At 68.7% G+C, this 57,671-nt stretch carries 55 protein-coding genes and 3 pseudogenes (1 of these 58 running past the window's edge); 40 read left to right on the top strand and 18 right to left on the bottom strand.

Features of this window, described 5'->3' with window-relative positions; translation table 11 throughout:
* The 11 genes and pseudogenes from ABZ904_RS25075 to ABZ904_RS25025 form a co-directional block, all read left to right on the top strand.
* Positions 1-969, top strand: partial view of an enolase C-terminal domain-like protein gene (locus ABZ904_RS25075; protein WP_359399588.1) — the 3' portion only. The gene continues 141 nt to the left of window position 1, outside the view; 969 of the gene's 1,110 nt are visible here — the last part of the coding sequence; its start codon lies off the left edge, out of view; the stop codon is at positions 967-969.
* Positions 970-1,021: 52 nt separating this feature from the next.
* A complete protein-coding gene (gene catA, locus ABZ904_RS25070; RefSeq protein WP_359399586.1) occupies positions 1,022-1,882 on the top strand; it encodes a catechol 1,2-dioxygenase in 861 nt (286 codons plus the stop codon).
* Positions 1,883-2,164, top strand: coding sequence for a muconolactone Delta-isomerase (gene catC, locus ABZ904_RS25065; protein WP_359399584.1), 282 nt, complete (start codon positions 1,883-1,885; stop codon positions 2,162-2,164).
* Between the two features lie 195 nt (positions 2,165-2,359).
* Positions 2,360-3,166 (top strand): hypothetical protein, encoded by an 807-nt coding sequence (locus ABZ904_RS25060; RefSeq protein ID WP_361825572.1) that lies wholly within the window; start codon positions 2,360-2,362, stop codon positions 3,164-3,166.
* Positions 3,163-3,300, top strand: coding sequence for an FAD-dependent monooxygenase (locus tag ABZ904_RS25055; protein WP_361825570.1), 138 nt, complete (start codon positions 3,163-3,165; stop codon positions 3,298-3,300). Before ABZ904_RS25060 ends, ABZ904_RS25055 begins: the two co-directional genes overlap by 4 nt.
* A gap of 28 nt (positions 3,301-3,328) precedes the next feature.
* Positions 3,329-3,478, top strand: coding sequence for a hypothetical protein (locus ABZ904_RS25050; protein ID WP_361825568.1), 150 nt, complete (start codon positions 3,329-3,331; stop codon positions 3,476-3,478).
* A gap of 302 nt (positions 3,479-3,780) precedes the next feature.
* Positions 3,781-3,994, top strand: a pseudogene (locus ABZ904_RS25045) (ISKra4 family transposase); the annotation flags it as partial.
* Positions 3,995-4,678: 684 nt separating this feature from the next.
* The gene (locus ABZ904_RS25040) at positions 4,679-5,617 is read left to right on the top strand and encodes an RNA polymerase subunit sigma-70 (RefSeq protein ID WP_361825566.1); all 939 of its coding nucleotides are present in this window, start codon (positions 4,679-4,681) and stop codon (positions 5,615-5,617) included.
* 56 nt (positions 5,618-5,673) lie between these two features.
* Positions 5,674-6,231 carry a dihydrofolate reductase family protein gene (locus ABZ904_RS25035; protein ID WP_359399578.1) on the top strand — a complete coding sequence of 186 codons (558 nt, stop codon included), beginning with the start codon at positions 5,674-5,676 and terminating at the stop codon, positions 6,229-6,231.
* Positions 6,232-6,841: 610 nt separating this feature from the next.
* Positions 6,842-7,132 (top strand): hypothetical protein, encoded by a 291-nt coding sequence (locus ABZ904_RS25030; protein ID WP_360998779.1) that lies wholly within the window; start codon positions 6,842-6,844, stop codon positions 7,130-7,132.
* Positions 7,133-7,400: 268 nt separating this feature from the next.
* Entirely contained in the window at positions 7,401-7,841 is a 441-nt protein-coding gene (locus tag ABZ904_RS25025; RefSeq protein ID WP_359399575.1) for a hypothetical protein, read from the top strand.
* A gap of 854 nt (positions 7,842-8,695) precedes the next feature.
* Here ABZ904_RS25025 and ABZ904_RS25020 read toward each other — a convergent pair.
* Complete coding sequence (locus tag ABZ904_RS25020) at positions 8,696-9,181, bottom strand: peroxiredoxin (protein WP_361825563.1); 486 nt, start codon at positions 9,179-9,181, stop codon at positions 8,696-8,698.
* A gap of 351 nt (positions 9,182-9,532) precedes the next feature.
* A complete protein-coding gene (locus ABZ904_RS25015; protein WP_359399574.1) occupies positions 9,533-10,111 on the bottom strand; it encodes a TetR/AcrR family transcriptional regulator in 579 nt (192 codons plus the stop codon).
* A 91-nt stretch (positions 10,112-10,202) separates the two neighbouring features.
* Between ABZ904_RS25015 and ABZ904_RS25010 the strand changes: the two genes are divergently transcribed.
* Positions 10,203-10,649: a DUF1772 domain-containing protein gene (locus ABZ904_RS25010; protein WP_359399573.1), complete on the top strand. Its 447-nt coding sequence runs from the start codon at positions 10,203-10,205 to the stop codon at positions 10,647-10,649.
* A 140-nt stretch (positions 10,650-10,789) separates the two neighbouring features.
* Here the strand turns inward: ABZ904_RS25010 and ABZ904_RS25005 are convergent, their stop codons facing one another.
* Positions 10,790-11,104, bottom strand: coding sequence for a tyrosine-type recombinase/integrase (locus ABZ904_RS25005; protein ID WP_359399571.1), 315 nt, complete (start codon positions 11,102-11,104; stop codon positions 10,790-10,792).
* 180 nt (positions 11,105-11,284) lie between these two features.
* Here ABZ904_RS25005 and ABZ904_RS25000 point away from each other — a divergent pair, with 180 nt between their 5' ends.
* From ABZ904_RS25000 to ABZ904_RS24990, 3 genes are all read left to right on the top strand, one after another.
* Positions 11,285-12,238 (top strand): aminoglycoside phosphotransferase family protein, encoded by a 954-nt coding sequence (locus ABZ904_RS25000; RefSeq protein ID WP_360998832.1) that lies wholly within the window; start codon positions 11,285-11,287, stop codon positions 12,236-12,238.
* Positions 12,239-12,711: 473 nt separating this feature from the next.
* Positions 12,712-13,476 (top strand): DUF3592 domain-containing protein, encoded by a 765-nt coding sequence (locus ABZ904_RS24995; protein WP_361825560.1) that lies wholly within the window; start codon positions 12,712-12,714, stop codon positions 13,474-13,476.
* A gap of 644 nt (positions 13,477-14,120) precedes the next feature.
* Positions 14,121-14,732 carry a hypothetical protein gene (locus tag ABZ904_RS24990; protein WP_359399565.1) on the top strand — a complete coding sequence of 204 codons (612 nt, stop codon included), beginning with the start codon at positions 14,121-14,123 and terminating at the stop codon, positions 14,730-14,732.
* Positions 14,733-14,746: 14 nt separating this feature from the next.
* Here ABZ904_RS24990 and ABZ904_RS24985 read toward each other — a convergent pair whose 3' ends face one another.
* Both ABZ904_RS24985 and ABZ904_RS24980 read right to left on the bottom strand, forming a co-directional pair.
* Positions 14,747-15,343, bottom strand: a complete 597-nt coding sequence (locus tag ABZ904_RS24985; RefSeq protein ID WP_359399624.1) for a transposase — start codon at positions 15,341-15,343, stop codon at positions 14,747-14,749.
* A 399-nt stretch (positions 15,344-15,742) separates the two neighbouring features.
* Positions 15,743-16,369 (bottom strand): DedA family protein, encoded by a 627-nt coding sequence (locus ABZ904_RS24980; RefSeq protein WP_361825557.1) that lies wholly within the window; start codon positions 16,367-16,369, stop codon positions 15,743-15,745.
* Positions 16,370-16,489: 120 nt separating this feature from the next.
* Here ABZ904_RS24980 and ABZ904_RS24975 point away from each other — a divergent pair, with 120 nt between their 5' ends.
* The 11 genes from ABZ904_RS24975 to ABZ904_RS24925 all read left to right on the top strand — a co-directional run bounded on the left by ABZ904_RS24975 (position 16,490) and on the right by ABZ904_RS24925 (position 28,679).
* Complete coding sequence (locus tag ABZ904_RS24975) at positions 16,490-17,065, top strand: hypothetical protein (RefSeq protein WP_359399561.1); 576 nt, start codon at positions 16,490-16,492, stop codon at positions 17,063-17,065.
* A gap of 180 nt (positions 17,066-17,245) precedes the next feature.
* Positions 17,246-18,319 (top strand): alpha/beta hydrolase, encoded by a 1,074-nt coding sequence (locus tag ABZ904_RS24970; RefSeq protein WP_361825555.1) that lies wholly within the window; start codon positions 17,246-17,248, stop codon positions 18,317-18,319.
* Between the two features lie 336 nt (positions 18,320-18,655).
* Entirely contained in the window at positions 18,656-18,877 is a 222-nt protein-coding gene (locus ABZ904_RS24965; protein WP_359399557.1) for a hypothetical protein, read from the top strand.
* Positions 18,878-20,018: 1,141 nt separating this feature from the next.
* Positions 20,019-21,320 carry an extracellular solute-binding protein gene (locus ABZ904_RS24960; protein ID WP_359399555.1) on the top strand — a complete coding sequence of 434 codons (1,302 nt, stop codon included), beginning with the start codon at positions 20,019-20,021 and terminating at the stop codon, positions 21,318-21,320.
* Positions 21,321-21,327: 7 nt separating this feature from the next.
* Positions 21,328-22,407: a sugar ABC transporter permease gene (locus ABZ904_RS24955; RefSeq protein ID WP_359399553.1), complete on the top strand. Its 1,080-nt coding sequence runs from the start codon at positions 21,328-21,330 to the stop codon at positions 22,405-22,407.
* Positions 22,404-23,237, top strand: a complete 834-nt coding sequence (locus tag ABZ904_RS24950) for a carbohydrate ABC transporter permease (protein ID WP_359399551.1) — start codon at positions 22,404-22,406, stop codon at positions 23,235-23,237. Before ABZ904_RS24955 ends, ABZ904_RS24950 begins: the two co-directional genes overlap by 4 nt.
* Positions 23,234-24,052, top strand: coding sequence for a carbon-nitrogen hydrolase family protein (locus ABZ904_RS24945; protein ID WP_361825552.1), 819 nt, complete (start codon positions 23,234-23,236; stop codon positions 24,050-24,052). Before ABZ904_RS24950 ends, ABZ904_RS24945 begins: the two co-directional genes overlap by 4 nt.
* Positions 24,049-25,932 carry a glycoside hydrolase family 125 protein gene (locus tag ABZ904_RS24940; protein ID WP_361825550.1) on the top strand — a complete coding sequence of 628 codons (1,884 nt, stop codon included), beginning with the start codon at positions 24,049-24,051 and terminating at the stop codon, positions 25,930-25,932. The genes ABZ904_RS24945 and ABZ904_RS24940 overlap by 4 nt, the downstream gene beginning before the upstream one ends.
* Positions 25,933-25,951: 19 nt before the next feature.
* Positions 25,952-27,373 carry an extracellular solute-binding protein gene (locus ABZ904_RS24935; RefSeq protein WP_360998764.1) on the top strand — a complete coding sequence of 474 codons (1,422 nt, stop codon included), beginning with the start codon at positions 25,952-25,954 and terminating at the stop codon, positions 27,371-27,373.
* Positions 27,374-27,810: 437 nt separating this feature from the next.
* Entirely contained in the window at positions 27,811-28,245 is a 435-nt protein-coding gene (locus tag ABZ904_RS24930; protein WP_359399543.1) for a MarR family transcriptional regulator, read from the top strand.
* Entirely contained in the window at positions 28,242-28,679 is a 438-nt protein-coding gene (locus tag ABZ904_RS24925) for a hypothetical protein (protein WP_361825547.1), read from the top strand. Before ABZ904_RS24930 ends, ABZ904_RS24925 begins: the two co-directional genes overlap by 4 nt.
* 354 nt (positions 28,680-29,033) lie before the next feature.
* Here the strand turns inward: ABZ904_RS24925 and ABZ904_RS24920 are convergent, their stop codons facing one another.
* From ABZ904_RS24920 to ABZ904_RS24910, 3 genes and pseudogenes are all read right to left on the bottom strand, one after another.
* Entirely contained in the window at positions 29,034-33,284 is a 4,251-nt protein-coding gene (locus tag ABZ904_RS24920; RefSeq protein ID WP_361825545.1) for a carboxypeptidase regulatory-like domain-containing protein, read from the bottom strand.
* 277 nt (positions 33,285-33,561) lie between these two features.
* Positions 33,562-34,056: pseudogene (locus ABZ904_RS24915) on the bottom strand (ISAzo13 family transposase); the annotation flags it as partial.
* A gap of 123 nt (positions 34,057-34,179) precedes the next feature.
* A complete protein-coding gene (locus ABZ904_RS24910) occupies positions 34,180-35,112 on the bottom strand; it encodes a LysR substrate-binding domain-containing protein (RefSeq protein WP_359399537.1) in 933 nt (310 codons plus the stop codon).
* Positions 35,113-35,265: 153 nt separating this feature from the next.
* Between ABZ904_RS24910 and ABZ904_RS24905 the strand changes: the two genes are divergently transcribed.
* Positions 35,266-36,093, top strand: coding sequence for an enoyl-CoA hydratase/isomerase family protein (locus ABZ904_RS24905; protein WP_359399535.1), 828 nt, complete (start codon positions 35,266-35,268; stop codon positions 36,091-36,093).
* A 93-nt stretch (positions 36,094-36,186) separates the two neighbouring features.
* On the opposite strand, the gene ABZ904_RS24900 is transcribed toward ABZ904_RS24905, so the two are convergent.
* Positions 36,187-36,486, bottom strand: a complete 300-nt coding sequence (locus ABZ904_RS24900) for a hypothetical protein (protein WP_361825608.1) — start codon at positions 36,484-36,486, stop codon at positions 36,187-36,189.
* Here ABZ904_RS24900 and ABZ904_RS24895 point away from each other — a divergent pair.
* Entirely contained in the window at positions 36,377-37,861 is a 1,485-nt protein-coding gene (locus tag ABZ904_RS24895) for an MFS transporter (RefSeq protein ID WP_361825543.1), read from the top strand. The two genes, ABZ904_RS24900 and ABZ904_RS24895, sit on opposite strands and share 110 nt — an antisense overlap.
* Positions 37,854-38,072 carry a hypothetical protein gene (locus tag ABZ904_RS24890; protein ID WP_359399531.1) on the top strand — a complete coding sequence of 73 codons (219 nt, stop codon included), beginning with the start codon at positions 37,854-37,856 and terminating at the stop codon, positions 38,070-38,072. The genes ABZ904_RS24895 and ABZ904_RS24890 overlap by 8 nt, the downstream gene beginning before the upstream one ends.
* Positions 38,073-38,507: 435 nt before the next feature.
* On the opposite strand, the gene ABZ904_RS24885 is transcribed toward ABZ904_RS24890, so the two are convergent.
* Together ABZ904_RS24885 and ABZ904_RS24880 are read right to left on the bottom strand one after the other, a co-directional pair.
* Complete coding sequence (locus ABZ904_RS24885; RefSeq protein ID WP_361825540.1) at positions 38,508-38,756, bottom strand: hypothetical protein; 249 nt, start codon at positions 38,754-38,756, stop codon at positions 38,508-38,510.
* 307 nt (positions 38,757-39,063) lie between these two features.
* On the bottom strand, positions 39,064-40,146 hold the full coding sequence (locus ABZ904_RS24880) for a hypothetical protein (RefSeq protein ID WP_361825538.1): 1,083 nt from the start codon (positions 40,144-40,146) through the stop codon (positions 39,064-39,066).
* A 396-nt stretch (positions 40,147-40,542) separates the two neighbouring features.
* Here ABZ904_RS24880 and ABZ904_RS24875 point away from each other — a divergent pair, with 396 nt between their 5' ends.
* A complete protein-coding gene (locus tag ABZ904_RS24875; protein ID WP_361825606.1) occupies positions 40,543-40,707 on the top strand; it encodes a hypothetical protein in 165 nt (54 codons plus the stop codon).
* 31 nt (positions 40,708-40,738) lie between these two features.
* On the opposite strand, the gene ABZ904_RS24870 is transcribed toward ABZ904_RS24875, so the two are convergent.
* Positions 40,739-41,044 carry a hypothetical protein gene (locus ABZ904_RS24870; RefSeq protein ID WP_359399525.1) on the bottom strand — a complete coding sequence of 102 codons (306 nt, stop codon included), beginning with the start codon at positions 41,042-41,044 and terminating at the stop codon, positions 40,739-40,741.
* A gap of 119 nt (positions 41,045-41,163) precedes the next feature.
* On the bottom strand, positions 41,164-41,520 hold the full coding sequence (locus ABZ904_RS24865) for a hypothetical protein (RefSeq protein WP_361825536.1): 357 nt from the start codon (positions 41,518-41,520) through the stop codon (positions 41,164-41,166).
* A gap of 150 nt (positions 41,521-41,670) precedes the next feature.
* Between ABZ904_RS24865 and ABZ904_RS24860 the strand changes: the two genes are divergently transcribed.
* From ABZ904_RS24860 to ABZ904_RS24845, 4 genes are all read left to right on the top strand, one after another.
* Positions 41,671-42,711 carry a hypothetical protein gene (locus ABZ904_RS24860; protein ID WP_361825534.1) on the top strand — a complete coding sequence of 347 codons (1,041 nt, stop codon included), beginning with the start codon at positions 41,671-41,673 and terminating at the stop codon, positions 42,709-42,711.
* Between the two features lie 18 nt (positions 42,712-42,729).
* A complete protein-coding gene (locus ABZ904_RS24855; protein WP_361004833.1) occupies positions 42,730-44,928 on the top strand; it encodes a phosphodiester glycosidase family protein in 2,199 nt (732 codons plus the stop codon).
* 30 nt (positions 44,929-44,958) lie between these two features.
* Positions 44,959-45,237: a hypothetical protein gene (locus ABZ904_RS24850; RefSeq protein WP_361004836.1), complete on the top strand. Its 279-nt coding sequence runs from the start codon at positions 44,959-44,961 to the stop codon at positions 45,235-45,237.
* Positions 45,238-45,357: 120 nt separating this feature from the next.
* Positions 45,358-45,888 (top strand): hypothetical protein, encoded by a 531-nt coding sequence (locus ABZ904_RS24845; protein WP_361004859.1) that lies wholly within the window; start codon positions 45,358-45,360, stop codon positions 45,886-45,888.
* Positions 45,889-46,092: 204 nt separating this feature from the next.
* Here the strand turns inward: ABZ904_RS24845 and ABZ904_RS24840 are convergent, their stop codons facing one another.
* The gene (locus tag ABZ904_RS24840; protein ID WP_361825532.1) at positions 46,093-47,124 is read right to left on the bottom strand and encodes a MarR family transcriptional regulator; all 1,032 of its coding nucleotides are present in this window, start codon (positions 47,122-47,124) and stop codon (positions 46,093-46,095) included.
* Positions 47,125-47,596: 472 nt separating this feature from the next.
* Here ABZ904_RS24840 and ABZ904_RS24835 point away from each other — a divergent pair, with 472 nt between their 5' ends.
* From ABZ904_RS24835 to ABZ904_RS24810, 6 genes are all read left to right on the top strand, one after another.
* Complete coding sequence (locus ABZ904_RS24835) at positions 47,597-49,210, top strand: aromatic amino acid ammonia-lyase (protein ID WP_361004842.1); 1,614 nt, start codon at positions 47,597-47,599, stop codon at positions 49,208-49,210.
* Positions 49,211-49,428: 218 nt separating this feature from the next.
* Complete coding sequence (locus ABZ904_RS24830; protein WP_359411988.1) at positions 49,429-51,090, top strand: AMP-binding protein; 1,662 nt, start codon at positions 49,429-49,431, stop codon at positions 51,088-51,090.
* Positions 51,087-51,668 carry a PaaI family thioesterase gene (locus ABZ904_RS24825; protein ID WP_359411985.1) on the top strand — a complete coding sequence of 194 codons (582 nt, stop codon included), beginning with the start codon at positions 51,087-51,089 and terminating at the stop codon, positions 51,666-51,668. The genes ABZ904_RS24830 and ABZ904_RS24825 overlap by 4 nt, the downstream gene beginning before the upstream one ends.
* Complete coding sequence (locus tag ABZ904_RS24820; protein ID WP_359411982.1) at positions 51,665-51,916, top strand: acyl carrier protein; 252 nt, start codon at positions 51,665-51,667, stop codon at positions 51,914-51,916. The genes ABZ904_RS24825 and ABZ904_RS24820 overlap by 4 nt, the downstream gene beginning before the upstream one ends.
* An 86-nt stretch (positions 51,917-52,002) precedes the next feature.
* Complete coding sequence (locus tag ABZ904_RS24815) at positions 52,003-52,869, top strand: acyl-ACP desaturase (RefSeq protein WP_361004852.1); 867 nt, start codon at positions 52,003-52,005, stop codon at positions 52,867-52,869.
* Between the two features lie 163 nt (positions 52,870-53,032).
* Positions 53,033-54,706 carry an AMP-binding protein gene (locus tag ABZ904_RS24810; RefSeq protein WP_361004855.1) on the top strand — a complete coding sequence of 558 codons (1,674 nt, stop codon included), beginning with the start codon at positions 53,033-53,035 and terminating at the stop codon, positions 54,704-54,706.
* A gap of 114 nt (positions 54,707-54,820) precedes the next feature.
* Here the strand turns inward: ABZ904_RS24810 and ABZ904_RS24805 are convergent.
* The 4 genes and pseudogenes from ABZ904_RS24805 to ABZ904_RS24790 form a co-directional block, all read right to left on the bottom strand.
* Positions 54,821-54,922: pseudogene (locus ABZ904_RS24805) on the bottom strand (universal stress protein); the annotation flags it as partial.
* Positions 54,913-55,257, bottom strand: a complete 345-nt coding sequence (locus ABZ904_RS24800) for a hypothetical protein (RefSeq protein ID WP_359412268.1) — start codon at positions 55,255-55,257, stop codon at positions 54,913-54,915. The pseudogene ABZ904_RS24805 and the gene ABZ904_RS24800, both read right to left, overlap by 10 nt.
* Positions 55,258-55,768: 511 nt before the next feature.
* Complete coding sequence (locus tag ABZ904_RS24795; protein WP_359412270.1) at positions 55,769-56,281, bottom strand: hypothetical protein; 513 nt, start codon at positions 56,279-56,281, stop codon at positions 55,769-55,771.
* On the bottom strand, positions 56,278-57,213 hold the full coding sequence (locus ABZ904_RS24790) for a class I SAM-dependent methyltransferase (RefSeq protein WP_359412273.1): 936 nt from the start codon (positions 57,211-57,213) through the stop codon (positions 56,278-56,280). The genes ABZ904_RS24795 and ABZ904_RS24790 overlap by 4 nt, the downstream gene beginning before the upstream one ends.
* Positions 57,214-57,671: the final 458 nt, after the last annotated feature.

Here is a 57,671-nt window from a genome sequence, read left to right as displayed (position 1 = left end):
GCGCCGCCCCGGCCCTTCACCTACGGCGAGACCCAGCAGGGCATCGTGGCGGTCATCGAGAACGTCTTCGCCCCGCAGATCGTCGGCCTGACGCTCCTCCAGCGCGAGGTCGCCCACCAGCGGATGCGCCGCACGATCGGCAACCCCACCGCGAAGTCGGCGATCGACATGGCCATCTGGGACGCGCTCGGTCAGACCCTGGGCCAGTCGGTCAGCGACCTGCTCGGCGGCTACACCGACCGGATGCGGGTCAGCCACATGCTCGGCTTCGAGGAGCCGCAGAAGATGGTGGCCGAGGCCGAGCGGATGCGCTCCACGTACGGCATCACCACCTTCAAGGTGAAGGTGGGACGGCACCCGGTATCGCTCGACACCGCGGTGGTGCGCGCGCTGCGGGAGCGCTTCGGTGCCGAGGCGGAGCTGTACGTCGACGGCAACCGCGGCTGGTCACCGGCGGAGTCGGCCGCAGCGATGCGCGAGATGGCCGACCTCGACCTGCTCTTCGCCGAGGAGCTCTGCCCCGCCGACGACGTCCTGGGCCGCCGCTGGCTGGTCGCTCGGACCCCGGTGCCCACGATCGCCGACGAGTCCGCGACCACGCCCGCCGAGGTCACCCGGGAGATCCTCGGGGGATCGGCGACGGCCGTCTCGATCAAGACGGCGCGCACCGGGTTCACCGTCTCTCAGCGCGTGCACCACCTGGCCGAGGGGCTCGGCATCGAGGCCGTCATCGGCAACCAGATCGACGGCCAGCTCGGCACCGCGTGCGCAGTCACGTTCGCGGCGGCCTACCGACTGACTTCGCGCCGCGCCGGGGAGCTGTCCAACTTCCTCGACATGAGCGATGACCTGCTCGCCGAGCCGCTCCAGATCCGTGACGGCCACCTGAGCGTGCCGTCCGGCCCCGGCCTCGGCGTCACGATCGACCCCGACAAGCTCGCTCGCTACCGCACCGACGGTCGGGCCTGATCCACCACCGGCCCCCCTGGGGCCGAGAAGAACAAGCGACAGGAGAAGCACCATGACCTCTGAGGTTGCTAGCGCCGCCGCCTCCGGCGCCAACGCCACCGCGCGCTTCCAGAACGACAAGTCTCCCTACGAGGCGGTCAAGGACGTGCCGAAGGAGCGCGTCGACAAGCTCGCGCGCCGCGTGCTCGAGGCCGTCCACGCCACCATCCGCGAGGAGAACGTCACCTACGCCGAGTACAACGCTCTCAAGGCGTGGCTGATCCAGGTCGGGCTCGACGGCGAGTGGCCGCTCTTCCTGGACGTCTGGGTCGAGCACGTGGTCGAGGAGGTCGCCACCTCCGACCGCCAGGGCAACAAGGGCACCATCGAGGGCCCGTACTACGTCCCGAACTCGCCGGTGATCTCCGACGAGAAGGGTGTCGGCGCCGTCCCGATGCGCGAGGGCGAGGGGGGCACGCCGCTCACCTGGACCGGCACCGTCACCGCGGTCGACGGCACCGCCCTGTCCGACGCGAAGGTCGAGATCTGGCACGCCGACGACGACGGCTTCTACAGCCAGTTCGCCCCCAACCTGCCGGAGTGGAACCTGCGTGGCACGAACCACGTCGGCCCCGACGGCTCCTTCGAGATCCACACCGTCCAGCCCGCGCCGTACCAGATTCCGACCGATGGTGCCTGCGGTGCGCTCGTCGAGGCGGCCGGGTGGCACGCCTGGCGCCCGGCCCACATCCACGTCAAGGTCTCCGCTCCGGGCTACCAGCTGCTCACCGCGCAGCTCTACTTCCCCGGCGACGCCCACAACGACGACGACATCGCCTCGGCGGTGAAGCCGGAACTGCTGCTCGACCCGCAGCAGCAGGCCGACGGCTCGGCGACCGTGGCGTACTCCTTCGTCCTCGACCCGGAGGCCTGAGTGCTCTTCCACGTGCGGATGGACGTGCGGATCCCGCACGACCTCAACCCCGAAGTCCGGGCTGCGACTGTCGCCCGGGAGAAGGCGTACTCGCAGGAACTGCAGCGGGCCGGCAAGTGGCCCCACATATGGCGGATCGTCGGCGAGTACTCGAACTACTCGATCTTCGAGGTCGAGTCGGGCGACGAGCTCCACCAGATCCTGTCCGACCTGCCGCTGTTCCCCTACATGGACATCGCGGTGACGCCGCTGGCGACACACCCGTCCGACATCAACGGATAGCCGTCTGCCACCACGGGGCTGCTCGACCGGAACGACTCGGTCGAGCAGCCCCGCTCCCTTCCCCCACCTCTCCCTGAGCCTCGGACGAAAAACACTCTGCATGAGCACCGCCACTCGCTCCACGACACCTCGGATCGCCATCGTCGGCGCCGGCATCGGCGGGCTGACCCTCGCCTTGGAGCTACGCCGCAAGGGGTGGAGGTACACCTCTACGAACAGGCCGAGGAGCTGCGCGAAGTCGGCGCCGCCGTCGCGCTCTCGGCCAATTCGGTGCGCCATCTGCAAGCGCGGCTCAACCTCACCGAGCCGCTCGCCGCGGCGGCGGCCGACGTGGACGGCCTGGTCTTCCGCTCCGGACGCACCGGCGACGTGGTCGGCCGGGTGCTCTCGCGTGCCGACTACCACCAGCGCTGTGGAGCGCCGTACTACGGCATCCACCGAGCCGACCTTCAGGCGATCCTGCTCGGCGCGCTCGCCGGCCCGGACGCAGGGAGCGGGGTGGAGGGTCTGCACCTCAAGAAGCGGCTTGTCGACATCGACGACTCCGGCGCGCGGGCCCGTCTCCACTTCGCCGACGGCTCCTCGGCCGAAGCCGATCTCGTGATTGGAGCCGACGGCGCCCGCTCGACCGTGCGCCGCCTCCTGCTCGGCTACGACGACGCGCTGTACTCCGGCTCGTCGGCCTGGCGTGGCATCGTGCCGGCCGACAAGCTCGATCTGCTGCCCGACCCGGAGGCGATCCAGTTCTGGATGGGGCCCGGTGGCCACCTGTTGCACTACCCGATCGGCAACGGTGACCAGAACTTCTTCCTCGTCCAGCGCACACCGGAGCCCTGGTCCGCCTCCAGCTGGGTGTCACCGGTCGAGCGCGAGGGCGAACACCTCACGATGTTCGCCGAGTGGCACCCGGCGATCGTGCAGATGATCAGTGCCGTCCCGGTCACCGAGCGCTGGGCGCTCTTTCACCGCCGCCCTTGGAATGGTGGTCGAAGGGCCGGGTGACCCTGCTCGGCGATGCCGCGCATGCGATGGTCCCCCACCACGGTCAGGGTGCGAACCAGTCGATCGAGGACGCCATCGTCCTCGCCGACTGTCTCCTGGCCGACAGCGACTGGGAGGGCCCGCGCACGCTATGAACAGCTACGGCATGCCCGGACCCGCCGCGTGCAGACGGCATCGATCACCACAGGCGACGTCCTGCATCTGCCCGACGGTGAGGCACAGCGCCGGCGCGACGCGCGGCTGGCCGCCCCGAACGCGTTCGACCGGCACCTCGCCTGGATCCATGCTTTCCACGCCGCTGGAGAGGCATGAGGGGCTCCCCGCACTCGCCCCGGCCCGGCAGTCAAGCCGCTGCTCCGCCGGGGCGCGGAATCCAGCACCCGCTGGACAGATCTCGGGCATGAAACCCCTGGAGTACGTTCTGGAAGGCCGCCGAGGACCTGCACCCCACCCTGCCTGCCCGCCAGACGCACGTCGCAGACATGGCCCGCACCATCCTGGAAGGCCACGCCAGCCGCGTCGTGGCTGACCTGAACGCCCACGCCCGGGCCCACGGCCTCCATGAGGAGAGCCAGACCGCTCAACTGCACAGCCTGCAACGCGCCATCGCCTGTCTGAAGGCCAAGCAGCCCTATCTCGGCTATGACCTCGGCCTGGCTCTGGGCTGGCCGATCGCCACCGGGGTGATCGAGGAATGCTGCCGCTATTTGATTGATCAAGGACCGGCTCGATGTGACCGGGGCGAGATGGGGTCTGACCGGCGCCGAAGCCGTCCTCCTGCGCGCCGTGATCGACAACGGCGACTTCGACGCGTACTGGGAATATCACGGTCGACTCGAGCACGAACGGCAGCACACCGCCCGCTACCAGCAGGACTTCGCCATTGCGGCCTGACCACTACCCGGCAGCTCACTCAACGAGAAACGCACCCTGTCCAGTGCGCGGACGGCCGCCCTCGTTCACAGTCGTACGCGCACGCGGTCTGACCTGCCACGCAAACCCTCATGAACGCCCCCGTACGGTCATGCGGACAGTTGGAAGGCGTGCGGGGGCAACTCCTCACGAGTTGGAGGCTCATACCCTCCGCCAGCGCCTCGCCGGGCACGATGTCGAATGGCCTCACAGTTCGCGGTGGGGGCCCTTCTATGCGTCTCAGCCTGCGTCGTCCTGACGGGTCAGCCCTGGGGAGTGAGCGAGGAGTGGATCAAGGAAGCCCTACGGATCGCCACTCACGGGAACCAACTCGTACCAACGCCCTGACCTGCACAGGAGTCAAGAGCTCCTGGCCAGCGATCTTTCCGCACATTATTCGGGACGAAGAGGTCGTGGGTTCAAATCCCGCCACCCCGACAGAGAAACTCCAGGGCAGGGGCATCTTGGGGAAACCTGGGAGAGGATCTTGGATTACTGTCCCCAGACGGCGCCTACCGACGTGCTCTGAGGTGACGTCTCAGGAGCTTGGATTCACAGCGTCTTCGAATGTGAGCTGCCCGGGTACGCCATGATGGGCCCATGGACTTCGAGCCGTACCGGGGTGAGTTGGTGGCGTACTGCTACCGGATGCTGGGCTCGTTCCACGAGGCCGAGGACCTGGTACAGGAGACGATGCTGCGTGCCTGGAAGGCCCGCGACCGGTACGACCGTACGCGTGCGTCCGTACGGACCTGGCTGTACAGGATCGCGACCAACGCATGCCTGACCGCGTTGGAAGGGCGGACGCGGCGGCCGTTGCCGTCCGGGCTGGGCGCGCCGAGTGAGGATTCTGGGGCGCCGCTCACTCCGGCCTTCGACATCCCCTGGCTGCAGCCGTTTCCCGACGTGCGGTTCGATGCGGAGGTACGGGCCGACATGCGGCTCGCGCTGGTAGCAGCGATGCAGGTCCTACCGCCGCGGCAGCGAGCCGCGCTGGTGCTCCGCGAGGTACTGGAGTTCACCGCCGCCGAGGTCGCCGAGCAACTGGGGACCACGGCCGCGGCCGTCAACAGCGCGCTGCAGCGGGCCCGTGCCGCCCTTGCGGAGGTGGGCGGCGTGGAAGAGATCACGGAACCGGACGATCCCGAGGCACGCGCGGTGATTCAGCGCTATGTGCGGGCGTTCGAGGCGGCCGACGTCCCCGCGCTCGTGCAGCTGCTCACAGATGAGGCGGTCCTGGAGATGCCGCCGGTCCCGCGGTGGTATCGGGGTAGCCATGCCTACGGCCTGTTCATGGAGCGGGTGTTCGCGATGCGTGGGACGGGCTGGGGCATGAGGCACCTGACCGCCAACGGGCAGCCCGCGCTCGCGGCGTACGCGCCGGAACCCGGTGGCGGGCATCGGCTGCACACACTGCAGGTCTTCACGGTCACCGGCGGCAGGGTCGCGCGCAACGTCGTCTTCGCCGATCCGGACGTGTTGGAGGCGTTCGACCTGCCCCGGCAGATTTCTTCCGACGAGTTTCGTCGGGCGCGATGAGTGTCGCCGGTGCCGCCGGTAGGTACCGGTGAGCATCGATCGAAGGGACACCCCTCGTGAGCGTCATCGTCATTGAGTTCGTCACCCTGGACGGGATCGTGTCAGACCCGGACGGCTCCGGTGGAACGCCGGCCGGCGGCTGGGCGTTCCGGCATGGTCCCGAGACGGTCGCCGGGGACAAGTTCCGACTCGGAAGCACACTCGACGACGGGGTCCTGCTACTGGGGCGTACGACGTGGCAGTTGTTCTCGCGCATCTGGCCCGGGCGAGACGACCCGTTCGCCGCGCGGATGAACGCCGCGCCGAAGCTGGTCGTCTCCCGCACGGTGACCGACACCTCGGCGTGGGCGAACTCGCAGGTCATCGACGGCAGCGTCATCGACGCCGTCAAGCGCGAAGAGCGCGATGTGATCATCACCGGCAGCCTGAGCGTCGTACACGCACTGATGGCCGAGGAACTGATTGATGAATACCGGCTGTTGACCTTCCCCACGATCCTCGGCACGGGCCGACGGCTCTTCCCCGACGACGGCCCGCGCACTGACCTGGAGTGCCTGTCGTCCGAGCGGGCCGGCGCCGCCGTCCTCGTGCGGTACCGGAGGGCGGCACGATGACGGTTCGCCTCCTCGCCCTCTACGAGACTCCGACCGACCCCGACAGGTTCGATCGGCAACCGCAGCGAAGCGCGCTCAAAGCCAAGTTCGAGAGCCAACCCACCTGATGACGTCAGGTCACAATCGCCCGCGCCGCCTCCAAATACGGCAAGGACATGTCCCATACTGCCGACCCGGGAGAGCGACCGAGGGGGGACCGTGGGAGTTGGACGGGTCAGACGGCTGACGGCATGCGGCGTGCTCTTCCTTGCTCTCGCCGGTTGTACCAACGGGGAACACGGACGGGACGCACGCCCTACCGCCGTCCCGGTCCATTCATCGGCTCCTGCGGCGCCGACAGCGGTCGCGGGTCCAGCCCTCCGGTGGAGGCGGCAGCAAGGCTCGGGCCGACAGACGGCGCCCTCACCGACTGGCTCAGCATGACAACCCTCCCCGGCAAAAGTCCCAGACCGCCTCAGGAGGCGGTGGTGGTCGTCCGCCGGAGCAGCAAGGGCGCCAGGGACTTCGGGTGGATCTCGGGCGACAGCTACTGTCTCGGCTACAGCCACCAGGTTGCACACTCGATCGCCTGCGGCCCCTACGACGACACCACCACCCCTCCGCACCCGGGGTGGACTACGCCCCCGCGCGAACGGTCGGCCGGGGGGAGTTCCCCGACCGCCTGCCGTCGCAAGACCCGCTCCACCAGTACCACTACACGCTCGCTGTGATCCTCGACGACGCCGGCCCCTTCCGCCTCACCGTAGACGAGCACCGAGGCGTCCTCTACCAGGCCAGAGCCGTAATGAAACCGGACCGCACAGTCACATTCGTGGAGTGGGGCTACTTCGGCCCAGAGATACCGCTGCACGCCAAAATCTGCAGCACCTCGACCCACCACTGCATCCCCGACTTCGACTGACGGCCCAGGAACCACACGGCGGCACCCGGCCCATCACATCGGCGGCCACGCAGCCATTCACTCCACCCACGAGGCCATCCTTCTTAAGGTGCCCGGCAGCTATACAGCCTGCCCGATCCGCGGACACGAGGGCCGGTAGGGCGCCCGACTCTGCTCCAGGCGCGCGAGGCTTGATGTCGACATGCCGGCCTGCTCAACTTATGTGGTGTCTCATGGATGGAGCAGACGCGCGCTCGTGGCTCTCTTCTCGGTCGCAACAGGAGTGCCGGTGGTGATCGTCGTCGGAGCTGTCACGGGGTGGAGCCATTCGGCGATGGGCATCCCGACGTGGGCGTCGTGGACGATCGCGGCTCTGGCGATCCTCATCGGTTTGCCGCTCGCCTGGTTCTCCACCCCGCTGGGTACCAGAAACGCAACGAGCATCCTGCTCAGAGCCTATCGCCGCGAGGGATTGGAAGTTGCCGAGCAGCTGTACCTCTCCCGGTTGGCGCCTTACAGGGCTGGCCTTCAGCTGTTCAACCTCGCACTCGCCCTCGATCGCGAGGGCGACCAGGTCGGCGCCGAAGCCGTCTACCGGCGCGCGGCGGACTGCGGCTTTCCGCCAGCCATGGTAAGTCTGGCGCACCGGCTTAGCCGACGTGGTGAAGATGAGCAGGCTCGGGAGTTGTTCCGCCGCGCAGCGGAGGCCGGCGGGCGGTCAGAGCGTTGATCGACTGCGCAGCCGCAGGTAGCAGCGGTGTGTGATCAGTCGTGGCTGAACCGGCGCCTCCCAGCCAGCTCTCTGGGTCCTCGACCATGCCCATACGAAGGGGAACGACTCCAAGAACTTGTCGCGGTGCCGAGCGGGCACCGCACAACGCGACGGCCCCTGGCCGTATCAGGCGAATTCCAGGGGCGGCTCACCTGCGCGGTGGGTGTGGGATTTGAACTCACGGTGGCTCGCGCCACGACGGTTTTCAAGATCGTTCTTGGGTGGGCCGGCCCTCGACTTCCCCGCTTCCACGACACCGTGCCCGATGTCCGTCTCCTGTTTGGAGACGCCAGCCGGAGGAGCAAGGCATCCTCGCCAAGGACCGGCACCGGTTGGACGGTACCGGACTCGGCCCTGACGGACTGGACCGCCCCAACTCGCCGCTGCCGTACAGCAGCGAAGTACAGCAACCACCGCATCCGAAGGTGGCCGGCAACGGCCGTCGATGACCCCGCGACCAGCATCCTGGACCGCAATGACCATCCCGCCGAGAGTGCGGGACGGAGAGGTCGCCTGCCACAGCCGTGCCAGATAAAGCGGTCAACCACGGTCAACAGCAGCCGACCTCAGCCGAGATGCGCCGGTGACCTGCGAGCTCTCCGGAGCCGCGGCCCGTCCCAGGGCAGCCAGCAGCAACCACCAACGGCGACGGGGGTGCAGCATTCCGCCGCACCCCCGTGGTGTGTCCGGCCGGCTAGACCCAGGTATCCAGCCGCATCCGCGACCGCCATGAGTCGATCGGGTTCGCTGCGCCCGTGTACAGGGGCCAGAAGTCGGCGGTACGCCGCCGACTCGACAGGAGTCGTCGTGGTTCAGCGGCGAGCGAGCGCCGCCAGTTCCTTGGTGATCGTCTCGCTGTCCTGGTAGGACAGTCCGATGCGGGCAACGTGCTTCCAGCGGACCACGCCATTGGCGTCCACGATGAACACCGAGCGCTTCAGGCCGAGACCGGGCATCTGGATCCCGTATGCCTTCACCACCGAGCGGTCGGTGTCGGCGAGAAGCGGGAAGCGCAGGTCGCGCTTGCGCGCGAAGCTCTCGTGGCTGTCGAGGTCACTGAAGTTGATTCCCCACACGGTCGCCCCGAGGTCGCGGAAGCGGTCAAGGTCGGAGGCGTACGAGCAGAGTTGCTTGGTGCAGACCGAGGAGTCGTCGCCGGGGTAGAAAGCAAGCACGACGGGGGTTCCCCGCTGTGCCGACAGGGAGTAGTGGCTGCGCTCGGCGGTGCCGCCGTCGCCGAGCAGGACACCCGGAAGCGTGAAGTCAGGGGCGGGGGCGCCGATCTCGGGCACTGGCATAGCGGGGTCCTTCCGTATGGGATGCGGCCAGCGGGCCGCATCTCGGGCCGATGACGCCCACTGTATAGAACGTTCTTTCTCTCGGGAACCTTCTGCGTCGCCCACCCACTGTCGTCAAGAACACATCGTCGGCGGAATACGGCCCGGCACCGCCCGTGCTCGGTGCGTCCGTCCGAGGGCGCGTATCGGGTCGTGATCAATGAGCACCCCAGCTGCCGGGGCGGGCGCCCCGTCGGGCGTGCGGGGCCGGCGATCTGCGGCTGTGCCGGGTGGCGCGAGTGACGGGAAGCGATGCCGCAGGCAGGCAGCCGCGCCCGAGGACCCCGGTTGCGCGCCCGTCGGAATGGTGTTTCAGAGCACGGCGAGGCGGTCCACCAGCAGTTCCACCCTCTGCTCGGTGTCCTCCGGCAGCAGCCGTCCCGCCCGGGTCAGGGTCGCGATCCCGTGCAGGGACGCCCAGAACACCTCGGTGAACAGCCCCGAGTGGACGCCGTCCCCGGCGACCTCGCCGAGGCACTCCAGCAGGGCGGCGAAGGCATCCTTGAGCGGTTCCGGGGTGTCCTCCTGTGCGTACGCCAGGCCGCCGTCGAGCTGGAACAGGGCGTCGTAGACCGCCGGGTTGCGTTCGGCGAAGTCGAGGTAGCCGCGGGCGAGGGCGGTGACCCGGGCGCGCGGACCTTCCGCGGCGGCGGTCGCGGCCCGCAGCGCCGCGGCCATCTCGGCAGCGCCCTCGAGGGCGACGGCGCCGATGATCTCGCGCTTGCCGCGGAAGTGGCTGTAGAGGACGGGTTGGCTGTACTCGATGCGCTCGGCGAGCCGGCGTGTGGTGACCGCGTCCCAGCCCTGCTGCTCGGCGAGTTCGCGGGCCGTCGCCACGATGAGGCGCTCGCGGCCCGCCCGCTCGCGCTCCTTGCGTTCCTGTACCGACATGATTCGATCCTAGCACCGCTAGACAAGAGAGCGGCAGTAGCACTAGCGTTGCCTCGACAGCTAGCAAAGCTAGATATCTGGAGGGGCCGTCATGCTCAACGCACTTGAGGTCGTCACCACCGTGGTCGTCGGCGTGATGGTGGGGGTGGAGTTCTCCGTCGCCTTCGTCATCAACCGGATCCTCGACGCCCTCCCCGACGACGCCGGCCAGCTCGGCCGAAGCCACGGCGGCCGGATGCTCGGCGCCGTGATGCCGTTCTGGTACATCGGCTCGGTCGTCCTCTGCGCGGTCTGGGCCATCGCCAGCTGGCACCACGAAGGCACCGGCCTGGTCGTCACCGGCGCCGCGCTGCTGATCGTCAGCGTGATCATGTCGATCCTGCTGCTCGTCCCGATCAACAACCAGGGCAAGACGTGGACCCCCGAGAACCGGCCGGAGGACTGGAAGGAGCAGATGAACCGCTGGGACCGCTTCCACTACGTCCGTGTCGCCGTCCTCATCGCCGCCTTCGCCCTGCTGGTCGCCGCCCTCACCTGAGCCCGCGGGCCGACACCGCGCTGGTGGCGCACAATCCGGTTCGAATCCTGCCGGGGGCACAGCCAGAAGGGCCAGCTCAGGAGGGTTTTCCTCCCGGGCCGGCCCTTAGCCATTTCATGCGCCGTGCCACACGCGTGCCACTACGTGCCCTCGGGGCTCTCCTCGGAGGAGTCCGAAGGCGCTCCGCCACCACTCCGGATCATGGCGCCGAGACCATCAGCGATGGCCCGGTCACGGTCGCTGGTCATGTGCTGGTAGATCAGCGCGGCGCGTGAACTGCTGTAACCCATGCGGGTCATGACCTCTCGGGGGCTGGCCCCGGCGGTGGAGGCCGGCGTATCGCCCGTGTGCCGCAGGTCATGAAAGTGCAGCTCGGCCGTGACGCCAGCAGCCTTCCGGGCCGTGACCCAGTCGTCCTGAACCGCGGTGTCGTGGTCGACGTGCCGGGCATGCACGACTGCGGATGAAAATGGGCGAAGCTGGTCTTCGCGGGGATCGAGGTGACAGTCACGTCCGTGACCTGAGCACCGAAGTCGCGGTGATCCGGACCCTGACGGGACACGAAGAACAGCGCTGATATCGCCTCGGACAAAAGGGCTTTGCGCGGGCCGCCGTCCGGATGGTGGGGTGGCACGGTGACAATCCACGATAAGGCGGGGGCCGTCCGACCGTTGACCCTGGCTTGGGTCGGCCGGCATCTGGACATTGGCGAACAGGTCGTCAAAACCGAGGCGCTGCACGGCGGCATCACCGCCGAGATGCGGCGGCTGACCATCGGCACGCGAGACGGAGGCACCCGCGACCTGGTGCTGCGGACCTTCGTCAACGTGGAGCACGCCGAGGACTGGCTGAACAGGGAGTGTCGCGCCCTGACCCTGCTCACGGGGACCGGCGTGCCGGCTCCTGGACTGGTCGCGGTCGATCCGACCGCCGCGCATTGCGAGTATCCCTCGCTCCTTATGACACATCTGGCGGGCCGGACGGTCCTCGACGACGAGGGATTGGAGACGCGCGTCCCTCTGCTGGCCCGTCAACTCGTCGCGATCCACGCATTGCGACCCGCCGAGCGGCCCCCGGAGTATGTGGCGTGGACGACCGCCGACACCGTCGTGACTCCGGAGGGTGCCGACGCGGCGGCATGGGCCGCGGCGATCGACGTGATCCGCAAGCCGGCGCCGCCCTATCAAGGGCGATTCCTGCATCGGGATTTCCACCCCGGCAACGTGCTGTTCGACGTGACGCCCCCAAGCCCGGCAGGTCCCTGGATCACCGGCGTCGTCGACTGGGCAGCGACCTCCTGGGGCCCGGCGGACCTTGATGTCGCGCACTGCTCCACCAATCTCGCGCTGCTGCACGGCCAGGCGTGGGGTCTGCGGTTCGCAGAGGCGTACGAGGAGGCCGGCGGGGTGCTGGCAGCGGCCGCGAGCGAGCGGCTGTACTGGCAGGTGCTGGACGGGCTGGCGTTCTCAGGAGATGTGCAGTTGGTCGCGCAGCCATGGCGGGAGGCAGGAAGGACAGAGCTGACGACGCGAGCCGTGGAGGAGCGGCTGGATACCTACGTCACCGCTCTGATGGACACGCTGGGCTGAGCCAAGGCGTCCGGGGCGCGAACACTGCGGCGAACCGCCATTGCCCGTGCCCCACCTCGATTGGAACAGCGGCATCACCGGCCGTGCCCCGTGATTCTGTGACAGACCCCAGTAACAAGCCTTGGGTGTGGCGAAGTCGCATTGCCAGGCCGCTGATTCGACGGCACCTGATGACGGCAACACCGGAGTACGTTGCCGTACCAGGGGGACCAACCGCGCAGCATCCGGAGCAGACGGGGAAGCCTCACCCCTGACCAGCAGATCGCGCGGATGATCTCACCGAGCCGTCCCGTGTCAGAGGCCTCCGCCGTTTCCGGGCTTCACCTGCGCCATCGCCCCAAGAACCCGTCCACAGCTCGTCCACGGACCCCTACCTACGGCCGCTTCGGACGGCATGCGGCTGCACAAACACTTCTACCGCAACCAACGCGGCAGCCGGTGAGTCTCACCTCGTAACGGGTGTGGAGGCGCAGATGGATGAGCGCAAGTCCGTGCTGAGCGGCGGCTGGGATGAGTACGTCTCTCCCATTGGGTGGGGGGCGCCGGCGGCCGTCGTGGCCATCGTGGTGTGGATGGCATTCGGGCCGCTTGGGCCGTTGTGGCTCTATGTTCTCGGCTGGGCGGTGGCGCTGGCTGCAGCGAACGGTGTCACCTGGCTGCTGGTACGCCGCCGGGACTGGGCTCTACCTTCGCCGGGCCAACTCGTGGCGGGGCTGCTGCGGCTCGGTCCGGAATCGTGGCTGGCGGCCCCCCGCTGGGCCAGATGCCGATTGGCCGCCGGGGGTTTCCTCATATTCGCCGCCCTTGCCGGAGGCATGGGATGGAAAGCTGGTCAGGAGTACCAGATGCTGGCGAACCTCCGGGACCAGGGCCACAGGACTGATGCAACGGTAGTCGAGATCACCAGCCGGTCGGAGGAAGGATGGGCGACCGCCGTGACCGTGCGCTTTGGCACACCGTCCGGCCCGGTGCGCGCGGATGTCGATGTCACGGTCAGCTCAGCAAGCGATGCGCAGCCAGGAACGCGCATACCCATCGTCTACAACCCGGCGCGGCCCACCCAGGTCCGCCCCATTGCGTACCTCGACGGACGCGACGCCGACGGAATCCGACAGGGTTCGATAGTGACCGGGCTGCTCGCGGCAGGCTTCCTGGCGGCCACTGCCGGAGAGGCGGTGCGCACCAAGCGGCAAACGGAATCAGGCAAGACGCCAGACACCCACCACCCCAGGACCTAGTGCCGCATCAGGCATCCTTCGCCCCGTTGGAGTACCCAAGCGAATACACCCGCGCCGGCAGGTACACCGACAAAGAAGCCTGCGGGGAGACCGATGTCGTGGTCAGCCAACGGCGGAAAGGCCCAGTCCACGACTGCGCCGAAAAGCATCGTCACCGTCATCGTCGCAACGCGGCCACAGCGGCGAGCCGACGACGCTGCCCCGTGCGGGCCCTGCTGCGAATCGCCGGTCCACCGCAGCGGGCGCGGCGCGAAGGCGCACAACGGCATACAGCGCCGCGCCGTCGGCGCACACCGAGGACAAAGTCGGGGACGGCGCCGACTACACCGGAACCGAACTGGTCGTCAACGGCGTCTCCAGCCGTGACCGAACGCTGATCATCCCCAAGAGCAGCGTCCTGGTGGAGAACACCTGCGTCACCACCAAGGGCAGCGCCCGCGGCGAGGCCACTCGCGTCACCGACCTGCCCGCCGGCCCCGCCAACAAGATCGTCTGACCGACCTGCTCCATAGCTGAACCGACGCCCCGGATCCCCGACGGCCCCGGAGCGTCCCCTACGCGGACCGGGCGTCCAACGCCGCGGACACACGCGCGGACAAGGACGCCGCCGCCCTCGCGCGCAGCCGATACAAGTGAGGTTCGCATTGAGACGTCGCAGCGCCACCCGTCGTACCGCCACCGCCATAGCGGCCCTCGCCACCGCGGGTATCACCCTGCTCACCGGCTGTTCGTCCAGCGGTTCGGCGAACGCAGACCGATCCCCCTCGCCGTCCGTCCCCACGATCTCCCCGACCAGCGCGGCAACCCCCCGCACAGCTGTTGCCCCCTCGCAGACCACCAAGGGCGGCCCCTCCTCGCCTGCCTCATCGTCCGCCTCCCCGACGTCCACCGCCGGCTGCCGGTCAATCACCGTGTCGCCCACGACCAAAGCCGAAGTGACAGCCGCGTACGGCCGCCAGAGCCGGCCTCAGCTCGTGCACATCAGGCCCCGTACCGGCACCTTCTACTACGGCAGCTGCGACGGCACCACCTACGCGGCCGCAATGTTCGTACCGACCGCCGGTGCCACCTACGCCGAGCAGGTGGCCAGCCAGGACGACGGCGCCGCGATGAAGTACTTCTCCCGCTCCGGCAATGGCAGCTGGACGCTCATCGCCGGTGATGGCCTTCCCCGCGATCCGCGCGGCTGTGCCGCCATCCCGCAGATCCCGGCACCTCTGGCCGCCCTCTGGGCCCACTGCCTGGCAGTTCCGTGACCAGGTGAACCTCGTCAGGTATCGGCAAGGAACACCGGCCAAGCACTGCAGTCCCGGTGCCGTCCAGTGGTCGAGCCGCGGCCCTTGGTCCCCTCGCCGCACGAGATCGGCTCCCATGCCTCCATGGGAGCCTGAGCGAAGAGGTGGTCGATGCGCGGGCCGAAGACCTCCTGGGACTTGGACACCGCGGGCACGTAGCCGAGACCGGACTGCTCCAGCAGGCGGCGGAAGCGTCCCTCCTGCCCGAAGGCGGCGTCCGCGGCCACCCAGGCGACGGTGAGATCGGAGGCCAGGGCGCGCAGTACGAGGCACTTGGCCGGCTCTCCCCTGCGGGCGAAGTCGTGCTCGTCGGGAATCTTCGCTGCTCGCCGGCGCCCGCGGTCGTCCGTCCAGGACCTGGGCAGATACAGCCCCCAGTCCACCGTCGCGCGGCCGGTACTGGAAGCGCAGACGGCGAAGACCCCGCTCTGGAAGTCCTCAAAACGGCCAGCAGTGCCGGAGTACTGGCGCTGCACCCCGGCCGAGGTGGTGCCCTTCTTGATGGAGCCGGTGTCGTCGATGACGAGCACTCCGCCGTCATCGCCGAGGTGCTTGGCGACGTATGACTGCAGGTCGTCGCGGACGTCGTCGGCAATCCACGACGCTCCGTTCAGCTATCGCCGGAGGCCGTCGGGGGGTACGGTGCACGCCGAACTCGGCCGGCTGCCAGACGTTCATGCGGTCGGCGGGGGCGAGCAGGCCCCTGCACACAGTCCCGCATCCGGCGCCGCAGGTCGGCACGGCCGAACCGGTGGGTGATGCAGAGGAAAAGGTCGTCGAGTTCTCGTTCCCAGGCCGCGTCCGCATTTCGTCGATCACGCTCGGAGGCTGTCCGCATCAGAGGCCGGCCATTTTCCCGATCCACTCATTGGAGGGGCGACCCGGCAAGCGGGCCCCTGACTCACCACCAGCCAACTACACTCCGGACGATGCCTCTGACCAGGCAAGATAGCGAAACGCTGGGGTACTGGCTAGTCCGTGGTGCGGCGGCGGCGCAGTACGGTACGGACCACGAACGCGAGAATCAGCACGCCCAGGGCGATGAGCAGATAGATCGAATAGCGGTTGACCTCGGTGTAGATCGTGGTGATGTGGTCGCCGGCGGCGTAACCGACGCCCGCCCACAACCCGACCCACAGCGCCGCCCCGAGCGCGTTGAAGGCGAGGAAGCGCGGCCACGGCATCTCAGTGGTGCCGGCGATGATGCCGTTGGCTTGGCGCAGTCCCTCGACGAAGCGCGCGATGACGACGACCTTCCCGCCGTGGCGGGCGAAGAAATTCTCGGTCTTCTCATACCGTTCGGGCGTGAGAAAGACGTACTTGCCGTAGCGCTTTACCAGCGCGTGCCCCCCGGTGCGGCCGATGAGGTAGCCGACGTTGTCTCCGAGGATGGCGGCGACGATGCCGATGGCGATGACGGCGGCGATGTTGAGCTGCCCGGCACCCGCATACAGCGCCGCGGCGATGAGGATCGTCTCGCCCGGGGCGGGGACGCCGAAGTCCTCGACGAAGATCAGGCCGCCTACGGCCCAGTAGCCCCAGTGATTCAGGATCGGTGCGATGTCACCGAGCACCCCGGGCAGAGGTGGCGCGCTCATGCCGATCTCGTCCCTTCCCTCGTATGGCGGGAATGCGGTTGTCGTGCGATTCGAGCCGGCCCCGGGGGGCCCATGGTGTTCAGGTTATTGCGGGCAAGGCAGATAGCGGCTCGTGGGCCGGTGAGGCGGCACACGGCGGCCACTGCGGAGCCGACGCATCCCCGCCGCGGGTCGTACACGGCTGCCGAGTCAGACGCTGACCGGCGTCAGGCTGGGCTTGCCCATCCGCTGACCGGCCTCCTGCGAGGCGAAGACTTTCACAACCTGCACTGGCAAAAGAGGCTGGAGCTGAGCCTGGACTGCTTCATCTGCCAACGCACCCGGCGCACGACCTCCTCCCAGCACGGGCAGGAGCACGCTCTGTGCTCGGCCCATGAGGAACACCCCGAGCACCCCACCGCGGCCCGGGTCGCCGCCTTCGACGTCACCGACGGGCGGGAGCGGGCGGTGCTGCGGGCCGTCGTCGACTACTGGTGGGCGCCGTTCCACGACACGAAGCGCGACCATGCGGCCACCGCACTGTCGCTCACGCCAAGGGTCCGCCTGCATCTCGGGTACTACTGCCCTCAGGCCCGGCAGTCTGGAACGTTCAGCGTCCAGACCAACATCATCCGACCAGTACGCGACACGTGCGGCCACTGCGACGACCCGCTCGCCACCAGCAAAGACGCTCCCGCCATCCGGCTCCTCGCCTGAGCCCCGCCCGGGTGCCGTCATCAAGCGAACCCGAGCACGCCCGAGATCTCAGACGCACGCTCAGCCGGCACCTGAAATAACCATCACCGCACGGCTCCCCTCCGCTGCACCGGGCGGAGTAGCCACAATGACTCCCCCCGCAGGATGACCGCATGTGTGCCATGGGCGATGCTGTGGGCCGTGACAGCTGATCTTCGCCAAGCCGGTGACGGAGACGGGGGCGCCCAGCCGGCATCCGCTCCGCCGTTGCGCCGGGCCGAGCGCGCGCACCCGCCACGCCGCTCCCGGCTGCGGCGGTGGCTGCGGCGCGCCGCACTGGGCTGTGCCGTCATGCTGGTGGTCGTGACAGGGGCCTCGTTCATCTTCAACGCTGTCACGGCCCGACGCGCCGCGCCGCCGCGGGGGCTCAGGTACGTGCAGGCCGCCGGCATCCGCACGCGCTACCAGACCTGGGGTACGGAGGGCCCACCGGTCGTCCTGGTGCACGGCGCCTTCGAATCCGTGGACACCTGGTCGCGCCTTGCTCCGCTCCTCGCCCACGACCACCGGGTGTACGCGCTCGACCTGACGGGCGACGGATACAGCGAGCGCCATGGCCCGTACACCGTCGACCATTTCACTCGTCAGCTCCTGGGCTTCCTGGACGCCATGCACCTCGGCGGTCCAGGCGAGCGCCCGCTGCTGGTGGGGCACTCCAGCGGAGCCGCCGTGGTCACCGAGGCGGCGTTGCGGGCCCCTGGCCGGCTGGGGGGTGTGATGCTCCTCGACGGCGACGCCCTCGACACCGGTGCCGGACCGCCGCCGGGCTTCAAGTACGTACTGATCGACCCGTACCGCACCAGCCTGCTGCGGCTCGGGCTCGGCGTCGACGCAGTGATCCGCAGCATGTACGACGCACAGTGCGGGCCTGCCTGTCCGCGCCTGGACGCCGCCGGTCTGGATCAGTGGCGACGCCCGCTCCGGGTGCCGGGGGCGGAGAACGCACTCTGGAGCATGCTGGCCGCGGGTGTGCCGGGTCTGCCCGCGGACCAGGTGGCTGGGCTGGCCGGGGTGCGCCTGCCCAAGTCGGTGGTGTTCGGAGCCCAGGACGACGTGTTCACCCGGCAGACGCCGCAGGAGACCGCCCGCCGTATCGGCGCACCGCCTCCGACACTCATCCCGGGCGCCCGGCACCTGACGATGATCTCCAACCCCGAGGCGGTCGCGACAGCCGTGGACAGACTCACGGCGGCATCGATCGCGGCATCTCGATGACCCGGCCGCTGCCCCCGGTTCCCTTGCCAGCCAACCCTGTTGGCGGGCAAGGGAACCGGGGCGCCGTCCTCACTTGCTCGTGCCCTCACAGGACCGGGTCTTCATGTGCTGAGGAGCGGTTCAAGAACGACCGGTAGCAACGCAGCGCCTTGGGCGGGGTCTGCGCGTCGGCCATTGTCTGCATGACCTCGAGGTTCCGCGGCGACACCGACGGAAGCTATGCCACGGTGTGGGGCTCACACAGTCATCGCTGCAGGTGGGAGCCTGCGTACCGAACCCTCGGCGGCGGCTTGGGATGCTGCACGTCGATCACCTCGCTGCTGTACGCAGCCAACCGTGCGCTGTGTCCGTGCCGGCGGTACTGGGCGCCGGGAGACCGCCGAGGATGCCGAACTGCTGGTGCTGCGGCACGAGAGCGCGGTACTGCGGGGGCAACCGACCAGTCCGATCCGCTACGAGTCCGCCAGCCGGTTCTGGCCGGCCGCCCTGTCGTCGCTGATACCCCGCCGCCACTGGGGCAGCGTCTTCCCGGTCACACCAGGGATGCTACTGGCCTGACCCCGAACGCTGGTCGCCGGAAAGTGGGACTACTCTCGCCGACGCCGACGCCGTAAGTGCCAGCAACCTCATCCGCGCTGGTCAGCCATGTGCGGTGCGGTCGTTCCTCCGGGCCGGTCGGCGGTGACATCGGGGGCTGACTCGATGATTGCCGGCCCGGCTTCGGTCGGCACCAGGATGATCTGGTGCTGCTGCGACTGCCCTGCCTGGTCTTGACGAGCGTGTTCACCTTGCTACGGCTCCAACCGATGAGCGACAGCGACAAGGACGCTGAGATCTTGGCTCGGTGCGGCCGCGCACCCGACGGCGACATGGGTCACCCAACTCGCCCCAGACATGGTCGGGGAGTCCGCTGAGGTCCTCTTCGAACGCAGCGGACAGGTGGGTTACTGCTCCGGGTCTTCACGAAAGTCGGCGTGGTCGGCACAACGGTGCACGGGTACGGGGCACTCGGCCTCAACGGGTTCCAGACTGGCCTCGTCGGGATGGAACTCCCCCGTGGTGAAGGGAGCTTCGACCCATCAACGCCGTGCAGTCCGGGATGGTCATGGGCACCCCGACCGTTTGGGCAACGAGGAGAAGAAGCAGCGGTGGCTTCCGTCGCCCGCCCGCCTCGACAAACTCGGGGCCTTCTCGCTCGTGCTTCTGGTCGACGGCGAGCGCGACGACGAGGCAATACGCGGGGCACCGCCGACGTGCCGCCACCGCCCGGTCTTCGCCTCTCCGCGGCGAAGACGCAGGGGGATTCGCATTCGGAAGGGAGCGACCCGGACGGGCGGCATGATTCCGCTGCAACGGGAAGAAACGGTACATATCCATCAGGACGGCCGTGACCCCGTTGCAATGGAATCGTTATTGACCTTTCGGGCGGAAATCACCGAAATGGCAAGTCCCACTGGAGGCCCCAGGAGTGGAAACCGCCCCTGGGAGCCGTTGGCATCAGCGGTCGACCCCACCAGAGGATCGGATCATTCAGGACATTTCGACCTCCCATGCGCCCCCGTCGGCGAAATCCCGCTCTTGACACGCGTTAACGCGCGACCTCAGACTCTCCGCACGCATTAGTCATTGAGCAATGACAAATGGATTGCACGGTGGCACCCACTGATCGCCCAGACCGGGAGGCAAGATCGTGAGACTCATGACCCGAAGGCGTGTACGAGTCACAACGGGAGTGGCGACGGCGCTGCTCCTGAGCACAGTGGCGGCATGCGCCGGGTCGGGCGGCAGTACGCCGAGCAGTAGCGGCAAGGTTGAGGGCAACCTGCGGGTACTGAGCAACTGGACCGGTAGTGAAGGTGATGCCTTCAAGCAGGTCATCAAGGGTTTTGAGGCCAAGTACCCGTCGGTCAAGGTGCAGGTCGAGACGGTTCCGTTCGAGCAGGGTCAGGCTCTGCTGACGCAGCAGTTCGCTCAGGGCTCGCCGCCGGACGTGTCGGTGGCCTTGCCCGGACTGGTGAGGACGTTCTCCCAGCAGGGGTTGCTGGTGAATCTCGACTCGTCCTGGGACAAGTGGGTCGCCGACGGCGAGTACACCCCGTCCGTGCGGGACATGGCCCAGGGTTCCGACGGGCACACCGACGCCGTGCTGTTCAAGGGCAACGTCAACGCCCTGATCTGGTACGACCCCAAGCAGATGGCCAAGCTCGGCGTGTCGGTACCGCACACGTGGGCGCAGTTCACCTCAGTGCTGAACACGGCCAAGGCCAAGGGTGTCACCCCGTTCGCGGTGGGCGGCAAGGACCAGTGGCCGCTCACGCAGTGGACCGACTCGATCCTGCTGCGGGTGGCAGGGGCGGACGCGTTCAACGACCTGGCGCGCGGCAAGATCGGCTGGGACGACCCGCGGATCGTGAAGTCCTTCCAGGTCTTCGCGGACACAATCCGCTCGTATTTCCCGTCGACATCGTTGTCCAGCAGTTTCACGGACGCCACCTGCGGGCGGGTCGCGGGCAAGTACCTCTTCGAGAACCAGGGCGCCTTCATCAACCTGGTCGACCCCCAGGAATGCGGCACGAAGCTGGTGCCGGGCAAGGATCTGTCCTTCTTCGAGATGCCCGCCTACGGCAGCACGCCCGCGCCCCAATTTGTGAGCGGTGACCTGTTCATGGGCGCGAAGGCGTCCAAGAACCCGGCCGCCACGCACGCGTTGCTGGACTACCTCGCATCGCCTCAGGCCCAGGAGATCTGGGCGAAGATCGGCGGATACGTCGCGCCGAACGCCAAGGTCCCGGCCAGCGCGTACCCCAACGTCAATGACCGCAACGCGGCCGCCCTGTGGCCCAAGAACCCGACCCAGCAAGCCGGTTACGACCTCGACGACTGGATCGGCGGGGAGATCCAGGTCAAGTACGAGCAGGCGCTCACGCAGTTCGTCCGCGACACGAACGTCAACGCCTTCATCTCGAAGATGAAGCAGATCGACACCCGTTCCCACCAGTGAGACGGCGATGATCACTTCCCTCAAGAAGCCACCGCCCGCGAGCGGTCCCGGATCCACCGGTGACCGCCGCGGCGGCGGCCGCACACCCACCGCCCCGGGCGGCGCCCGCACAGCGGGAAAGAAGGGCAGCCGCACGGGCTACGCCTTCGTGACCCCGCTGATGGTCGTCTTCGCCCTGTTCTATCTCTGGCCAGTCCTGCAAAGCGTGTTGAGCAGCTTCTTCACCTGGGGCCTGCTGCGGCCGTGGAACCTGTTCGACCGCTCCACCTGGCAGTTCGCGGGCATGGCCAACTACCGGCACACGCTGAGCGATCCGGACTTCTGGCACGCCGGCGCCAACTCGCTGCTGTGGCTGATCCTCTTCCCGCTGATGGTGGTGGGGATCTCCCTGGTGGCGGCAGTGGCCATCTGGCACGCCCGGCGCTGGTCGGTCGTGTTCCGCACCGTGTTCGTGCTGCCCATGACGATCTCCCTGGCGGCAGCGGGCGTCATCTGGTCCTTCGTCTACAACCCGGACGCGCACATCGGGGTACTCAACGCCGTCCTCAAGGCCCTGCACCTGCAGGGGACCTTGAATATCGGCCCGCTGCACCTGAAGACAACGGGCCAATGGCTCGCCGACCCCGGCACGCTGAATCTGGGTTTCTACGACATCCGCCTGGTCAACGTCTTCGTGATCATCGCGGCGGCCTGGGCATTCGCCGGCTACGGGGTCATCACCTTCAGTGCGGGGCTGGCCTCGTTGCCCCAGGAACTCGTCGACTCCGCGCGCGTCGACGGCTGCGGGCCGCTGCAGGTGGCGCGCCATGTCATCGTGCCGCACCTGCGGCAGCCCATGCGGATCGTCTTCGTCGTCAGCGTGATCTTCGCGCTCCGAACGTTCGACATCGTCTATGTCATGACCTCGGGCGGCCCCGGCACGGACTCCACCGTCCTCGGGCTGCTGCCCTGGCAGGAGGCGTTCGCCTTCCTCACCTCGCCGCAGGCCGGACAGGGCGCCGCCGTCGCGGTGCTGATGTCGGCCGTGCTGATCGTCCTCGGCTTCCCCTACCTGAAGTCGATGCTCCCCCGGAAGGAGTCACGGTGAGGAGGAACCGCTTCACGGTCACCGCGCTCTACGGCTCGCTGACGGCCGCCAGTCTGGTCTGGATGGTGCCCGTCGTCACCGCGCTCGCGATCTCGGTACTGCCGATCGGCCAGACCCGCAGCGGGTGGTGGCACGGCGGTCTGTCGCAGTTGACGCTTGCCAACTACCGGGATGCGTGGAATCAGGGACTGTCGCAGTACGTCGTACCCAGCTTCATCATCACCCTCGGGTCGGTGGTGGTATCCCTCCTGATCGGGGCGCTCGCCTCGTACGCCTTCGCCCGGCTGGAGTTCCGCTTCAAGCGGCTGACCTACTTCCTGTTGCTGACGACGATGATCGTGCCGGTCCAGATCATCCTGATCCCGCTGCTGCCGTGGCTGCGCCTGCTGGGTCTTGCGCAGGGTGACCTGCAGTACCTCGGCATCATCCTGGTCCACACCGCCTTCGGCGCGGGCTGGGCGGTCTTCATGATGTCCGCCTTCTTCGCGGACGTGCCGGAGGAACTGCTCGAGGCGGCCCGACTGGACGGAGCCTCACATCTGAACCAACTCAGGTATGTCGTACTGCCGTTGGCCCTGCCGGGACTGGTGTCGTTCGCGATCATCGATTTCGTCTTCGTGTGGAACGACCTCCTGCTCGGCCTCACGCTGCTCGACCGTGATCATCAGCCCCTCACGGTCGGCCTGGCGAATCTGCAGTCGCCGCATCTGGCGCAGGAGAACCTGGTCTCGGCCGGTTCGATCATGGTGGTCCTTCCACCGCTGCTGCTATTCATCGCCCTCAACAGGTTCTACGTACGCGGGCTGTTCGCCGGAGGAGTCAAAGGATGAGTGTGCTGGATGTCGTCGCCCTGCAGCTGTCGGCAGAACTGGGCGATGTGACGGGCAACGTGGAGCGCCTCTTGGACGCTGTGCGCACACACGGTCCGGGCAGCGACCTGGTGGTGACGCCCGAACTGATCACCACCGGTTACGACCTGGACATGCTCGACGAGCGCGGCGCGGAACTGGCCGAGCCGCTCGACGGCCCCACGGTGTCCGCTGTGGCGAAGGCAGCCGCAGAGGTCGGTACGACCATCGTCCTGGGCCTCTTGGAACGCGACGGCGACGTCCTGTACGACACAGCCGCGGTCATCCTGCCCGACGGGGCGGTGCACCCGTTTCGCAAGACCCACCTCTACCCCGCGGAGCTCACCCGGTTCACCGCCGGCCAGGGCCTCCTCACCGTGGACACGCCCGCCGGCCGACTCGGACCGCTCATCTGCTTCGAGCACGCCTTCCCCGAACTGGCCACGACCCTGGCCCTGGCCGGGACGCAGACGCTCGTCATCCCCTCGGCCGTACCCATCGGCTATGAATACCTGCTGACCCTGCGGACCAGGGCCCGCGCCCAGGACAACCAGATGTTCGCCGTCGCCTGCAACCTCGCCGGCGGCGGCTTCACCGGCCACTCCCTGATCGTCGACCCCGCGGGAAACGTGCTGGCCTCGGCGGGAGCGGAGGAGACCGCGCTGCGTGCCCGGCTCGACCTCGACCTGATCGCCAAGGAACGCCACCAGGAGCCGGCACTGGGCATGCGGCAGGTCGACCTGTACCGTCCGGAGGCTGTGGACCGGCTCGGTGTCGTGACGGCGGGTGACCAGTGAGCGGGCAGACCCCAAACGCGGCGGAGGGGGCACTGAGCGCCGGCCTGCCCAAACCGCTCGACGTCGGCAACGGGCTCGTCGCCGGCTCCTTCGGCGGCGACGGATCATGGCTGTCCCTCGGCGCCCCGCATCCGGTTCACGGCTTCGTCGAGATGCTGGCCTCGCCGCCCTTCGACGAGGAGCAGCGCGGCGACCCGGCGGCCGTGCGCCGCTACAGGGAACAGCTCACCCAGGAGCGGTTCGCGTTCTTGCGCCTGGACCTGCCCGACGAGCAGGTGCCCGAGCGCCGCGCCGTTCTGGACAGCGAAGGCCGGCCCGTGTGGCACCGCAGTGGACGCGGGTGGACCTGTTCGGTGACGGCATGGGCCCTACCCGGCCAATCGGCACTCGCTCAGCGGTACGTGATCGAGGCCACCCCCGATGTGCGTGCGGTGCTGCGATTCGGCGGCCGACTGGATCGCAGCGCGTTGGCAGAGATCACGGAGGTCAATCCGCCCCTCCCTCTCGACGTGCACAGCGACGTGGAGGTGTCGTCCGGCGAACTCACCGTCACTGCACCGGTGCTGACCACCTCGGCCCGCGTGGCGGTGCACGCGACGGCCGGTCGCTGGGTGCCCGACGCCGGCGGCGCCGCGCAGTGGGAGATCACCGCCGGCGACGGCGAACCTGTGGAGATCACGGCCACGGTGTCGTTGGCACCTCCCCCCTGGCCGGGCGATGGACTGCGCCCTACCGCCCCCGCGCCGCGGATCACGCAGGCCGATCCACCCGGGACCCTCGAGCACATCGCGGCAGGAGCCGTACGTTACGTGCTGGGCTGCACCGCGCTCGACGTCGGCCACGGAGATCGCACCATTCTCACCGATCACCGACTGCTCCCCTTGAGCTGGACGCGTGACGCCTACTACCAGGCGCTGCTCCTGTTGTGTGCGGCACCCGACGACCACGACGTCACCGATGTGGTGGCCGGCCATCTGCGGTGGCTGTGGGGCAGAGGACGCACGCCAGGCGCGCCCTGGATGCGCAGCCACCTGCCCGACGGCCGGCCCAAGGACCTGGCCGTGCAGGCCGATCAACAGCTGTATCCCCTCCTCGAACTCGCCGACTACCGGCGCGTGGCGGGCCGGTGGCCCATCGGACCGGACGGCGGCGATGCCGCGTACGAGTGGGGCCGACTGATCACCGAGGTCTGGCAGGGACTGCCCCGAGACGGTCACGACGGGCTGCTGGCGGGAGCGGAGAACCCCGCCGACGACCCCAGCGAACTGCCCTTCGCGCTGTCCACGCAGATCCTGTACTGGCACACGGCCTCGCAGTTGGCGCCCTGGTCCTCCGAGTTGGGTCTCGACTCGCTGCAACTGGAGCAGACCGCGCAGAATCTCTCAGGCGCCATCGCGCGGGCCTTCACCTGCGAGGGGCCGTTCGGCTCACAGTGGGCCTACGAGACCGACGGCAACGGCCAGCACCGGCTTTACCACGACGCCAACGACTTGCCCACCGCTTTGGCCCCGACTTGGGGCTTTTGTTCCCCCGAGGACGAGCACTGGATCGCCACCATGCGGTTCGCGTTCTCCCCGCACAACGCCGGCCATGTCGCCGGACGCTTCGGGGGGCTGGGATCGGCGCACACCCCAGGGACGTGGACGCTGGGCGACGCACAGGAACTCGCCGTCGCACGGACGATGAGGGACAACGCCCGCGCGAAGGCGGTACTGGAGCGCATCGGCCATGTCGCGGGCGTCGACGGACTGCTTCCGGAGACCTACCGCGCCGACAGCGGGCGGTGGCTGGCACGCCACTGGTTCGCCTGGCCCGCGGCTGTGTTCGGAATCCTCCACTTTGGTATAACCAAGGGCGGGCACAACGTGTGGCGCGTATGAAAACGAGGAACGGGTGACGGTGATCGACCCTACGCAGCCGCTGCCGGTCTACGTTCAGCTGAAGAACCTGCTGATCCAGGAGATCGTCGGCGGCAGGTACGGCCCCGGTGACCGGCTGCCCACGGAGCAGGAACTCTGCGCCATCTACCGCATCAGCCGCACCCCGGTCAACCGGGCCCTGACCGAGATGGCCGAGGAAGGGATCGTGCTGCGCCAGCGCCGCCACGGTTCCTTCGTCAACCCGAGCTGGGTGCCCCCGAACACCGCCGCGAGCACCCTGAAGGTCGTCGTCCCGGAGGGCTCCTGGGAAGCCACGGTGCGCGCCGCGGCGCCGGAGCTGTCCCTGGACATCGTCCAGGTGGGGTTGTCCGACCTGCGCCAGGTGCTGGTCCGCGCCATCGCCGAGGGCCGGGCCCCCGACCTGGCGATCATGGACTCGGTATGGGTGCACGAGTTCGCGGCCTCCGGCTTCCTCACCCCGCTGGACGAACTCGACCCCGACTGGGTCGACGACGAGTACGAGAGGGACTTCCTCGAGCCGTTCCGCTCGGCGAACAAGTTCGACGCCCGCCCCGTCGCGGTGCAGGCAGAGGCGGACGTCGCCGGCATCTGGTACCGGCGGTCCGACCTTGCCGCCGTCGGACACCAGCCACCGCAGACCTGGAAAGAACTGGCCGCCCTCGGCCAGACCCTGGCCCAGCGCGGCACGGCCATACCGCTGACGCTGCCCGGCGGCTCCGCGGCCGGCGAAACGGCCACCTACTGCCTGCTGTCCCTGCTCGCCTCCAACGGCGCCGGAGTCCTCGACCACAACGCCGTCACACTCGACACGGCCGCTGCCACGGAATCCCTCGCCTTCCTGCGCGAACTCCTCCACGCGGGCGTCATCTCCGCCGAGTCGGTGAGCTACGAACGCCATGTGCCCATACGCCAACTCGCCCAAGGCCAGGCCAGCATGGCCATAGGAGGCAGCTACGACGCCCCGGCCCTGGCAGCCGCCGCGTCACTCACCACACAAGACCTGCTCGACCAGTTCGGTTTCATCGCAATGCCCGCCGGCCCCCGCGGCCCCGCCGCCACCCTCGCCGGCGGCATGGCCTACGGCATCTTCCGGCAGGCGGCCTCCCCCCGGCAGAGCATGCGCCTGCTGCGCGTCCTCACCTCCATCCAGGCACTCGCCACCATGTCCCAAGACACCTGGCAACTGGCACCACGCCGCACCGCACTCGAACAGGCCGCCCACCACTCACCGTTCCTGCACACCACGAGCACCATGCTGCAGCAAGCCGTCGTACGCCCCGCCACACCGCCGTACGCACGCGTCTCCGCACAACTGCACGCCCTCCTGGAATCAATCCTCCTCGAACGCCGGGAACCCCACACCGCCGCCGCCCGAACCGCCGACATGATCGGCGCCATCACAGGACTGCCCGTGGTCTGACCCAAACCACCACCCAAGGCCCGCGTAAACACCCGCTGTCTGGCGCTCCCGTCGCCCACCTCTGCGTCGAGGGGCAGGAGATCAAGGACGAGGGCGTCGCGAGGCTCTCCCCTTCTTCGCTGCACCGAGGGCGACCTCGCCCCGGTGGAGCCACCCCGCTCGACGCCGGAGGCTCCCCGGCCGCCCCATCACTTCCCTGTCCGGCACCGCCGCCCCACTGATCATCGAGCTGTTTCGGCTCAACTGCGGCCCTGGGACTCTTGCCACCGTCGTCCCCCGACGCGGCGCCAGACGGATACCGCCTCCTTCACCTTGGTCGACCACCGACGGTGCCTCTACGTCTTTTACGTCTTTCGTCAAGGTAGGCGTGTGGTTCGGGCTTCGTAGATAGTGCTGGCCCTTGCAGCCTATAGTTCGATCTCGTAATATCCGAAATCGTGAAGCCCGAATCCGTGCCATCTGAACGGTCGGTGCTGCTGACCTTGCAGCGCGCGACCCACGCCACCTTGCAGCTGATCGCCGCCGAACTCGTCGACCTCGATCTGACCGCCTCCGAGATCAACGCACTGGCCAACCTCGCCGACGGCCGGGGCCGCACCGTGTCCCAACTGGGCGCCGCCATCGGCATTCGCCCCACGACACTGACCAGCGTGTTGGACCGGTTGGAACGACGCGGTCACATCACCCGCGGCACGCGCGCCAACGACCGCCGCTCGGTGCTCATCGAACTCACCGAGTCCGGGCGTGCAGCGGCAGCCCTGATCAACCAGACGCTCGCTGATCTCGAGAGCCGCGCGCTGGACAGCCTGCCTGCCGAGGCGATCGCCGGCTTCTACGCCGTTCTGGATGCGTTGGTCAAGGAGGGGGCATGATCACAAACGGCCAGGGCGCCAAGGAAGAGTCTTCACCGTTCGCGGAGCTGATGGCAGAGGTGATGGCCGCCGCCGAGCAGTTCGGGCACCGCCAGCACGTCCATCTGACCTGGCTGGCCGTACGGCGCTACGGCACCCACGCAGCAGTGGATCTGGTCAGCGATGGTATCCGGCGCACCGCCCGCTACGCAGGCGCCCCGCAGAAGTACAACGCCACCGTCAGCCGCGCCTGGGTGGAGCTGGTGGGCCACCATGCGGGCCAGTCGGACACAGCAGACTTCGACGCATTCGTCGACCAGCACCCCGCGCTGTTCGACAAGAAGCTGCTCACTCGCTTCTACCGGCCCTCAACATTGGCCGAGACCCCGGCCAGGACCGGCTGGGTCGAGCCCGACCTCGCACCCTTTCCGTGGCAAACACGCCGACCGGTCTAGGTCCGAGGACGCGCATACATCGTGAGGCGGTTGGCGTGGGAGCTGCCCTCGCCGAGGCCAGTCTGTGAAGGCGATCACCAGCCGGCTCATGTACGGGGCGGCCGTGACCGCCCCGGTCCTCGCAGCGGTGCCGGCGCGGGCACCGCGCTCACCTGCCCTGTGGTGTCCGCCGGCTGCTTGGCCTGCGGTGCCGGGGCTTTGGACGTCGGGATCAACCGTCCTCGGCGCCAGCCTGTCACGGGGCGCTCGCCCGGGAGGGCCAGGTCGGCTGTTCTCGCCGCAAAAAATCGTCCCGGCTCCTGGAGGGGAGCCGGGACGTCTTGCGTCAGTTCACTTCACCTGTGCGTGCCAGGCTCAGGAAACCGGTTTGAGGGCGAAGTTGTGCCTGGTCGTCAAGCCATCGGTGATTCTTGCGGTCGCGGTGGTGGATGTGAAGCCGCTCTTGGCGGCGAGGACGGTCGCCGTACGTCCGCTGATGGGGAGCCAGAGGCTGTACATGCCTTCCTGGGTCGTGGCAATGGTGTAGCTCTTGGCCCCGAAGCGGATCTTGACTGTCGCCCCTTCCAGCGGGACGTGGTGTCCGTGGCCGTCCGGGCCGAGCACGGTGCCCGCGATCCTGCCCCAGTCCCCGGCCGGGCCCACGTGCATGGTGACCGGGACGGACAGCACCGGGTACGGGGTGTCGGCGCTGAGCGACAGGGCCGCGGTGTAGTCGCCGGGGGTGACGATTCCCGGTGCTCCGGCGTTCACGGTGACCGTCACCGTGGTGCTCCGGCCAGGTGCGATGGTCACAGACTTGGGAGTCTCGGAGAGCCAGTCGACGTTGGTCGGAGACGAGTTGCGGTTGTAGCCGGGCAGCAGGGACACGTTGCTGATCGACGGAGCGAGTATCTGGTTGCTGGACAGGCCGCCGGCCACGTAGAACCCGGCCGCCCCTGCGCCGCGGTACACGGTGAGGTTGGCGTTGGGCAGCGCGGTCCAGGCGTTGGCGGCGGGGCTGTAGGCGTAGGTCTGGTTGGTCAGCGTCGGGCGGAGCCCACCGCCGCTGATCACGCCGCCGGAGACGAGCAGCTGCCCGTCGGCGGCGCTGTAGGCGGCGCCCCAGGTGGTGTTCGGCAGATCGGCGATCGGTGACCAGCTGTTGGTTCCCGGGTCGTAGACGTAGGCGTGCTTGATGGGGTGGTCGCTGTAGTCGCCGGAGATGCCGCCGGCGCAGTAGAGCTTGCCCGCGATGGCCCCGCAGGAGGTCCAGGTGACCGGCTCGGGGTACGGGGCGGCCTTGGACCAGCTGTCGGTGTGCGGGTCGTACACCTGGACGTCGGTGACGCCGGCGCAGGACAGGGCGTAGCAGCCGCCGACCGTGTACAGCTTGTCGTTCAGCACCGCGCTGCCGGAGGCCGCGTATGCGGTGGGCATGTCGGCGCCGACGGACCACCGGTCGGTGCGCGGGTTGTAGATCTCCAGCTTGCGGTCGACACCGCTCGGGCCGCCCCAGCCGCCAGCCACGTAGAGCTTGCCCCCGATGAAGCCGTGGGCGGGTGCTTCTCGAGGATCGGTGGCGGAGGCCAGCTGGAACCAGGCGCCGGTGGCGGGGTTGTAGGAGTACAGCGAGCTGACGTCGCCTACGGCAAACCCAGCCCAGCCGAATCCGGTGTAGAGCCGGCCGTCATAGAAGTCGGCCACATTGCTGGAGAGCGCCGTGGGTAGATCGGCCGAGGTCTGCCAGGCCGTCCCGGCCACCGTGGTCCGCGTCCCGGTGGGGACGCGCGCGGCCGTGGTGCTCGTCGCGCCCGCACCACCGCGTGCCGCCAGGGCCTTCATCGGCAGGGGCGAGAAGGTCCCCGCGAGGCGGTTGAGCGGTGCGCCGCCTCGCGACAGCTGTGGCAGCAGCGCGGGATGCTCGGCGAGCTTCAGGGTGGCCGGGGCGCTGCCGTCGTTGCGGACGATCAGCTTCGCGGACTTCTTGCCGCCAGTGGCGACGGCGATGTCGATGGACGACTGGTTGACGGTGAGTCGGCCTGCCTCCAGCTTGAAGTTGTGCCAGGCCACGCCGTTGGCGGCGACGTCGACCGGCTGTGTTCCGGTGGCGAAGTAGGGCTTGACCGCCGAGAATTGGTGCTTGCCGGTGGCCGAGGAGAACATCCAGTAGAAGCCGTCCGGCAGGTTCGGGTCGGTCGGCGTGGCGGAGGTGAGCGCCGACTCAGCCGGAGTGCTCTTGCTGGTCACCCGTGCACCGTTGACGGGGGCGCCGGTGTTGGCGTCGGCGATGGTGCCGGCCACCAGGCCTCCGGGGACCGGGTCGTAGCTGCGGTTGCCGACGAAGATGTTGTCAAGCTCCCACCAAAAGTCGCTCTGGGCGACGTAGCGGAAGCGCAGCTGGACGTTGGACTTGCCGGCGTACTGCGCAAGCGGCACCTTGAAGTGGTGTGCTGCTCCCCACAGGTTGCCCTTCCAAACGTTGGTCCAGGTCTGGCCACCATCGGTGGTCGCGTCGATCATGTCCTGGTCGGTGCCGGGCTGACGGCTGAGCTGGTCGGTGTCGAATTCGACCTGCGGGGTGGCATCCTTGCTCAGGTCGTAGACCGGGCTGATCAGTTGCGAATCCTGGGAGGCCGAGGAGCCCGCGAGGTAGCTGTCGACGATGGCGAAGCCGCCGGTGCCGCCGGTCAGGTTGCCGCGGTGGCCTGGGTCGTTGAAGCTCCAGCCGCCGCTGGTGCCGGGGGCGTTGGCCACACTCCAGCCGGACGGGGACGCGGTGGTCGAGTCGAAGGTCTGCGTCCCCCCGACGTGGTGGACCGCGTAGCCCGGTGCGGTCTCAGCCACCCGGTCCACGGAGAGGGCGAACGGGACGGTCTGGTCAGAGCTCGCCACGGTGACCGTCCTGTGCGTCTGCTCGTAGCCGGGGTAGGCGGCGCTGACGGTCAGGGTGTAGTCGTGTCCCTGCGGAAGGTCGAGGCTGAACTTGCCGGTGGCGGGGTCGGTGAACACCGGGCCGCCGGGCACACCGCTAGCGGTGATCTTCGCGTACAGCGGCCAGTGGTGTCCGCTGCCGTCGGTGACGGTGCCGCTCACGGTGTGCCTGGGCACGGGGGCGAGCGTGAAGTTCTCACTCACCTTGGCACCGTCGGCGACCGTCACCCCGTTGACGACCGAGCTGGCGAACCCGTATCCGGACGCGGTGAGGGTGTAGGTGCCGGTCGGCACGTCGAGCGAGTAGGCGCCGCTGGAGTCGGTGGTGGCGCTGAGCCCGTCGGCCAAGACAGTGGCTCCGGCGACCGGGCCGCCGGTGGTGCTGGTGACCGTGCCGGAGACCACCCCGTGCGGGCCGCTGGTGAACGCGGCGACGCCGTTCGGGGAGCCGAGGCCGGTGGGGCCGTCGTAACCGGTACCGGCAGTGCACAGGTACTCCGGTGAGCAACCGCCGTTGCTCCCCGCGGTCACGTCGTTGAGCGCGGCCGGGTGCTGGTAGGGGTAGGAGTTGGGGTATGTCCCCGGGGCCGGGCTGCCGGCCACCGCGTAGGTCGACGCGATGATGGGCGCGCTGGCGCTGGTGCCGCCGTAGACCGCCCAGCCGGTGCCACCGTAGGTCTGGTACACCGCGACGCCGGTGGCCGGGTCGGCCACGGCGGAGACGTCCGCGACGGAACGGTTCGCACAGCCGGTGTCATGCTGGAAGGCCGGCTTGGACTCGTACTGCGAGCAGCCCGATCCGGTGCCGCCCCAGACCGACTCGGACCAGCCGCGGGCGTTGCCGGAGTCCTTGACCAGGGACGTGCCGCCCACGGAAGTCACGTACTGCGAGGCGGCCGGGTAGGAGACGCCATAGCCACTGTCACCGGCGGAGGCGACGATCGCGACACCGGGATGGTTGTAGTGAACGTCCGACGTGGTGGTCTCGGACGGGTCTTCGCCGCTTTCTTCCTCGTCGTACTGCGTGCCGTAGGAGTTGGAGACGTACTTGGCGCCCAGCGCCACGGCCTCGTCGACGGCCGCGCCGAGGTCATCGCCGTTGGGGTTGTCCGCCTCGACCAGAAGGATCTTCGCGTCGGGCGCGGCGGCGGACACCATGTCGAGGTCGAGCGAGATCTCGCCTGCCCAGCCCTGGTCGGGCGCCGGGTAGTCGGTGCCGCCGCGTTGGGACACCTTGGTGAAGCAGCCATTGACGGTCGTGCAGGGCGGCAGCCCGTACTTGTCGCGGTAGGCGGCGAGGTCCGCCTCCGCGTTGGGGTCGTCCATGGCGTCGACGATGGCGATCGTACGGCCGCCACCACCCGACGCCGGCAGGTTGTAGGCGCTCTGCAGGTCCGCCGGTCCAAAGCCGGGTGGCATGACGTCGGCAGCCAAGCGGGCGGGGGCCCGCTTGTCCGTGCGACGCAGCGCGAAACAGCTGTAGTCACCCGGCTTGGGGGCGGCGCACACCCGCTCCGCCGGCACCGAGGACGGGGCCGCAGCGCCGGCTGTGACACCTGCCTGGGCATGGTGTGTCAGCGTGGCTGCCTGGGCCGGGACTTCAAGGCCGATGACCGCCAGGGGTACGGCGATCAGTGCGGCTGCACGGACGAAGAGGTCCCACCGTCTTGGACCCCATCGCTTCGAACTGCCCAATTTCGGACTCCTGTGTTGGTAACCGTGTCCGACTGGCCTGTCTGTGTCAGCAGCGGATCGGTCCAGCGTGCTGCTCAACTGTTTGAGGGTCAGCAGGCCAGCGGCTTCCTGAACGCGAAGGATCCCAACGGCTGTGAACGGCGAACATGGTCGCGACACGGCGGATGATCGCCATGTGGCCAGGATTCGCCAGTGCCGGTACGTTGACACACCAGTCACTGGCGTTACGTAACCTCGATCTTGCATGAGGGTCCGTCAGCCTGCTGACGGACCCGTTCACGCGTTCCTTCTTCTTCGTGTCGACGCTGATCACCGGCTGGCCAGCACCCATGTGCTCCATGGCCCGCTCATTGATGTAGCGAACTGGACGTCACGGTCTGGGTGCTGCTTGCCTTAGATGGTCCTGGCGCCGACCTGCAGGCTGAAGCCCTCCTCACGCAGCAGGTCCCCGACCGTGTCCGAGCCTGTCCTGTGTCCCTGACGGGTGAACTCGGCGATGAGGCTCCTGGTCGACTTCACCGTCCAACGCAGTGGCGACATCGGATCGCCCCGCTCGTCAGGTGCCACCAGTGGCGGCTGGGCGGGCAGCAGCCCCGGCTCAAGGTCCACGGCCTTCTTCCGACCACCACAGGGCATGCGTACCCGACCCAGAGGCTCCTCGCAGGCCTCCGATTCGTCCCGCCCTTCGGACCGTTGTCTCGCTGACATGGGCCGCCCGCGCGACCGCCTGGATACCGCCGTGGCCCAGGATCCAGGCCTCGGCCCCTATCATCGGCCTCGCCCGCACCTGCGCACCGATCCCATCGACGGCTTTGAACGCCGAGACCGACAACCGTCGGCAGCGCAGGCGATGACCGCTTGCGCGGGAGCCTTGCCTTCGCAGAGCAGCTGGAGGCTACGGTCGCGGCGGGTCACGCCGTTGCGTGCGCCTGATCACTTCCAGCAGGCGAAGGACTGCGGCGTCGGCGTCGGGCCGGTGTATGGCAAACACTGTGGTCTCCAGATACGGAGACGACCCTCGCACCGGAACAAAGACGATCCCGGGGACGCCGAAATCCCGCAAACCTTCGGACAGGAGACTCACGCACAGTCCGGAGGCGACGTAGCTGAGGAGGCCGCTGAGGTCGTCGGCCGCGGCACGTCTGCGGGGAGTGAACCCTGCGTGGTGGCAGGCGAGCTGGACTTGTTCGGCCAGCGCGGGAAGGACCGTCGCGTTTGGAAGAACGAAGTCTTGGTCGCGCAGAGCCTCCAATCCGATCTCGTCGGCCTCGGCCAGCGGGTGATCCTGCGGCAGAGCTGCGGTGAGGCGCTCGACGGCGAAGACTTCGCTGGCCAGATCACCGGACAGGGGAGAGGTGTCGCGCAGGTACCCCAGGTCCAGCGTGCCGGAGCGCACCTTCTCGGCGATGGCGACCGGGGAGTTCTGGTGCAGGTGCACCCGCAGTCCGGGCAGCTCCTCAGCTACCGCCCGCAGCAGCCTGGGCACGTAGAGGTGGCTGAGGATGGTCACGTAGCCGACATGGATGTCCCCTTCCAGGCCGCTGGCAACCCGTCGCACCCGCTCGATAGCCGCCTCCTGCGCATCGAGGAGCCGCCGCGCATCCACAACAAAGGCCGCACCTGCCGACGTCAGACGAACGCCTCCTGGGCCCCGCTCGAACAGGCGCACATCCAGACCGCGCTCCAGGCGCTGTATCGACTGGCTCAGCGGCGGCTGGCTCATGCCAAGACGCTCTGCTGCACGCCCGAAATGCTTCTCGTCAGCCACGACCAGAAACTGCTCCAACAGGCGCCTGGTCAGAGAAATACTATTGATCATATCGACCATGCCACAATCATATATTGGACAGGATGGTCCGATTGGTGTCGACTGGTCCGGCACTCGCAACTCACCGAGCGGAGAGCCGGTGACCTGCATAAACGTCCCACCAGGCGACCCGGGAAGATCAATATGAGCGGCACAACCGGAAAATCATCATCTGTGCACATCAGCGAGGAGTCGCCGGCGTATTGGCGAGTTTTGTTCGACAACCCGCCCCTCAACGTGGTCGACCAAACCGTCTTCGAGGGCCTACAGGACCTGCTCGCGCGGATGGACGCCAGCCCGGACCTGCGCGTCATCGTCTTTGAGAGCGCAAGCCTCGACTTCTACCTCGCCCACTCCGACATGTCCGGCAAGTCACGGGACTACACCAACAGTGCCGGCCCTTCCGGCATGAATGTCCTTATGGACACCCTGGTCCGCCTCACCAAGTCCCCCGTGGTGAGCCTCGCGAAGATCCGCGGCCGCGTCCGTGGCTTGGGCAGCGAATTCGTCCTCGCCTGCGACATGCGCTTCGCCTCCCGCGAGAACGCCCTCCTCGGCCAGCCCGAGGTCGGCGCGGGAGTCATCCCCGGTGCCGGCGGCACCGAGCGACTTCCGATGCTGACCGGCCGAGGCCGCGCGCTGGAAATCATCCTCAGCGCGGACGACTTCGACGCCGACACCGCCGAACGCTACGGCTGGGTCAACCGGTCCCTTCCCGACAATGAACTGGACGGCTTCGTCGACACCCTCGCACGGCGCCTCGCCTCCTTCGACCGGCGCCCGATCGAGACAGCGAAGAGCCTCGTCAACCAGGTCTCCCTGCCGACCCTCGACAGGCTCCTCGAAGCCCGCGACGCCTTCTACGGCACCCTTGCCTGGCCCGAAACCCAGCAGCGAGTCACCGCCCTGTTCAAGCGCGGGATGCAGCAGGAAAGCGACCTGGAGAACAGATTCGGCGCACACCTGCCCAGCCTGCTCGACGACGACCCCGACGACGTGTAGTCAGCCGGCTCCTGTCGCCGGCCCACAGCCGGCCCGGACCGATCCGGACAGATTGCTGGGACATCCCTCAGCAACACCTGACACCGCCCACGGTCACAGTGACCATGGGTTCGCCTCCGCCGACGTCGCCAAGCCTTGCCCCGACGCGGCGATCTGGGGCGGCCACATCATCGTTTCGGGCGTGATCGCACCGGCGCCCATGGAATTGAACTCGCCCGGGTGCTGATCGCTCCCGGTGCCGCGGTCGTCGGCACAGACCATCCGGACCGCAAAGGCCCGCCGGATGCGCGGCCCGCCCGATCCGATCGACGCCTGTGCCGCCACGACGGCGGTGCCATCCGGGCGAGCCACCATGCCCCGAAAGGCCGCGATCGTGTCGTCGTGGCCGTCCACCTGCTGCGGGTCCCGCGCCGCAGCACGGCCAAGCCCCAGACCAGGCCATCAGCCCATAGACCTCGCCCAGCAGCTTGACAGCCACCGGCGCCCCGTTCTGCTGGGCATACTCGTTACCGTCCTGGCCGGCTCGCTGATCGCCGCGGTGACCCACAGCCTTCCCCTTCTGCTCGTCGGCCGAGCGCTCCAAGGCACCGGCTACGGCATTTTCCCGATCGCCGTCGGAATCGTCCGCGAGGAGATCCCGGCGGAGCGGGTGACGCGGGCCATGGCCGACGTCAGCGGGATGCTGTCCGTCGGCGGAGGCGTCGCCCTGGCCGCGACCGGCCTGCTGACCAACCACGGTGGCGACTACCGGCGGGTGTTCTGGCTTGCCGCAGTGCTCACCGTCCTGGCGCTCGTCCTGACCTGGCTCACCATTCCGGCTCGGCGTCCCTCGGCCCAGCGGCGAGCCGACCGGGCCGGCGCCGCCGTCCTTGCCGCCACGCTCGTCCTGCTGCTCACCCCGCTCTCCCAGGGCAACCGGTGGGGCTGGAACTCCCTGGGCGTCAGCGGCTGCCTCATCGGAGCAGCTGCGATGTTCAGCGTGTTCGTTCTTCTTGAGCGGGCCACCCCCGAGGCCCTCGTCACGACGCAGATGCTCAGCCGCCGGCCGCTCGTCATCGCCAACGTGGCCGGACTCGTCCTCGGGATCGCGTACTTCGCCGGCTTCCTCGGGGTGACCTCGCTCGTCGAAACCCCTCGCGCGGCGGCCGGCTACGGCTTCGGCGCGTCGGTACTCAGCACCAGCCTCGTCTACTTGCTGCCCGGTGCTCTGTCCGGCCTGGTGACATCCCCGCTGGGCGGAGAGCTCGTGGTGCGGCTCGGCCCACGGGCAACCCTCGTCCTTGCCATGCTGCTGGCCGCGGTCGCGTTCACGGCGCTCGCCTTCTTCTATGACCACTCCTGGGAGGTCATCCTTGCAACTGTGGGCATCTTCGCCGCAGTAGTCTTCGGATATGCCACTCTCCCCGCGTTGCTCAGCGAACACGTCAGCCGGGCAGATACAGGCGTAGTCAACAGCGTCAACTCCGTCGCACGAACGGTGGGCAGCGCACTCGCCACCCTCTCGAACATGCGAGCCCGGCAGGTGAGGAGCGGTGTTACTCCCGTCGGACACTTCGCAGATCAAAGCCTGTCCTGCCGGATCAGACGCAATTGCACGGGGCCCGCTGTAGCGGATGGCGTTGGTCACCAGCTCACTGACGACGATCTCCGTGTTGAACGTCGATTCGTGCAGGTCCCAGGCGGGCGGCGGGGCCATGGTAGCCATCCACTGACAGCCGTCCCAGCGTGCGGGGAAACGATCCGCGGGCGAGGCTGGGGGTATGACTGAGCGCCGCGTGACCGTGGACGCGCCCGCCGAGGGCGGGGGCCGGTGCGTTCACGTCGATGACGAGGTCCTGGGTGTGGCGTACAGCCTTCGAGATCTGAGCGTGTTCCTGCAGCGCGCCGGCGCGGAGGACCTGGACGAGGTTGACGTGGCTGACTCGCCCTTGATCGAGTGGTACGGAGGCGGCCCCGAGGTGTGGCCGAGGGGGCGGTGATCTGCTCGGTCCTTCCGCGCGGCAGCTGGCGGGCGTAGCGACGGGCGTACCCCGCGAGGGGCACCCTTCGAGGCGCTGGCCCGCCGGCCCCCGAACCCGTGGAGCTGGCGGGCAGCTGTGTCTCTGGGCGCACGTCCGCCCGGTCCCCAGGCGGACGGGTCATCCGTCTTGGCGTCGCGAACAGCCTGCCGCCCCCGGCGTTTTGCTCGCGTCCGTTGCCGGGCTTGTCCTGTGCCTCCCACTCGGGTTCGGGTCCGGGATCCTTCGCGGTCACCTTGTCACCTTCAGACCGGCCGCCCGGCCGCGAGTGTGCTGCCCGGCGACGCACGTCAGCGGCCGCAGCTCGCGAGCGACGAGAGCCTGAAGAGTGGCGGGCTCCCCGTTCAAGTCGGCGAGGCGCCGGATGCCGAACGTGGAGCCGCCGAGGGTGCGGCATCAGCCGTGGTCCTCCCAGTCCTGTGCGAAAAAGCGGGCCCCGCTGGCGACGGTGTCCCCGGCTCTGGTGGCCCGCACGTACATGTTGAGCTCCTCCGGTCCCGGACCACCGTCGCCGTAGATCAGCCAGCCCAGGTCGCGGTCCTCGATGTACTGGATCACCTCTGCGTCGACCTCGGAGACCGTCCGGCCGATCAGCCGAATACCGTCCAAGTCGACCTGGGGCCCGGTGCACCCGTGCACGGTCACGGCCGCCAGGGTGGAAAGCCTTGCGGGTACCAGTAGTGGGCGGTCACCCCGGCCCTCGTCGAAGTGTTCCTCCCTCAGGTACCACTGTCCGGCACCATGTCCCGACCACTGGTGGCACCCTCGGCAGGCGGTCGGCGCTTCGCCGTCCAGCGCGGCGGCCACCTGGTGCGTGCGTTCAGTTGGCCCGTTGCGCATGATGGCCGCCGAGCCGGTGCAGCCGTATGCCCGCGAGGCCGTCCTCGTGTTGGCGTGGCCGCGAGGCATTGTCATCGCACGTCCCGGCTCAATCGCAGCTGTCCGCCTTCCGTCACGTGGCGGACAGACTCCACGCCCCCGCGGAGCGCACCTGGTAGTAGCCGCGGCCCGGCCACTGGAACGTATGCTCCCCTGCGCGGCCCTCGGCCACCGTCACCCCGTAGGCGAGGCAGTCGTCCAGCGCCTCCAACTGGATCAGGCTCGGGCCCGCGTAGTGCAGGGCGCCTGGGCCAGGTTCCCCTCGGTAGTGGACGACATCCGATCCGGTCCCGTTGATCTCGTCGTGGAAGCACGGGACTTCTCGCAGCGGTACCGCGGTCGCCGTCCATGCCTCCCGGTCGCCGGCGGCGAACACTCGGAAGGCGATCGCCTTGTTCCCCTCCGGCAGCGGAATCCGCGCGGTGATGGGGGTGCCGTCGCCGGACAGCCGGTAGAGGCGTGAGGAGCGCCCCTTCCTGCCCTCGAAGCGCAGGTGGACACGTGTCTGCCCGTTGGTCGAGAAGACCATCACGGCCGGACGGTATGACGGCATTGCCAGTTGATGCGTTTGCTCACCGCTACCGCCCTTCCCGCTGACCTGCGGCTGGGGGGCACGCACCGGCGGCGTCGTACGAGGCTTGGACCCGCGCGGTTGTACGCGGACCCTGCTTTCCTGACCCGGCTGCGGAGTGACGGGGCTCCGGCTCTCCGCCAGGCGGACCGCGTCCGCTGCGCACACGGCGATGTTGCGGGCGACACCCCCGGGAGGAGCCCAGCTGACCTGCTTGCTGGCCTGGCCGTGCCGAGCGTCGAAAAAGCACAGCGACATGTGCTCTGGCGGTCGTCGGCCGGCGAGCAGTGCGTCCAGACAGGCCAGCGCGTGCCTGCCCTCGTCCAGTGCGCGCAGGGCGTCAAGTGTGTCCGCCCGCGTCCGGGCGCCGGTGAAGTCCCGCTTCGCCTGCTCGTATGCGTCAAGGGCACGCGCCAGTTCGGCTCGCATCTCATCGGTGGCACCGGGCCGGCCGGGGCTGAAGGAATGGACGTTGAGAGCCTCGCCGAAAGCAGTGATCTCGGCCTCGATCTCAGCGAGCGCCGACGCATCGCGTCCGCGCCATGGCCACAGCCGGCGCAGCCCCCCACCCACCCCTCTACGCATGGTCGCAATCATGCCGCAAGGCCCGGCAGGCATGGCCTGAGGTGAGCAACTCAGCGGCAGAGTTGCCAACTGGAGCGCTCACTCTCCGAGTGAAGGGCTCCGTCACGCCCAGTCACCTGCACAAGCGCACAGGGTGCTCGATCAGTAGTCGACGTCGATGTAGTCGATGTCGGGGAACTCCACCAACAGGCCGTTCGAGCGCCGCCCGTGATCTTCGAAAGGACCACCCTCGTGCCTCTCCCCCATCTCGTACGGACCGCGGCCGCCGCATCCCCACCCTGGAGCTCGGCCGCCGAGGCCAGGGCGACACATCGTTCCCAACGATCAACCCGGCCTCAGGTGGGGCGAGGAGGGTCGAACACGGAAGAGACGCGGCCAAGGAATCCGGTCGGTGAAGTGGCGGCGGAGAGGCAGGATAGGGCGGCGGCTGATCTGCTGTGGGAGAACGTCAGGTGGTTCTTCGACCCCGAGGTGATGGGGTCGTTGCCGGACGTCTGGGTGCCCGACGCCTCGGTGAGGGACTGGCAGTCGGTCCTTGATCTCGTGATGGAGCGGGGCTGAACATTCCAGTACTCCGAGTCTCCCGGGTGCCTCAGACGGACGTGACCTTGAAGGTGCTGCCGTTGCGCGGGCCCAGGCGCGCTGTCACCCGCGCCGGTGTGCTGGTGTCGTCGCGCACCGTCAACTCCTGCGTGCCCATGCCGAGGCGGGCCGTGCGCTGGCCCTTGTAGCGGAAGAACACGGCGATCTCGTGAGCTCCCGCCTCGAGGGAGACTTCCGTTGTGCCCCACGTGGCAGGCCATTGGACACCGTCGATCTCCACCACCGGCCTGGTGAAGGCGCGGTGGAAGAAAAGTGCCACCAGCGACGGACGGATGTCGATGAGGACCTTCACCATGACCGTCTCCGAATTCCATGCGTAGTTGCTTGGTTGTGTCGGGTTGCTGCCTCGTGTCGAGGTGTCTCGCGCCGGCGACGACAGCACCGACTCCGGGCGGGCGCCCTTTGCGATGCCGATCAGGCCGCCCGCCGTGTCAACACGGTCACCAAGCCTGCGTACAGCAGCGGCCGTGTCGGGCCGAGCGGGTCCCGGGCGATGGCCATAGCCGGCAGGGCGCCGAAGCCGGGCAGCATCGCGGCCAGGTTTACGCGGCCGCCGCCGTTGCCCGCCAGGGCGCCGGCTCCGGGCTGGGACAGACGCGGAAAGAGCAGGTTGAGCAGGAGACCGAGGGCCGCGCCGACCGAGGTCGCCAGGAGCGGGAGCACGAGGGCGAGGGCGAGCGTGAGGTGGCCGGCACTCGGTCCGAGGCTGTCGTGGTGCCTAGATCGGCATGCGACACATCCCTGACGGATCATCAACTTGTAGGCACCCACAAGATGCAAGTTACAGCCAGCGTTCACCTAAGGCTCGCGATCGCGTCGTTCGCACGTTTTGGTCGATACTTTGTAATCGGGTGTGCGCCCATGATCGAAATGGGCGTAGCGGGAAGGTTTCTCCGCTTCCTCTCCTGACCCGAGGTTCCCATGGTCTTGAACCATCGACGCACGAGACCACTGCTGGTCGTGCTCGCCACAGCGACCGCGCTCGCCGCCGCACCTGCCGTCGCGTACGCGGACAGCGGCCCGCTCGCGCCCGTCGCCGTTGCTCCGGCCAACATTGACCCGGTCACCGGTGTGCCGGTCACCGGTGCTCAGACCACCGGTACGCCCGTCACCGGTGCACCGGACACCGGTGCTCCCGTCACCGGCGGAATCCCCCTGACCAACACGTCCGAGAAGATCGGCCCGGGGATCGACCTCCAGCACGTGAAGGCGCTCGCCCAGAAGGGCTGGTACGACGCGCAGTTCCTGCACGTGGACCTGTCCAACAGCGCGGTCGGCACGGACTTGCTGACCTCCGGACCAGTCGCCTCCGGCGGCCCGCTCAGCAAGGCCGCCAACAAGGCCGGCGCCGTCGCGGGCGTCAACGGCGAGTTCTTCGACATCGGCAACTCCAATGCGGCCCTCGGTGGCGAGGTCCAGGACGGGAAGCTGATCAAGTCCGCCGACACCGGCGGCCGTCAGCACGTGGGCGTCAGCAAGGACGGCATCGCCCAGCTCGTGGACCTCACGGTCGACGCGAACGCGAACTTCGCGGGCGCGGACCACAAGGTGCTGTCGCTCAACGCCGCGAACGGCGGCGGGGTCCCCGCGGACGGTCTGATCGCGTTCACGTCGGCGTGGGGCGACTACAGCCGCAACCGCGGCCTGACGGGCGTGCCCAACGACCAGATCGCCGAGGTGCTCGTCAAGAACGGCTCGGTCGTGTCGGTCACGCCGAACGGTTCCGCGGGCTCGGGGACGATCGCGGACGACAGCTTCGTGCTCGTCGGGCGTGGCGCCGCGGCGACCGCGCTCCGCGCGCTGCAGCCCGGCGACCCGGTGAAGCTCGACTACGATCTCGCCGACAACGTTGCCAAGACGATGAAGTTCGCGCTCGGCCACGGCGGCACCATCGTCTCCGGCGGCAAGGTCGTCAGCGGTCTCGACACCTCGATAGCCCCGCGCACCGCGCTCGGCTTCTAGGACGGCGGCAAGAAGCTCGTGCTCGCCACCTGGGACGGCCCGGGCGGCACCGGCAAGGGCGGCACCGGGATCGACGAGGAAGCGCGTGAACTCGCCGCGATGGGCGTGGAGACCGCGGTCAATCTCGACGGCGGCGGCTCGACCACGATGGTCGCCCGCGCGCTCGGCGAGGACTCCGCGACCGTCCGCAACGCCCCGTCCGACGGTGGAGAGCGCAACGACCCCAACGGCGTCGGCGTGTTCGTCACGAAGGGCGACGGCAAGCTGGACCAGCTCCTCGTCAAGGCCGCGCCGGGTGCGGCGTCGGCCGACGGCGGCGTGAAGGTCTTCCCGGGGCTGCACCGCGCGCTCGTCGCGGAGGGCGTCGACGACCACGAGACGCCGGTGACGGTCGACCCGCAGTCCGTGCGATGGAACGCGAACGGAGCGAGCGTCCAAGACGGCACGCTCGCGGCCCCGGCCAAGGCGCACGGCGCGATCAAGGTCCACGCGCATGTGGGTAACAAGAAGGCGCACGAGAAGGTCTCCGTACTCGGCCCGGTCAACAGCGTGGAGCTGTCGTCCGAGCGCCTGTCGATCGCCGATGCGACGCCCGACAACGCGGTCACCGTCGCCGTGACCGGCCGCGACGCCCAGGGCTACACGGCTCCGATCGACCCGCAGGACCTCTCGCTCGACTACGACCACAGCGTCGTCGACATCACGTCCGTGAACGGCAAGCTGAAGGTCACCCCGCTCACCAACGCGGGCACGATCCTCAAGGTCTCGGTCGGCGGCAAGTCGGTCCAGCTCCCGATCACCGTCGGCGTGCAGACCAAGACGGTCTACGACTTCGACGACGACGTGCTCGGCCGCTGGCGCAACAACAGCACCGCCGCCACGACGTTCTCGGCGGACCCCGAGGGCCTGCGGATCGACTTCAACGCGATGCGCAACGTGGGCATCACCGTGAAGGCGGCGTCCGGGCGCATCCAGGTGCCGGGCCAGCCGCTGCGCCTGCGGATGCGGCTCAAGTCGAGCATCAGCGTGCCGAACGGCCTGACCTACATCAGCTACGTCGACGCGGACGGCAAGAGCAACGGCGTCTACGGCACCGGGCTGACCGCGAGCGACAACTGGCAGAACGCGTCGTTCACGCTGCCGGCGAACACGAAGTTCCCGATCGCGATCTCGGGCTTCCAGGGCATCAACACCAGCGTCGCCCAGCAGAAGACGGGCACGTTCATCCTGGACCGCGTCGAGGCCGACGTCCCGACGTCGATCGATCTGCCCGCCCAGCCCGACCTGCAGCCCGACCCGCTCGTCTCCGACGACGGCTCGCTGCTCCAGGGCCACGACACGTGGAAGTTCGCCACGCTGTCGGACGTGCAGTTCACCGCCGACAACCCGGCGCTGACCCAGGTCGCGACGACGGCCATCCAGCGGATCCGCAAGACCAATCCGGACCTGATCGTCCTCAATGGTGACGTCACCGACCGTGGCCTGCCGCAGGACCTCTCGCTGGCCCGCAAGGTACTCACCGACGCCGGGTGCGACCTCATACCGGTCGGCCAGGAGCCGGCGGAGAACAGCACGCCGGACCCGCAGGCCGGCTCGGTTCCCTGCTACTACGTGCCGGGCAACCACGAGTCCTACGGCCTCGACAACGTCCAGCAGGACCTGACCAACTTCACCAAGGAGTTCGGCCAGCCGTACCGGACGTTCGACCACAAGGGCACGCGGTTCATCCTGCTCGCCAGCTCCGTCGGGACGCTGCGCGGGACGGCGTGGGACCAGCTCCCGATGCTCCAGAAGGCCCTCGCCGACGCCAAGAACGACAAGTCGGTCCACAACGTCATGGTCTTCGCCCACCACCCGGTGGACGACCCCGCCGAGACGAAGGCCAGCCAGCTCGGCGACCGCGACGAGGCCGCGCTCGTCGAGCACATGCTCACGGACTTCCGTGACTCCGCGGGCAAGGGCGCCGCGATGGTCGGATCGCACGCCCAGATCGCCAACGTCCACCGCATCGAGGGTGTCCCGTACACAGTGCTGCCGTCGTCCGGCAAGGACCCGTACGGCACGCCCGACCGCGGTGGCTTCACCGGATGGGTCGACTGGTCCGTCGACGCGGACCGGAGCGCGAACCAGCAGTGGCTCGAGGCCGACGTACGCGCCTTCGCGCAGTCCATCACGCTGAACGCCCCGGACTCGCTCGAGGTCGGCAAGACCGCGTAGCTCTCGGGCAGCATCGTGCAGCCGGAGGGCGTGTCGACGGGTACGCGTGTGGTGCCGCTGCAGTACCCGATGTCGGTCGACTGGAGCGGCTCGTCCAATCTCGCCATCGGCAGCGGTAAGCAGGCCATCGACAAGGCCCGCGACGAGGGCAAGGTCGCGATCCTCGACCCGCAGACCCGCACGCTCACCGCGCTGCGCCGTGGCTCGGTGACCGTCTCGGTGACGAACGACTCGATGCGCGCCTACACGGACGACAGTTCGCTCACGCCGATCACGACCTCGAAGACCATCGAGGTCGGCCGCTCCTGAGCGGTTCCCGCCGCGCTAGGCAGTCTCGCTGAGGGCGAGCACGTATGTGCTCGCCCTCAGCGCCCGTTCCGGGCGTTGCGCGGCAAGGAGACGGGCGACAGGCCGACGGTGGACGTCATGATGTGCCGGGGGTGCCGTTTGAACTCGGCGGCGCGCGGTGTCTTCCCGCCCGCGGAGGGCGGTACGACCGTGGTGCAGCAGCCCTCGAACCGGGACACGGGCGTGCCGTCCATCACCGCCCATGCGGTCGTGTTCACCGACGAGGACCCGGAGTGGGTGCGCGAGACGCCGCGCACCCTCATCGCCACCGCCGCCACCGCCATGCTCCACGGTGCGGAGGAGTCGGTGACGGTCAGCCGCACCCCTCACATCATGGCCGACGCCGCCTATGCGATCCTCACCCGCCCGGCCGAGGAGGCCACCGGGAACTGCTATCTGGACGAGGACGCGCTGCGGGAAGAGGGCGTGACCAGCCTCGGCGGCTACCGCGCCGACCCGGCAAGCACCAGGCCGCTGCAGCTCGACGTCTTCCTCCGACCGGCCCCGGCGGCGCCGAAGGGCGGCGGCAACGGCCGTGAAGGTTGGCGGCGGCGCAGCCCGTCGGCATGGGCCTGGCCGAACTTCACACACCGGCGGCCGACAGTCCCGTAGGAGACGATCACGCCGCGTTGAAGCACGATCCCCCTCCAGCGAGGCGCGATCCCTTCGGAAGATCGCGAAGGGGACCGGTCAGTACGCGAGTCCACGCCTGACTAGCATCGCGAGAGTGCTTGCCATGACTGCCGCCGACGGCTGCACCGTTGGCGGCCGCTCCGTCCCCTGGCCTGCGAGCGGGTGCGGTGAACAGCGACGGCGTCACACCCTCCTGCGGCCAGGCAGCCGCTCGGTGCTCAGCTCTCCCGAGGTGTTGAGGAGGGCCCGGCCGAGAGGGGTGAGGCTGTGAAGCACGGAGTTCCGGTGGCGCAGGGAGCGGATCAATCCGGCTTCCCGGAGGACGGTCGCGTGCTCGCTGGCGCTGGCGGCTGCGATGGCGGCGCGATCGGCCAGTTCCTTGGTGGAGCAGCCCTGGTGCTCCGCGATGACGGACAGCACCACCGTGCGGGTGCGCCCCAGGAGCGTCGACACACTGGAGGAACGCCCGTAGCCGGGCATGGAGGCATGAGCGGTGATTTCGTTGGGGTGCTGGTTCTGGAAGGCCGGATAGCTCACGGACACGGGCCTGCCGTCGGTCACGATCGCGCGCGTGCCGAACATCGAGGGAAGGAGCAGGAGGCCTTGCCCTTCCAGATGGAGGTCACGATCGGCGCCGTTGACCATCCGGATTTCCAGAACAGGCGGATTCCATCGCATCCACCGGGGGTTGGCCAGGGTGAGCAGCTGTTCCACACCGCCGCTGAGCACGTGCTGCAGGCGCAGGGTCCGGTCGACCGCCAGGTGTTCCGTGAACTGGGCCCAGTGGGGTGCGAGCAGGGTCGCGTGGAGGTGGCTGAGCCCTGTGCAGAGCTCGGCGAGCAGCGTGGCATCGTCGGCCAGGTGGCGGGTCCATGCGGGCAGGGAGGGACGATGTTGTGCCGTTTCGAGCATGTCCGCCCTGATGCGTTCGCGAGGTGTGCCGCATACCTGTTCCAGCAGCTCCCCGGCTGTTCCCGATTCGGTGGGACTGAGGAAATTCGGTGAGCTTCCCACGGCGGGTATGAGGGCGAGCGCCATGCGGGCTTGGGCAGACAGTTGTGCGCGGGCACGGTGTCGCCAGGCATCGAACCGGGCGGGCTGGTTGCGGCTCTGCAGGGCGCGCGCCGCGAGTTCCAGCTCGTGCAGCGGCATAGCGGTCTCAGCCACACGCGTCCGGGCCAGGTCCTGAACCGTGAAGTGTATGCGGTAGACCATGGCAGCCTGGGAGTTCCTTCCAGAATGTCCTTCTTCGGTTCAGGCCGAATGAGGTCGCCATCGTATCCAGGCACAGAGAAGCTGGATCCGCCAGCCGGCACGGCATATGGCCGAGGGAGGTGTCCTGTGGCGGCATGATGCGGCGCCCCGTGCCCACCTCGGCATGTGCGCACCTTCGACCTGCGCCGGCCCGGGACTTGGGGAAGATGCCACAGGTGCCCGGCGCCTCAGGCGGACACGGGGATCGCGTTAACGTCGGCCGCCTGACGGAATGACCGCCGCGGCAACTCGTGAGCATGTGAAAAAAGCCGGCTGCGGTGTCCTCCGTCATTGCGTGGATGCGCTCAGCTCATCGGTGCGGGGCATGCGGAATGCCACGCCGACTGACGCCATGTCATTCGCGCATACGAGCTCCCCTCGTGCCGCCTGTCACACATAATCCTTGTTCTCTGCACGACGAAAGAGATCCACGATGTACGACGCCTCTCCCGCCGAGAAGCCCGAAATACACCTCGACGGTCACCATCTGGGCATGGACGAGGTCTACCGGGTTTCCACGCTTCGGGACGGAGCGAGGCTGGACCTGTCGGAGGACGCGGTCCTGCGGATGAAGAAGTCTCTTCACGTCAAGGAAGCCCTCATCGAATCCGGGATACCTATCTACGGCGTCACCACGGGCTTCGGTGACAGCAGCAGCCGCCAGATCAGCCCCGAGAAGACGGTGGCCCTGCAGCGGAACCTGCTCCGGTTCCTGCGGGTGGGCACCGGGCCGGTGGCGCCGGACGAGGTCATTCGCGCGACCATGCTGATACGCGCCAACTGTGCCGCCCGAGGGCACTCCGCCATCCGGCAGGAGCCTGTCCGCCTCATCCTGGACATGCTGCACCACGACATCCTGCCGCAGATCCCGGAACGGGGCTCGGTGGGCGCCAGCGGCGACCTTGCACCTTTGAGCTATCTGGCGGCGTCGCTCACCGGCGAAGGCACCGTCACCTACCGGGGCGAACGGATGCCGGCCGCCGAGGCCCTGCGCGCTGCCGGTCTGCAGCCGGTGGAACTACAGGCCAAGGAAGGCCTCGCCCTGGTCAACGGCACGTCTTTCATGTCTGCGTATCTGACGCTGGCCTTCACCGAGGCACGCGAACTCGCCTGGTGCGCCGAACTGTGCACGGCGCTGGCCGCCGAGGTACGCAGGAGCAGCAAGGACCAGTTCACCGCATTCCCGCACATCAACAAGCCGCACCCGGGCCAGATCACCAGCGCGGAGAACATCCGGCAGATGCTCGAAGGATCCGCCCTGATCGGCGCCGACGCCGACCTCCGGGGAGGCGACATGGACGAGGGCGTCACCTATCGGGAACTCGAACGCGGCATCCAGGACCCGTACTCCATCCGTTGCGCCCCCCACGTGATCGGCGTGCTGCGCGACACCTTGCAGTGGGCCGAACAGTGGATCGCCAATGAGATCAACTCCTCCAACGACAACCCCCTGTTCGACGCGCAGTCGTCCCTCGTCCACAACAGCGGCAACTTCTACGGCGGGCATGTAGCCCAGGCCGCCAGCGCGCTGGCCACGGCTGTGGCCAGCGTGGGCGACCTCCTGGACCGGCAGGTGCAGTTGCTGGTGGACCCGAAGTTCAGCCTGGGGCTCCCGGCGAACCTCATCGCCCCGGTCAAGGCCACCGATCCGGCGGCCGGATTGCACCACGGCTTCAAGGGGGCGCAGATCGCAGCCTCCGCTCTGACCGCCGAGGCCCTCCATCTGACCATGCCGGTAAGTTCCTTCTCCCGGTCGACCGAGGCACACAACCAGGACAAGGTCAGCATGGGCACCATCGCCGCCCGGCACGCCAGGACCGCTGTCGCCCTGATCAGCGAGGTGACCGCGATCCACCTGGTGGCACTCTGCCAGGCCGCGGACATCATCGGCACGGACGGACTCGGCCCCCGCACCACCCGCGCCCACAGGCACCTGCGCGGCATCGTCCCCTTCGTCCAGGAGGACCGCCCCTTGGGCGACGAGTTCCAGCGGACCGCCAGGCTGCTCATCGACGGCTCCCTCCGCCGCGCGGTCATGGCCGGTTGACCCGCTGGACCCCGCTCCCGTCCACACCGCCTCGGCAGTGGAGGGAGCAACGGCGTCATCGCGTCCACCGCCGGGCCCCCGGCTCTGCCGAGCCTGGGAACGCATACCTCGCGCCGCCCCGGGGGCCGTCGGTTCCCCTGTTGTTTCTTCTTCCGTACCGCACCGGAATCAGGCCTGCCTGATTCCTGACCGTCCAGCGCCCGTGGGAGGCAATGGTGTTGACAGCGACGACCCTGGTCGGCGCCCTCCATGACTGTGCGAACCGCTGGCCCGACCGGCCCGTGGTCTTCCCGGAGCTCGGTGAGAAGGTCACCGTCCGCCGGCTGCTCGAGCACGCCACCGACTTCGCGGCCCGAGTCGCCGAGGCCGGGGTCCGGCGCGGGCACGTCGTGGGCCTGCTCTCCGCCACCGGACCGCAGGTACTGGTGGGCCTGTTCGGCGTCACCTTCACCGGAGCTGCGGTGAGCCTGCTGCCCACTCCGCCCATGATGCGCGACCTCGACTCGGCGGCGCGCCATGTGATCAGTTTCCTGGACGCAGCCGAGATTCGGTATCTGCTGGTGGACGACTCGCAGAAGGACCTGGGTGATCTCGTACGCGCGGCCCGCCCGGGCCTGACCGTCCTTCGGCTGCCCGACGGTGTGGCGCTCTTCTCCCGACCCCCGTCCCCCGAGGCGGACGCCACCGGCGTAGATCAGCCTGCCCTGCCCGAGGTGCTACCGGACGACATCGCTGTCATCCAGTACACCTCGGGCAGCACCTCCGATCCCAAGGGCGTGGTGCTGCGCCACCGCACCGTGCTGGCCGGACTGCGGTCGATCGGAGTGTCCGCCGAGGTGTCACCCGACGACGTGTTCATCCAGTGGGTCCCCCACTTCCACGACATGGGCCTCTTCGGCTGGCTTGCCTACCTGCTGCACGGCGCCACCACCCACACCTTCAGCCCGGGCGGATTCATCCGCCGCCCGGCCGGGTTCCTGCGTTACTTCGCCGAGCACCGAGGCACCGTCACGTGTGGCCCGGACTTCGGCTACGACCTCATACTGGCCACCGTCGACGACCAGACGGTGCGGGAACTGGACCTGAGCAGCTGGCGGTTCGCGTTCAACGGGTCGGAACCGGTGTCGGCGGCGACGGTCGAGGCGTTTTGCCGGCGGCTGGCCCCGGCGGGCTTCCGTGCGTCGGCGATGTTCCCGGTGTACGGGATGGCCGAGGCCACACTCGCGGTGACCTTCCCGGCACCCGACGAGGCACCGCACGTCCTGCACGTCGACCGCCGGCTGCTCGTGGACGCAGGCGAGGTCCGCCTGGTGGACGCCACGGACCCGGAGGCGAAACCGGTCGTCGCGGTCGGCCGGCCGGTCGACGGTATGCAGCTGCGGCTGGTCACCAGCGCGGGCGACCCGGCCCCGGACGGGGAACTGGCGGAGGTCCGGATCCGCGGCGAAGCGGTCACCGAAGCGTACTACCGGGCACCGAAGGCCACCCGGTCGCTCTTCGAGGGCGGATGGCTGCGCACCGGCGACCTGGCGTTCCGACACGAAGACCGGCTTTACGTGGCCGGCCGTCTCAAGGACATGGTCATCGTCGGCGGCCGGAACTTCTTCGCACAGGACGTCGAGGCCGTCGTCCGCGACGTTCCCGGCGTGTTCCGGCGGCGCTGCGTCGCGGTGCCCGAGGAGGCCGAGTACCTCACGGTGGTGGCGGAGACCAAGGAGCACCACGAGCAACTGGCCGAGCGGATCCGGGCGCGAATCGCCACCGAACTCGGACTGTCGGCGATCCGGGTGCACCTGGTCCGCCCCGGGCAACTGCCTCGCACCACCAGCGGCAAGTGGCAGCGCGGCAAGGCGGCCCGGATGGCGGTGACGGCAGGGTGAGCGGGTGGAACGGTCACGCCGCCGGCACGGCGGGGCTGCGCGACCAACCCTGGTTCCGTTGCTTCGGCTGCTCGTCGCACCACCCGCAGGGGCTGCGGCTCGACCCGCGCCGGACCGCACCTGACGAAGTGGCCTGCACGGTGGTCTTCGGCCCCGACCTGTGCTCCTATCCGGGGATCACGCACGGCGGGATAGTCACCACCGCGGTGGACGACGTGATGGCCAACTTGATCCTGATCGAACGCGGCGTCCTGGTCTTCTCCGCCACCCTGCGCACCCGATTTCTGCAGCCGGTCGCGACCGGCCGGCCGTACCGGATCATCGCTCGCATCACCCGGTCCTGGGAGGGCGGTTACCGGACCGAGGCCGAGGTGGTGACACCGGAGGGTGCGCAGGCCCTGGTCGCGGAGGCGACCTATGCGCACGTCCGGCCTGAGCACCTCGGCGACCTGATGGCGGTCGGCGGCGAGGCGGCTGCCCGTCTCAGGCCCCATCTGGCCCCATCGGACCGTATCGGCGCCGAATCCGACTCCACCGCGACATGTGCGATGGACGACACAGAGAGGACACAACCGTGAACAGGGACGAACTGCTTGCCATGGTAGTGAAGGAGCTCGCAACGGTGCTGCCGCTGGAGGGCCGCCCGGTGCAGGAGTCCGACCTCCTTCAGGAACTGCCGAGCATCGACTCACTGCGGCTGGTCAGGATCGCCTCGGCCCTCGAGCGGTCAGCCGGTGCCGAGTTCGACGACGAGGCCCTGTTCGGCGCCAGGACGGTCGGCGACCTCGTCGACAGTCTCGCAGCGGCCCTCCGCGCAGCGGCGTGACCCCACACCCCTCCGGTGCGGTCGGGCGAGCGTGCGCACCGACGGCCGCACCGAAGACCTGAGAGAGCTTCCGGAGAACGATGACGATGGAACAGCCTGTGGAGACGGACACCGCGGCATCCGAGATCGCCGATTCCGAGATCGCGGCGATCCGCAGGTCCGCGGAGACCACCGTACGACGAACGGCCGAACATCCCTGGTCACTGGCCGATGTGGACTGGTCCGCGGTCCGTCCGGAGAGACTGACCGACGACGATCACTCCATCGTGCGGTTCGTCACCTACGTCGAGGACCACATTCCGGCCTTCCTGAGCTTCAACCTGTCGGCCTTTCCCACGACCGGTGACATCACCACCACGACCTACCACCGCAATCGCGAGTACGCCCGCTTCCTCTTCGCCTGGGCGAACGACGAGGAGAAGCACGCGTCGGCGCTCAGCCGCTACCAGCTGGTGTCGGAGATCGCGGACGAGGCCACCCTCGCCGAGGACCTGGCCGAGGTCGGCCGCAAACCCTTCGCCATGCCGTACGAGGACCCGCTGGAAGCATTCCTCTACCTGTTCATGCAGGAGAAGGCAACGCAGCTCTTCTACCAGCACTACCGCCAGGTGGTCCAAGAACCCGTGCTGCGGCAGCTGCTGCACTTCATGAGCCGGGACGAGGCTCGCCACTTCGCTTTCTACTCACGCCTGATCGAGGAGTCGCTGGGACGCGTCGGTCCACGCACCCTGGACCGCGCCAGGGACGTGCTGGCCACCTTCCGGATGCCCCTGGACGGCGTCTACGACGGGTACTGGCGCATCGCGCTCAAAGTCGTCGACCGGGTCGGCCACGACCACACCGAGGCGTACTACGCGCTGGACAAGCTGGTCCGTCGCTTCGTGGACACACTCGGCACGCGCGAGGCCGACGACTTCGGCCACTTCCTCCGCACCGTCCAGAGAATGCCGTGACGAGCAAGCCAGGCCCTCCCGCGCTGCCGGCGCCCCGTCGGAGACCGGCTCCCGCCGCTCACCGCGACAGAGCCGGCCTGCGACCGGAGCCACCAGGCGAGGCAGAAGGCTCATCGAGCCCGGCCGACACCGATCGACTGACTGCGAGATGGGGAGTGTACAGGTGATCTTGTCCGAACTGAGGCCTGGTCAGGACCTGATACGGGAGTACCGCGAGACGGGCGTCTGGCGGACCGAAGGGCCCCTGGCCGACTTGCGCAAATGGCGCAACGAGACGCCGGAAGCCACCGCGGTGATCGCACACCGGGCCGGCACGGGCATGCGCCGGCTCACGTACCGCGAACTCAGTGACTACGTCGAGCGGTTCGCCAGGGCACTGACCGAGCTCGACGTCGGACCGGGGCAGGTCGTCGCGATGCAGTTGCCCAACTGGTGGCAGGTGAGCGCACTGCTGCTGGCCTGCGCACGGGTCGGGGCCGTCGTCGCACCCGTCATGCCGTCCATCGGCCCACGCGAGCTGGAGCGCATCCTGGTGCGGCTGGAGGCCGACGTGTGCGTCACGGCCGACGAGTACGGTGGCGTGCGATACGCGGACGCGGTGGCTGACATGGCGCCCCGGCTGCCCAGGCTGCGGCACCGGGTGGTCATCGCCAGGGGCAACGCCCCCAAAGGCACGGTGGACTTCGGCCGTCACTTCGAGGAGACACCGCGGGAGCGACAGCCCGGGACATTCCCGGGTGCGCTCACCGAGGACCCGGACCGGGTGGCGGTGGTCCTGTTCACCTCGGGAACCTCCGGCGAGCCCAAGGGTGTACTGCACACCTTCAACACGCTCTACGCGGGGGCTTCGGCGATAGCCCACGCGGAGGGGCTCGGCACCCGGGACCGGTTCTTCACGACCCAGGCGCTGACCCACATCTTCGGGTTGATGTACAACATCATGATCCCGCTGCTGGTCGGCGGTGCCTCCGTGCTGTCGGACGTCTGGGACCCCAAGGGCGCACTGGACATCGTCACCGAGAGCGAGACCACCGTCCTGGCGGGTGCGCCGACGTTCGTGACCGCCCTGGTAGCCGCCGCGCAGGTGCGACCCCGGCCCGAGTTCCTGCCGCGCATGGTGCTCAGCGGCGCCACCACGGTGCCCGGGCAGTTGGTCGCCTCCGTTCCGCAGACCTGGGGCGTGCCGCTGCGCACCCTGTGGGGAATGACCGAAGTACCTGGTCACACATGGACCCGCCACGATGATCCGCCGCTGTGGGGTTCGCAGAGCGACGGCAGGCCCGGAGCTGGACTGGAACTCGACTTCCGGTCCGACACCGGCACCCCGCCCACCGCCGAGCAGCCCGCCCGGCTCTTCGTCCGCGGCGGCGGTGTGTGCCTGGCGACCTTCGGCCGGGACAGCGGCCGGCTGCGGGTGACAGCCGACGTGGACAACGGCTGGTACGACACCGGTGACCTGGCCGTTCCAGACGGTCGGGGAGGCCTGCGCATCATCGGCCGGACCGCCGACCGCATCGGCGGCTCCTTCATGATCCCGATCAACGACGTCGAGACGGAACTGCTCGCACACCCCGACGTCCACGATGTCGCCCTCGTCGGCTACGTGGACGATCGGGGCGAGGAACTCGCCTGCGCGGTCGTCGTTCCCGGCCCGGCCTCACCCACGCTCGCCGGACTGCGGGAGTTCCTCACCGCCCGCGGCATGACCGAGTGGTACCAGCCCAGTCGGCTCGAAATGACGACAGAGCTGCCGCGCAACGCCACGGGAAAGGTCCGCAAGGATCTTCTCCGCGCCCAACTGAAGGACGGTCGCCCGGCGAACCGGCCGGCCGTGTGACGTCCGGTCGCGGGAAGTCGGCCGACACCCACCGCGCCTCCACAAAAGCCCTCCCGCGAAGGTCCCGCCCGCGCACTCCGGACGCGCGGCGGGACCTTCGCGACCGGCTGCGGCTCACTCGTGCGGCACCACGACCACTGGGCACTCGGCGTGGTGCAGCACCCCGTGCGCGACCGATCCGATCCGAGCACCCACGGGCGTACGGATCAGTCGCCGGGCCGGAACCGGAGCGCCGACCAGGTGTCGTCGATGGCAATCTGCCGCACGGGCCGCACGCCCCGCTCGGAAAGGGCGGCGGCCAGGACGTCGCGGTTCAGATCCGTTCCCAGCTTGCCGCCCTTCGGATAGGCCACCCAGGCGAGGGCATCGCGCTGCGCGGCGGCAAGCGCCGCCTGCGCACCCGCTCCGAGAAGGTCACCGGAGGTGGTCACAAAGGCGAGCACCGCGTCGGCCGAAGCCGCGTCACCCGCGGCCTCGACCTCCAGGTGGACGTCGTTGGGCTTGCCCAGGACTGCGACACTCTGACCGGGCTTGATCTGCAGCTTGCTCACGACGGACACCCCCAGATCCTGCCACCTCACGTGCGACGCCGCACGCCAGTCCAGTGGACATCCGGATTCCACGCACACCGCTGATCGCGGGGATCGCGACCGCCGCGCGGGCCATCGCCCCGCGCACGGAGGCAGTGCGGCAGCAGTTGATTGAGTGCGACGCGGCGGGTTTCGGGCGTGCCCAGGCTGTCGGCGGGCACCGCACTCATCACGAGCGGACCCGCGCTGCGGACACGACAGAAACACGGCAGTGGATGGGCGGCCGGCGAGGCACAGGTTGCGGGTCACAGGCTGGCGACGGTCGCGCCGGCACCCGGCTTGCCGACATATCCGGGGTGAGGGTCAGCCTGAAGGCGATGGCTGCAGAACTCTCCGCGCACCCATCACATGCGGCCGACAGCACTCAGCGTCACCGCTCCACCGAACTTGGACCAGATCCTGAGAAGGAGCAGCACCGGCTCAGTCATCACCGTGACACTCGGTGGCAACCGCACGACGTCACCCAGGCTCTCTACCGCACTGGGTGGTACCAGCGTCGGTGCACCGCAGGTTCGACGCACAGCACGGCGGCGCCTGCGACTGTGCCGACCAGCAGGGCGGACCCACCGCCGCCGTTGACGACCGCGCCGAGGCAGGCGGCGGCAATGGCGAGCGGGCGCAGCAAGGTCAACGGGCCGAGGCCGACAACTATCGCGAGGGTGCTGGCGCGAAACGGCAGGGCGAAGTAGGCGGCGAGCGAAAGGAGTACGGCGGTGGCGTAGACAGTGAGCGGGAGCAGGTAGCCGAGGCCGCCGGCAGTCAGAGTGTTGTAGGTCCGTGCCGGATCGCGTGTGGTCAGCAGCAGGAGGACGGCGGTCAGCGTGGGAGCGAGCAGCAGGACGGCCCCAACGGCCAGCCCACGCAGGGCGGCTCGGATGGTGGCCCGTTGTTTACGGATGCGGGCGTCGCTGCCGGCATAGGCACGGAAGCCGCTGAACGCCGCATCGACCAGACCGAGGAGTACAAGCGGTATGGCGGGCGTCATCGGGTGGTCTCGGCGAGGTGCTCCTGGCCGACCATGCGGCGTGCGTCCCGTCCGAGGGCTCGGCGAAGCGGCGCCTCCAGTTGCGGGCGCACCCCGATGATCGGGCGCAACGTGGTGCAGAACGGGTTCACCGCGCCGCGCGGCTCGTACAGCAGTGCGCGGATGCCGGGTACCGCAGCCGCGCGCAACAGTGTCTCGTCGCTGTGCGCGCGCAGTGCGGAGACGACGCCGTCGTGGCGGCCGAGCGGGTTGCGCATCCGGGCACGATGGAAGATCCACGCGCCAATGGGCGCGAGACGGGTCGCTGCGATGTCGAAGTGGCAGAAGGCCTGCGCCGGTGAGGCGGCCTGGGCCTGGAAGAACTCGGCCAGAGCGGGGCCACGGAAATGGTGCAGCACGCCGGTGGAGACATAGACGGTCGCGGCCTCCGGCAGGTCGAAGGCATTTCCACGGACGAAACGGCAGTTGAGCCCCTCTGCGTGGGCCAGGCGGTCCGCTTCGCCGACCAGCGTGGCGTCTAGGTCGACGCCGACCAGCTCGACGTCCGCGCCGAGGGCGTCGGTAGTCGCCAGCCAGCGGACCAGGTAGCCCAGGCCGCAACCGACGTCGACGAGGCGGTACGGCCCGGGCTGCCCAGTAGTCGACCGAATCGCGGTGAAGAGCGGGCCGAGCAGGTGGACCAGACGTTCGCCGAGCCGTAGCTCCTCGCTCAGACGTTGGAGTTCGGTGTGCACGCTGATGAGCAGGCGGTCCACGGCATGCGGGTCGAGTACGCCGTCCTGGTCCGTGGGCAGCCCGGCGACGATCCGGGCCGCACGCTCGTCTCCGCTCTCGCGGAGCCGCTGGATCACCTCGGCGCGCCGGACCGGGAGCCGGTGGCCGCTGCGTGGTTCCACCGCCGTGATCAGGTCGGAAATCTCAAGCTGGTGCACGAGGCAGAACCCTACGGCCTTCCCTGCCAAGCCCGGCGGGCCAACTTCCACCGTGGAGTGTCCACAACCTCCCGCAGTCTTTCGACACCGGTGCTGTCGAGACCCGTGCACATTTCGATTCGCTCGCGGATGCCGGCTTGCAACGAGCCTCACGGACCCAATGTGCACTACCAACTTGCCGCTGAACGTAGCGCTCACGGTCGACGGCGGAAGTCCTTGCAACCCGCGCCCCTCCCGACGCCGCGCCTCGGCTTGCCATCTGCACCCCGCGACAGCGAGCACGAGACCCAAAGCCCGCGAGTCCGAACGCCGCGAGTGTCCCGGGCAGGGCGGTCACCTCGGTATGCGAGGTGACGTGCACCGCCAGCGGGGTCGACCGACAGGGTGGTAAATGCGCCCCACCACACCGCGCACCACGGGAACAAGGCGGGACGGCTGATAACTTCGCTGGCTACCGG

It is taken from the genome of Streptomyces sp. NPDC046900 (genome assembly GCF_040644975.1).
Lineage (GTDB): Bacteria > Actinomycetota > Actinomycetes > Streptomycetales > Streptomycetaceae > Streptomyces.
Note: the sequence above shows the minus strand (reverse complement) of the source record. Positions and strands in the feature narration are given on the sequence as shown.

Coding starts and splice junctions, on each gene's coding strand:
- catA (WP_359399586.1), top strand. CDS start 1,022: ATGACCTCTGAGGTTGCTAGCGCCGCCGCCTCCGGCGCCAACGCCACC.
- ABZ904_RS25040 (WP_361825566.1), top strand. CDS start 4,679: ATGGACTTCGAGCCGTACCGGGGTGAGTTGGTGGCGTACTGCTACCGG.
- ABZ904_RS25020 (WP_361825563.1), bottom strand. CDS start 9,181: ATGCCAGTGCCCGAGATCGGCGCCCCCGCCCCTGACTTCACGCTTCCG.
- ABZ904_RS25015 (WP_359399574.1), bottom strand. CDS start 10,111: ATGTCGGTACAGGAACGCAAGGAGCGCGAGCGGGCGGGCCGCGAGCGC.
- ABZ904_RS25010 (WP_359399573.1), top strand. CDS start 10,203: ATGCTCAACGCACTTGAGGTCGTCACCACCGTGGTCGTCGGCGTGATG.
- ABZ904_RS24995 (WP_361825560.1), top strand. CDS start 12,712: ATGGATGAGCGCAAGTCCGTGCTGAGCGGCGGCTGGGATGAGTACGTC.
- ABZ904_RS24980 (WP_361825557.1), bottom strand. CDS start 16,369: ATGAGCGCGCCACCTCTGCCCGGGGTGCTCGGTGACATCGCACCGATC.
- ABZ904_RS24960 (WP_359399555.1), top strand. CDS start 20,019: ATGACCCGAAGGCGTGTACGAGTCACAACGGGAGTGGCGACGGCGCTG.
- ABZ904_RS24955 (WP_359399553.1), top strand. CDS start 21,328: ATGATCACTTCCCTCAAGAAGCCACCGCCCGCGAGCGGTCCCGGATCC.
- ABZ904_RS24945 (WP_361825552.1), top strand. CDS start 23,234: ATGAGTGTGCTGGATGTCGTCGCCCTGCAGCTGTCGGCAGAACTGGGC.
- ABZ904_RS24925 (WP_361825547.1), top strand. CDS start 28,242: ATGATCACAAACGGCCAGGGCGCCAAGGAAGAGTCTTCACCGTTCGCG.
- ABZ904_RS24910 (WP_359399537.1), bottom strand. CDS start 35,112: ATGGTCGATATGATCAATAGTATTTCTCTGACCAGGCGCCTGTTGGAG.
- ABZ904_RS24895 (WP_361825543.1), top strand. CDS start 36,377: ATGCGCGGCCCGCCCGATCCGATCGACGCCTGTGCCGCCACGACGGCG.
- ABZ904_RS24890 (WP_359399531.1), top strand. CDS start 37,854: ATGACTGAGCGCCGCGTGACCGTGGACGCGCCCGCCGAGGGCGGGGGC.
- ABZ904_RS24880 (WP_361825538.1), bottom strand. CDS start 40,146: ATGCGTAGAGGGGTGGGTGGGGGGCTGCGCCGGCTGTGGCCATGGCGC.
- ABZ904_RS24870 (WP_359399525.1), bottom strand. CDS start 41,044: ATGGTGAAGGTCCTCATCGACATCCGTCCGTCGCTGGTGGCACTTTTC.
- ABZ904_RS24860 (WP_361825534.1), top strand. CDS start 41,671: ATGGTCTTGAACCATCGACGCACGAGACCACTGCTGGTCGTGCTCGCC.
- ABZ904_RS24845 (WP_361004859.1), top strand. CDS start 45,358: ATGTGCCGGGGGTGCCGTTTGAACTCGGCGGCGCGCGGTGTCTTCCCG.
- ABZ904_RS24840 (WP_361825532.1), bottom strand. CDS start 47,124: ATGGTCTACCGCATACACTTCACGGTTCAGGACCTGGCCCGGACGCGT.
- ABZ904_RS24835 (WP_361004842.1), top strand. CDS start 47,597: ATGTACGACGCCTCTCCCGCCGAGAAGCCCGAAATACACCTCGACGGT.
- ABZ904_RS24815 (WP_361004852.1), top strand. CDS start 52,003: ATGGAACAGCCTGTGGAGACGGACACCGCGGCATCCGAGATCGCCGAT.
- ABZ904_RS24795 (WP_359412270.1), bottom strand. CDS start 56,281: ATGACGCCCGCCATACCGCTTGTACTCCTCGGTCTGGTCGATGCGGCG.